Annotated in this window: 47 protein-coding genes (1 of these 47 running past the window's edge); 22 read left to right on the forward strand and 25 right to left on the reverse strand. The window is 57.6% G+C overall.

What is annotated here, in order from left to right:
* Positions 1–49: 49 nt before the first annotated feature.
* Both AC1RQ9_RS07305 and AC1RQ9_RS07310 read right to left on the reverse strand, forming a co-directional pair.
* A complete protein-coding gene (locus tag AC1RQ9_RS07305; protein ID WP_485986201.1) occupies positions 50–1,555 on the reverse strand; it encodes an amino acid permease in 1,506 nt (501 codons plus the stop codon).
* A 253-nt stretch (positions 1,556–1,808) separates the two neighbouring features.
* Positions 1,809–1,943, reverse strand: coding sequence for a hypothetical protein (locus AC1RQ9_RS07310; RefSeq protein ID WP_485986203.1), 135 nt, complete (start codon positions 1,941–1,943; stop codon positions 1,809–1,811).
* Between the two features lie 162 nt (positions 1,944–2,105).
* On the opposite strand from AC1RQ9_RS07310, the gene AC1RQ9_RS07315 reads away from it, so the two are divergent.
* The 3 genes from AC1RQ9_RS07315 to AC1RQ9_RS07325 all read left to right on the forward strand — a co-directional run bounded on the left by AC1RQ9_RS07315 (position 2,106) and on the right by AC1RQ9_RS07325 (position 5,373).
* Positions 2,106–3,257, forward strand: a complete 1,152-nt coding sequence (locus AC1RQ9_RS07315) for an amine dehydrogenase large subunit (protein ID WP_485986205.1) — start codon at positions 2,106–2,108, stop codon at positions 3,255–3,257.
* A 52-nt stretch (positions 3,258–3,309) separates the two neighbouring features.
* On the forward strand, positions 3,310–3,858 hold the full coding sequence (locus AC1RQ9_RS07320) for a methylamine dehydrogenase light chain (RefSeq protein ID WP_176643351.1): 549 nt from the start codon (positions 3,310–3,312) through the stop codon (positions 3,856–3,858).
* Between the two features lie 414 nt (positions 3,859–4,272).
* Positions 4,273–5,373 (forward strand): lipase family protein, encoded by a 1,101-nt coding sequence (locus AC1RQ9_RS07325; RefSeq protein ID WP_485986208.1) that lies wholly within the window; start codon positions 4,273–4,275, stop codon positions 5,371–5,373.
* A 333-nt stretch (positions 5,374–5,706) separates the two neighbouring features.
* Here the strand turns inward: AC1RQ9_RS07325 and AC1RQ9_RS07330 are convergent, their stop codons facing one another.
* Positions 5,707–7,599, reverse strand: coding sequence for an NAD(P)-binding protein (locus AC1RQ9_RS07330; RefSeq protein ID WP_485986209.1), 1,893 nt, complete (start codon positions 7,597–7,599; stop codon positions 5,707–5,709).
* A gap of 204 nt (positions 7,600–7,803) precedes the next feature.
* Between AC1RQ9_RS07330 and AC1RQ9_RS07335 the strand changes: the two genes are divergently transcribed.
* The 3 genes from AC1RQ9_RS07335 (at position 7,804) to AC1RQ9_RS07345 (ending at position 13,231) form a co-directional block, all read left to right on the forward strand.
* Entirely contained in the window at positions 7,804–9,804 is a 2,001-nt protein-coding gene (locus AC1RQ9_RS07335) for an NAD(P)-binding protein (RefSeq protein WP_485986211.1), read from the forward strand.
* Between the two features lie 3 nt (positions 9,805–9,807).
* The gene (locus AC1RQ9_RS07340; protein WP_485986213.1) at positions 9,808–11,262 is read left to right on the forward strand and encodes an aldehyde dehydrogenase family protein; all 1,455 of its coding nucleotides are present in this window, start codon (positions 9,808–9,810) and stop codon (positions 11,260–11,262) included.
* Positions 11,263–11,821: 559 nt separating this feature from the next.
* On the forward strand, positions 11,822–13,231 hold the full coding sequence (locus AC1RQ9_RS07345; protein WP_485986214.1) for a hypothetical protein: 1,410 nt from the start codon (positions 11,822–11,824) through the stop codon (positions 13,229–13,231).
* A 24-nt stretch (positions 13,232–13,255) separates the two neighbouring features.
* Here AC1RQ9_RS07345 and AC1RQ9_RS07350 read toward each other — a convergent pair whose 3' ends face one another.
* The 3 genes from AC1RQ9_RS07350 to AC1RQ9_RS07360 all read right to left on the reverse strand — a co-directional run bounded on the left by AC1RQ9_RS07350 (position 13,256) and on the right by AC1RQ9_RS07360 (position 17,113).
* On the reverse strand, positions 13,256–14,614 hold the full coding sequence (locus tag AC1RQ9_RS07350; protein WP_485986216.1) for a hypothetical protein: 1,359 nt from the start codon (positions 14,612–14,614) through the stop codon (positions 13,256–13,258).
* On the reverse strand, positions 14,611–15,432 hold the full coding sequence (locus AC1RQ9_RS07355) for a glycosyltransferase family 2 protein (RefSeq protein WP_485986217.1): 822 nt from the start codon (positions 15,430–15,432) through the stop codon (positions 14,611–14,613). The genes AC1RQ9_RS07350 and AC1RQ9_RS07355 overlap by 4 nt, the downstream gene beginning before the upstream one ends.
* A 289-nt stretch (positions 15,433–15,721) precedes the next feature.
* A complete protein-coding gene (locus AC1RQ9_RS07360) occupies positions 15,722–17,113 on the reverse strand; it encodes an aminotransferase-like domain-containing protein (RefSeq protein WP_485986218.1) in 1,392 nt (463 codons plus the stop codon).
* 144 nt (positions 17,114–17,257) lie between these two features.
* Here AC1RQ9_RS07360 and aptA point away from each other — a divergent pair, with 144 nt between their 5' ends.
* The 11 genes from aptA (at position 17,258) to AC1RQ9_RS07415 (ending at position 31,820) form a co-directional block, all read left to right on the forward strand.
* Positions 17,258–18,607 carry an omega-aminotransferase AptA gene (aptA, locus tag AC1RQ9_RS07365; RefSeq protein ID WP_485986219.1) on the forward strand — a complete coding sequence of 450 codons (1,350 nt, stop codon included), beginning with the start codon at positions 17,258–17,260 and terminating at the stop codon, positions 18,605–18,607.
* Positions 18,608–18,640: 33 nt separating this feature from the next.
* Positions 18,641–19,054, forward strand: coding sequence for a tautomerase family protein (locus tag AC1RQ9_RS07370; protein WP_193731434.1), 414 nt, complete (start codon positions 18,641–18,643; stop codon positions 19,052–19,054).
* An 895-nt stretch (positions 19,055–19,949) separates the two neighbouring features.
* Entirely contained in the window at positions 19,950–22,238 is a 2,289-nt protein-coding gene (locus AC1RQ9_RS07375; RefSeq protein ID WP_485986220.1) for a TonB-dependent receptor, read from the forward strand.
* A 106-nt stretch (positions 22,239–22,344) separates the two neighbouring features.
* Entirely contained in the window at positions 22,345–23,508 is a 1,164-nt protein-coding gene (locus AC1RQ9_RS07380; RefSeq protein ID WP_485986221.1) for an amine dehydrogenase large subunit, read from the forward strand.
* Positions 23,509–23,573: 65 nt separating this feature from the next.
* Positions 23,574–24,131, forward strand: a complete 558-nt coding sequence (gene mauA / locus AC1RQ9_RS07385; RefSeq protein ID WP_485986222.1) for a methylamine dehydrogenase (amicyanin) small subunit — start codon at positions 23,574–23,576, stop codon at positions 24,129–24,131.
* Positions 24,132–24,194: 63 nt separating this feature from the next.
* Entirely contained in the window at positions 24,195–24,719 is a 525-nt protein-coding gene (locus tag AC1RQ9_RS07390) for a c-type cytochrome (protein WP_485986223.1), read from the forward strand.
* Between the two features lie 139 nt (positions 24,720–24,858).
* Positions 24,859–26,310, forward strand: a complete 1,452-nt coding sequence (locus AC1RQ9_RS07395) for an amino acid permease (RefSeq protein ID WP_485986224.1) — start codon at positions 24,859–24,861, stop codon at positions 26,308–26,310.
* Positions 26,311–26,356: 46 nt separating this feature from the next.
* On the forward strand, positions 26,357–27,646 hold the full coding sequence (locus AC1RQ9_RS07400) for an NAD(P)/FAD-dependent oxidoreductase (protein ID WP_485986226.1): 1,290 nt from the start codon (positions 26,357–26,359) through the stop codon (positions 27,644–27,646).
* A 288-nt stretch (positions 27,647–27,934) separates the two neighbouring features.
* A complete protein-coding gene (locus tag AC1RQ9_RS07405; RefSeq protein ID WP_485986227.1) occupies positions 27,935–28,405 on the forward strand; it encodes a (2Fe-2S)-binding protein in 471 nt (156 codons plus the stop codon).
* Positions 28,402–30,573 carry a xanthine dehydrogenase family protein molybdopterin-binding subunit gene (locus tag AC1RQ9_RS07410; RefSeq protein ID WP_485986228.1) on the forward strand — a complete coding sequence of 724 codons (2,172 nt, stop codon included), beginning with the start codon at positions 28,402–28,404 and terminating at the stop codon, positions 30,571–30,573. Before AC1RQ9_RS07405 ends, AC1RQ9_RS07410 begins: the two co-directional genes overlap by 4 nt.
* Positions 30,570–31,820, forward strand: a complete 1,251-nt coding sequence (locus AC1RQ9_RS07415; protein WP_485986229.1) for a c-type cytochrome — start codon at positions 30,570–30,572, stop codon at positions 31,818–31,820. The genes AC1RQ9_RS07410 and AC1RQ9_RS07415 overlap by 4 nt, the downstream gene beginning before the upstream one ends.
* A 128-nt stretch (positions 31,821–31,948) precedes the next feature.
* Here the strand turns inward: AC1RQ9_RS07415 and AC1RQ9_RS07420 are convergent, their stop codons facing one another.
* The 6 genes from AC1RQ9_RS07420 to AC1RQ9_RS07445 are packed head-to-tail and all read right to left on the reverse strand — an operon-like array spanning position 31,949 to position 35,794.
* Positions 31,949–32,440: a c-type cytochrome gene (locus tag AC1RQ9_RS07420; protein WP_193731444.1), complete on the reverse strand. Its 492-nt coding sequence runs from the start codon at positions 32,438–32,440 to the stop codon at positions 31,949–31,951.
* Positions 32,418–32,888 (reverse strand): c-type cytochrome, encoded by a 471-nt coding sequence (locus AC1RQ9_RS07425; protein WP_193731445.1) that lies wholly within the window; start codon positions 32,886–32,888, stop codon positions 32,418–32,420. Before AC1RQ9_RS07425 ends, AC1RQ9_RS07420 begins: the two co-directional genes overlap by 23 nt.
* Positions 32,885–33,472 (reverse strand): methylamine dehydrogenase (amicyanin) small subunit, encoded by a 588-nt coding sequence (gene mauA, locus AC1RQ9_RS07430; RefSeq protein ID WP_485986230.1) that lies wholly within the window; start codon positions 33,470–33,472, stop codon positions 32,885–32,887. Before mauA (AC1RQ9_RS07430) ends, AC1RQ9_RS07425 begins: the two co-directional genes overlap by 4 nt.
* Complete coding sequence (locus tag AC1RQ9_RS07435) at positions 33,459–34,061, reverse strand: thioredoxin domain-containing protein (RefSeq protein WP_193731452.1); 603 nt, start codon at positions 34,059–34,061, stop codon at positions 33,459–33,461. Before AC1RQ9_RS07435 ends, mauA (AC1RQ9_RS07430) begins: the two co-directional genes overlap by 14 nt.
* On the reverse strand, positions 34,058–34,588 hold the full coding sequence (locus AC1RQ9_RS07440) for a MauE/DoxX family redox-associated membrane protein (protein WP_485986231.1): 531 nt from the start codon (positions 34,586–34,588) through the stop codon (positions 34,058–34,060). Before AC1RQ9_RS07440 ends, AC1RQ9_RS07435 begins: the two co-directional genes overlap by 4 nt.
* 3 nt (positions 34,589–34,591) lie before the next feature.
* Positions 34,592–35,794 (reverse strand): amine dehydrogenase large subunit, encoded by a 1,203-nt coding sequence (locus AC1RQ9_RS07445; RefSeq protein ID WP_485986232.1) that lies wholly within the window; start codon positions 35,792–35,794, stop codon positions 34,592–34,594.
* Between the two features lie 243 nt (positions 35,795–36,037).
* Here AC1RQ9_RS07445 and AC1RQ9_RS07450 point away from each other — a divergent pair, with 243 nt between their 5' ends.
* Together AC1RQ9_RS07450 and AC1RQ9_RS07455 are read left to right on the forward strand one after the other, a co-directional pair.
* On the forward strand, positions 36,038–36,634 hold the full coding sequence (locus AC1RQ9_RS07450; protein ID WP_193731455.1) for a thioredoxin domain-containing protein: 597 nt from the start codon (positions 36,038–36,040) through the stop codon (positions 36,632–36,634).
* A gap of 382 nt (positions 36,635–37,016) precedes the next feature.
* The gene (locus AC1RQ9_RS07455; RefSeq protein ID WP_485986233.1) at positions 37,017–38,036 is read left to right on the forward strand and encodes an FAD binding domain-containing protein; all 1,020 of its coding nucleotides are present in this window, start codon (positions 37,017–37,019) and stop codon (positions 38,034–38,036) included.
* Here AC1RQ9_RS07455 and AC1RQ9_RS07460 read toward each other — a convergent pair.
* Positions 37,973–38,413 carry a hypothetical protein gene (locus tag AC1RQ9_RS07460; RefSeq protein WP_485986234.1) on the reverse strand — a complete coding sequence of 147 codons (441 nt, stop codon included), beginning with the start codon at positions 38,411–38,413 and terminating at the stop codon, positions 37,973–37,975. The genes AC1RQ9_RS07455 and AC1RQ9_RS07460 overlap by 64 nt on opposite strands.
* 410 nt (positions 38,414–38,823) lie before the next feature.
* On the opposite strand from AC1RQ9_RS07460, the gene AC1RQ9_RS07465 reads away from it, so the two are divergent.
* Positions 38,824–39,213: a hypothetical protein gene (locus tag AC1RQ9_RS07465; RefSeq protein ID WP_485986235.1), complete on the forward strand. Its 390-nt coding sequence runs from the start codon at positions 38,824–38,826 to the stop codon at positions 39,211–39,213.
* Positions 39,214–39,230: 17 nt separating this feature from the next.
* On the opposite strand, the gene AC1RQ9_RS07470 is transcribed toward AC1RQ9_RS07465, so the two are convergent.
* From AC1RQ9_RS07470 to AC1RQ9_RS07490, 5 genes are all read right to left on the reverse strand, one after another.
* Positions 39,231–39,488, reverse strand: a complete 258-nt coding sequence (locus AC1RQ9_RS07470; RefSeq protein ID WP_485986236.1) for a hypothetical protein — start codon at positions 39,486–39,488, stop codon at positions 39,231–39,233.
* Positions 39,485–40,957: a PepSY-associated TM helix domain-containing protein gene (locus AC1RQ9_RS07475; protein WP_485986238.1), complete on the reverse strand. Its 1,473-nt coding sequence runs from the start codon at positions 40,955–40,957 to the stop codon at positions 39,485–39,487. Before AC1RQ9_RS07475 ends, AC1RQ9_RS07470 begins: the two co-directional genes overlap by 4 nt.
* Entirely contained in the window at positions 40,957–41,232 is a 276-nt protein-coding gene (locus AC1RQ9_RS07480; protein WP_485986239.1) for a hypothetical protein, read from the reverse strand. Before AC1RQ9_RS07480 ends, AC1RQ9_RS07475 begins: the two co-directional genes overlap by 1 nt.
* A gap of 178 nt (positions 41,233–41,410) precedes the next feature.
* Complete coding sequence (locus AC1RQ9_RS07485; protein WP_485986240.1) at positions 41,411–42,052, reverse strand: RBBP9/YdeN family alpha/beta hydrolase; 642 nt, start codon at positions 42,050–42,052, stop codon at positions 41,411–41,413.
* A gap of 164 nt (positions 42,053–42,216) precedes the next feature.
* Positions 42,217–42,732 (reverse strand): thioredoxin domain-containing protein, encoded by a 516-nt coding sequence (locus AC1RQ9_RS07490; RefSeq protein WP_485986241.1) that lies wholly within the window; start codon positions 42,730–42,732, stop codon positions 42,217–42,219.
* A 629-nt stretch (positions 42,733–43,361) separates the two neighbouring features.
* Between AC1RQ9_RS07490 and AC1RQ9_RS07495 the strand changes: the two genes are divergently transcribed.
* On the forward strand, positions 43,362–43,577 hold the full coding sequence (locus tag AC1RQ9_RS07495) for a hypothetical protein (RefSeq protein ID WP_485986242.1): 216 nt from the start codon (positions 43,362–43,364) through the stop codon (positions 43,575–43,577).
* Between the two features lie 278 nt (positions 43,578–43,855).
* Here AC1RQ9_RS07495 and AC1RQ9_RS07500 read toward each other — a convergent pair whose 3' ends face one another.
* From AC1RQ9_RS07500 to AC1RQ9_RS07530, 7 genes are all read right to left on the reverse strand, one after another.
* Positions 43,856–44,617 (reverse strand): hypothetical protein, encoded by a 762-nt coding sequence (locus AC1RQ9_RS07500; protein WP_485986243.1) that lies wholly within the window; start codon positions 44,615–44,617, stop codon positions 43,856–43,858.
* A gap of 18 nt (positions 44,618–44,635) precedes the next feature.
* A complete protein-coding gene (locus tag AC1RQ9_RS07505) occupies positions 44,636–45,313 on the reverse strand; it encodes a type 1 glutamine amidotransferase domain-containing protein (protein WP_485986244.1) in 678 nt (225 codons plus the stop codon).
* A gap of 119 nt (positions 45,314–45,432) precedes the next feature.
* Complete coding sequence (locus tag AC1RQ9_RS07510; RefSeq protein WP_485986245.1) at positions 45,433–45,654, reverse strand: hypothetical protein; 222 nt, start codon at positions 45,652–45,654, stop codon at positions 45,433–45,435.
* A gap of 72 nt (positions 45,655–45,726) precedes the next feature.
* Positions 45,727–46,071, reverse strand: a complete 345-nt coding sequence (locus AC1RQ9_RS07515; protein ID WP_485986246.1) for a hypothetical protein — start codon at positions 46,069–46,071, stop codon at positions 45,727–45,729.
* 89 nt (positions 46,072–46,160) lie between these two features.
* Positions 46,161–46,514, reverse strand: coding sequence for a hypothetical protein (locus AC1RQ9_RS07520; RefSeq protein WP_485986247.1), 354 nt, complete (start codon positions 46,512–46,514; stop codon positions 46,161–46,163).
* A gap of 296 nt (positions 46,515–46,810) precedes the next feature.
* Entirely contained in the window at positions 46,811–47,056 is a 246-nt protein-coding gene (locus AC1RQ9_RS07525; protein ID WP_485986248.1) for a hypothetical protein, read from the reverse strand.
* Between the two features lie 190 nt (positions 47,057–47,246).
* Positions 47,247–55,841, reverse strand: a complete 8,595-nt coding sequence (locus AC1RQ9_RS07530; RefSeq protein WP_485986249.1) for a GH36-type glycosyl hydrolase domain-containing protein — start codon at positions 55,839–55,841, stop codon at positions 47,247–47,249.
* Between the two features lie 661 nt (positions 55,842–56,502).
* Between AC1RQ9_RS07530 and AC1RQ9_RS07535 the strand changes: the two genes are divergently transcribed.
* A protein-coding gene (locus tag AC1RQ9_RS07535; RefSeq protein ID WP_485986250.1) for a cation:proton antiporter crosses the window boundary here: on the forward strand, positions 56,503–57,671 show its 5' portion. The gene runs 517 nt beyond the window's last position; 1,169 of the gene's 1,686 nt are visible here — the first part of the coding sequence; it begins with the start codon at positions 56,503–56,505; its stop codon lies off the right edge, out of view.

A 57,671-nucleotide genomic window follows, 5' to 3' on the forward strand; every position in this document is an offset into this window, starting at 1 on the left:
CAATAAGTTATATTGGGGCGCCTTTTATTCCCGGTCAGCCTGCGGGGAATCATGGCTCCATGCTGTCGGATACTTCAATCCCCCGTCCCACATAACTGCGTGAACGGCCATATCCATAATATATAAGCAGCCCCATTACCCCCCATACCGGCAGGACCAGTATCGCGATCAGGTCCAGTGACAGGTAAAGATAAATGCAGCCAATGATGGCAAGCGGCGCGAACAGCCATATGGCAGGGGCCCGGAACGGGCGGATGCGCGTGGGATCGGTCCGGCGCAGGATCAGGACGGATACCGCCACCATGGCGAATGCAAACAGCGTGCCGGAATTGGAATAGTCCGCCAGTGTCCCCACAGGCAGGAAAGCGGCACCAAGGGCCGTGCCAATGCCGGTTACAATCGTCACGATATGCGGGGTGCGATAGCGGGGATGGACACTGGCAAAGCTGTCGGGCAGCAGGCCATCACGCGCCATGGTGAAAAATATGCGTGTCTGTCCGAAAATCATCATCAGCACGACGGAAGGCAGGGCAATGGTCGCCGCAAGACCGATCAGGTTGCCGATCCGGGTCCACCCGATGGAGCGCAGCACATGTGCCAGAGCCTCATGTGAGCAGGGCAGGGGATCCTGCGCACCAGTTGCGGCAATTGCGCGGCATCTCTGGTCCAGTGCCAGTGTGCCGGGCGCCAGTATGCCGCCATCGGCCCCGGTCACCGGCTGTGCGCCAAGGGGGGAGCCAATGGCCCCAAGCGAGACCAGAAGGTAGAAAATGGTGCAGAAGGCGAGCGAGGCGATCAGGGCGATGGGCACATTGCGCTGCGGATTACGTGTTTCCTCGGCCGCTGTTGATACGGCGTCAAAGCCGACATAGGCAAAAAAGATGGATGCCGCCGCCCCGGCCATGCCTGTGATCCCGGTCGGCATGAAGGGTTCGAAATGGCTGGCGTTCATGACCGGAATGGCAAGGATGGCGAACAGGGACAGGGCCGCGACCTTGATGCCGACCAGAATGGCATTGGCCCGCGCGCTTTCGGTCGTGCCCAGAATCAGGAGCCAGGTGATCAGCAGGGTAATGACCACCGCTGGCAGGTTGATATAGCCGCCAGCGGATGGACTGTTCACCCATAAGGGGGAGATTTCGATATGGAACAGGTTCTGGATCAGCCCGATCATGTATCCCGACCAGCTTGACGCCACGGCGGAGGCCCCGATGGCATATTCCAGGATCAGCGCCCAGCCCACCATCCATGCCAGCCGTTCCCCCATCACGGCATAGGTATAGGTATAGGCCGATCCTGCGGTGGGAACCATGGACGCCAGTTCGGAATAACAGATTGCCGCGCACATGCAGATGAAACCGGCCAGGACGAAGCTGAGCATCATGCCCGGCCCCGCTTTCTGCGCGGCTTCGGAAGTCAGCACGAATATGCCGGTTCCGATGATCCCGCCGATTCCCAGCATCGTGAGTTGGAAAGCCCCAAGCGACCGGTTGAGTGATTTCTTTTTGGCCGTCGCCAGGATTGCGTCCAACGACTTCACGCGATCAAATTTCATCCACCCGGTTTCCCCCGTTTTGCCCCAGACCTGGCATTATACGCTTTCATGCGGAGCAGAACCTACGGATAAAATCGCCAAGCGCAAGCGCTGGAGGAGGGATGCGGCCATCCGTGCAGGGGCCTGCCTCATTCCCACCTTTTCCATATCGCATCAGGTACGGCGTGGAAAATCCGCGTGACGGGGGCCAAGCCACCGATCCGGTATGACAGTTCGTGCGGGCCGCTGACGTTCCAGATCGGCATGTCCACCATCATGCCAGCCTGTCCCTTGTGTTCTGCAGGTTCAGGCACTGCGCGCCGATGCGGGTAACGGCAGGGAGTATTTTCGCCAGCGTCATGCGGAACCGGGGACAGGCCATGTTCATCACGGCTGTCAGGCTGGTCATGGGGATGTACCGGACTGCGCGATGTCAACGTCCATGACATCCAGGCTACGTGGCGGCCCGGACACGTGCCACACCGTAATTTGTAATATCGGGTATGTTGGCTTACATATTGTGATATCGCAATAATATCCGTATCGTAAGAAATCTTGATGGAGGAAGTGCATGACAGGTTGGTTTCGGCGTGTATCGGCTATGGTCGTATCTGTCGTGGTTTCCTCCCCGGTGCTGGCTGCTGACCCGACACCTGTCCTGCAGGCGGAGCAGAGCGACGTCGCACAGCTTCCGGCAATGGGGGCACATTGGGTCTTTCCCTATACCAAGACGACGGCGATCACCATTTATGATGGGGATAACGGTCATGTTCTGGGCACGATCCCAGCAACCCCGCTGGCCAACAATGTCATTATGCCTGACCGGCGGAGCATTTACATAACCGAGACGTCATGGTCGCTTGTCGATCATGGGGACCGGCATGACATGCTGCAGCAGTTCGATGCCCGCACACTGGAACGCGTGCGCGAACTGGCGCTGCCGCCGCGCGCGCTGGTGGGGCGCAAGCAGCAGAATTTTGATGTTGATGCCAACGGGAAGTTCGGATTCATATTCGACCTCAGCCCGGCTTCTGCCGTCACGGTTGTCGACCTGTCCGCGTTCAGGGTGGTTCGCACGGTGGATATTCCCGGCTGCGCGCTGGTCTTTCCATGGCAGAGCGGTGGCTTTTCCAGCCTGTGTGGCGATGGATCATTGACCAACGTGGCGGTGGGAATGGACGGGAAAGCCAGCGTCACCCATTCCAAACCGTTTTTCAGCGCGGATGGCGACCCGGTCTATGAACAGAGCCTGGCGGAACGTGCAAAGGGTGATGCCTATTTCATTACCTATAGCGGCAAGGTCATGAAGGCGCATCTGGGTCCGCAACCGGTTATCGAACCAGCATGGTCAATCCAGCAGGCGGCAGGACAGCCTGTTACCGGAACCGGGGTGCAGGAACTGGCATGGCGTCCGGGCGGGACGCAGCCGTTTGCCATGTCCTATTATAACCACCATCTGTTCGCCCTGATGCATACAGGCACATACTGGACCCATAAGACGGCGGGTACTGAAGTGTGGGAACTCGATACGCAGGCCCATCGTCTGGTGCGTCGCATCGACCTGCCGACGCCAGCCAAGGTGGTTGCGGTCAGTCAGGACCAGAAACCATTGCTGTATGCCAATGGAGAAAACGGAAACCTGATGGTCATCGACCTGCAGAGCGGGAAGGTGCTGCGTAATACCCACATCGATGCGGGCGCCATGACCGTCACGCCGCCGTAAGGCAATTCCTGTTCAATTTATATTGTTCCCATTGGTTTGGAAAATACTGGTCATGACTGAATCCTTTTTTGACAGGCTGGGCGAAAAGCTGACGCGGAAAATGGCGCAGGGAATCTCGCGTCGCAGCATGATCGCCAAGGCGGGAAGTGCTGCGGTGGTGACGTCTTCCCTGCCACTTTTGCCCGTTCAGCGTGCACAGGCGGCACAGACGCAACCGGCTGCGGTTTCGGATTTTGATCGCCGTGCCCAGTCCACGGATCCGACAAAATGCGATTACTGGCGGCACTGCGCCATTGACGGGGTGTTGTGTGGATGTTGTGGCGGTGGTGTGCATACCTGTCCACCCGGCACGCAGCCTTCTCCTGTATCGTGGATAGGCACCTGCCGTAACCCTGTTGATAACCGGTCTTACGTCATTGCCTATCGGGACTGCTGTGGGCGTACATTGTGCAATTCATCGCCGGATTGCCATTGTAATACGGAAGACAGGGAACTCCCGGTTTACCGACCCCAGGCTAATAATGACATCATCTGGTGTTTTGGGGGATCGTCCGCTGTGTATCACTGCTCGACAGCAGCACTGGTGGGGCAGGCGGAATAATTACGGAACTCTCGCGTGCAAGGAACAGGTGCAGGCTGTATTCATTCGGCCTGTTCTTTATTTGTGCCTGGATCAGATCAGGTCGCATGATATCCTTGTCAGATGGTGCGGTATTCGCTGTGACATGTGGTTTTTTCATGCGGCGTACCCATCCTGTTTAATCAGGCATGTAAACCGTTCTGCCATTCAGGTCACTGTCTGGTTGCGCCTGTGGGGCGACCTTAATCTATACAATAAATTACCTGAGATGTGCAGAAAACGAGATTTCTGTGGAAAGGGAATAATTATATAATTATGTTTAATATTTCAAGAAACGCTATTTTTGCTTGTGGTTTTCTGATATGGGGTGGCACGACTTTCCATGCGCATGCCAGTACGCTGGAACAGGCGCAGCTTAAGGAATCACGGAATGCATTGGCAAACGAGGCATTCTATCAGGCTCCGCAAAATGGTAACGCCCCCACATATGCAGGCGCACTGATCCGTCAGGAACGGGCAACGGATTATATCCTTCCGCCGGGTGTACAGGCCTACCGCATTCTTTATCATTCGCTGGATGCCACGCGGCATGATGTCGTCTCGTCTGCTGTCGTGCTGGTGCCAGCCGGGCCAGCGCCGGCAGGTGGATGGCCGGTGGTGGCATGGGCGCATGGCACCAGTGGTGTTGCACGGCAATGCGCGCCATCGCTGATGAAGAACCTGTATTACGGTAACGAAGGGCTTTTTGATTTTCCTGCCCATGGCCTTGCTGTTGTCGCAACGGATTATCATGGGCTGGGAACGTCCGGTGCGCACCAGTACATGAACAAGCTGGCCCAGGGTTACGATGTCATCTATTCGGTTGCGGCCGCACGGTCGGCCGTGCCTGCTTTGGGCAGCAGGTGGGTTGCTGATGGGCACTCCCAGGGTGGAATGGCGTCATGGAGTGTCGGGGAAATGGAACATGATATTGCTGATCCCGGCTATCTGGGGACGGTATCGGTTTCCGGTACGATCAATATGCCGGATTTTGTTCATCCGCTGCCGGGGGAAGGGGGCGAAAGTTTTTATACCCCCATGGTGGCGTATGGTCTGCAGGCCCGTTATTCACAGTTTGATCCGCGTTTCATGCTGAATGATGCGGGCATGGCGCATTACGATGGGGCGGTCAGGCAGGGATGCTGGTATGTCGCCCATGCCCTGTATGATGGTCAGTCAATTGACAGCATTACCAAAAAAGGATGGCTGGATAACAGGTTCGTGCAGTCCATGTTTCATGAGGATGCAGTGGGTGGCCAGCGGTTGAAAGGACCGCTGCTGGTCATTACCGGTGGGGGCGATGTGACCGTACCACCAGAAGGCGTCAAGGCGACGGCGCGTGCGGCCTGTCACAATCACATTCCACTGTTTTTTACTGAATTGCCTGGTCTGGATCATGACCCGACCATGATCCAGTCTACTGCCATGCAGATTGCATGGATCAAGGACCGGTTTTCTGGCAAACCGGCGACTGAAAACTGCGAAAGCCTGAAATGATAACGTGATTCAGGCATGACGATAGGATCCCTGACAGAACACATTCTGTCAGGGACCGTTTGAAAATCCTGCCTTTACGACATCCTGTAAATTATGAAGAATTTTTTGGTAAAAGTTTTATTTTTTACTAAGAGACTGTTTGAAAACAACAAATTGATAAAAAACAATAAAAGTTTTTGGGTGCTGCCTTTTTTTAAAAAGGCGGCGTTCTTTTGAAGCTTTTGCAAAAAGCTTCACCAAAAACTTCCTTTAATTTTAAAGTGCTGTCATGTGCTGACTTTTCAAACAATCTCTGAGGTATTTTAAATAATTTTCAGATTTTTTTATTCTGTATCAGGTATATCCACGACTGATAAGACACTCCTGTACCGCGCGTTCGGCTGCATCTATTGCGGTATTGGTAAAGGCTGCGGCAGTGGAATCCGCATTGGCAATGGCGATCCGCCCATAAGGCTGCCGTCCGATAACATGGGGACGCAGGGCTGCGGGCATATACGGATCCCCCAGCGTGTCGTAAGTATAGGCATAGCCATGGGGCCAGCGGTTTACGGTTAGTCCGACAATATCCTGTTCATGATTGAAACCAAGGGGGCCGAACATGCGCTGAAGCTGGTCGCGGGTCTTTGCCTCGATTTCCGGGAAAGTCATGGCCAGCATTTCCTGCCGCCCCAGCCTGTTCTGTTCCTTGCGTGGATGGCCAGGGGCATTTGCATTGCGCAGCAGGTGGACCATGGTCGGGCGATCAGGGGAGGGATTGGTCGTGTATCCGCCAATATCCACCGGTTCATCCACCAGAAGGCGGGTATGGTAGGAACAGGGCGCATAAATGGATCGGGTGCCGCAACGGTGCAGTGCCTGTCCATTGCGCAGCAGGACACTGCTATACTGCATTGGAACCTTGGACGGGTATTTCAATGCATCTTTTTGTGCGTCAGGTAGGGATGGCACAATAAACGGAATGATATTGTTGAAGCATGCCATGATGACATTGTCAGCCATGACTGCGTGGCGTGTATCGGATGTATTGTCCGGTTTCTGGTACACTACCCTGACAGGTTTGTTATCATTCGGTTTACTCGGGTCGCCTGTATGTTCCACGCGCACGACCATGCTGTTCAGGCGGATACGTACTGCACCCGGCTGATCCAGCCGGGAATAATTTCCCTGTGCCATGACAACGCTGGCTGCCGTTTGCGGGGTGCCAAAAAATGATGGCACCAACCGGCCAACCAGCAGCCGTGCTACAGTGGCATTGCCATCAGGAAAGTGGAAGACAGCCGATTCATGCACGGCGTCATGCGTGACCTCCATCCCATTGAAACCGGGCGCATCCGCCTTCATCGCATCATAAGCAGGGCAGGTATCCACGCGCATATTGTTGCGAAAGGCCTTGCCTGCAAAGAAACGGATGGCCCCGTCCGACATGTGGGCATAACGGCGCAGGAATGTTTCGTAACTGATCGTGCGCAGCAGGGCCTGACGGGCATCGGGCGTCAGGTCAGGCAGGTAATTGATGGTTTGCGTATGCAGGCGCAAAAGGTCGGTCCAGGTTTCATCATCCAGCGGTGAGTCGCGGAAAAACCTGTCCCAGTTTTTTTCATGATAACCGGGAACCAGCTGATCCTTGCCGAAATTTTCCCGATCATAAAAAACAGCCGGTTCCAGTCCTTTCAGGCGGCTGGTCTTCAGGTAACTGGAATAGCTGTCCGGGCGGATGCCAAGGTCCAGCAGCAGGGATGTCGCTGTATAGCTGTAAGGGAAGGGGGTTTCGATACTCATCGTCCCGCCATAGCCCAGATATGTCTGTCCCTTGTACTGTAATGCATTCCGTTTGGCATGGCCGCCAAAATCGTCATGGTTGTCCACGATCAGAATTCGCGCATCCGGCCCCATCGCACGCTGGTAGAACAATGCGGCCGACAGTCCGGATATACCGGCCCCCACGACAACCAGATCATAATGTTCACCCGTGTCGGTTGCCGTGACCTGCCCGGTAAACAGTCCGTCGCGTGCCGCATGGGCAACTTCGAAAGAGCCGGGATACTGCCCGCGCAGGCCGGTTCGTAGCGGTGGGTAGGATGCAGCTGTTGTGTCCGGGGAAACCGGGATGGATGGAGCCGCCTGCGCGGGGGATGGCATGGCGTTGACCATGATCGGCAGGATCACGCCCTGTATCACGTTGCGGCGTGTTATCCGGGGCGTATCGGCTGGAGATTTATCGCTCATTCCGGGTCCATGCGTGTGGGTTGCATCTTATGCGCATAACACGTTCCTTTTCCAGAACAAACTGGAATTGCGCTGCTCATGTTTGCGGTTTTCCGACCGAAAACGTGCCGTTTTTAAATCGGAACGAAAGGGCATGGTCATGATCATCAATTAAGATTATTTTGCCAAATCATTTCATTCCGACTTCAAAAGGTCTTGTTCCGGATGTCAGGGAAAACAACGATTTCCACGCCCGCGGTTACGCGTCGTGATTTTATCAATGGTGTGTTGGTCAGTACCGCGATCGGCACGATGGCAGGACGGGCGCAGGCAGAGGACGCCGCAGCCATTGCCCCGCCGGCACGGACCGGCATGCGTGGCAGCCACCCCGGGGCGTTCGAGGCAGCACATGCCCTGCGTGACGGCACCGTTCCGGCCCATAAGATCCAGAAGACGGGCGAGGTCTATGACCTTGTTGTCGTTGGCGGGGGGCTGAGCGGTCTTGCGGCGGCCCATTTCTTTCGCAAATATGCGGGAGCAGACAAAAAAATCCTTATCATCGATAATCATGATGATTTCGGCGGGCATGCCAAGCGGAACGAATTCAGTGTTGATGGTGCCCGGATGGTGCTCAATGGTGGTACGCTGGAGGTCGAATCTCCCGAACGCTACAACCAGTGGGCACGGATGATCCTGGATGACATCGGTGTCGATCTTGATCGTTACCTGAAAGAAAATGCGCCTAACGAGTCCCTCTATTCCAGCCATGGCATGGGACCGGGCCTGTTTTTCGATCAGGAAACATGGCATGCCGATATCCTGGTGCGCAGCGCCGCCGGCACGGAAAACTGTCTCAATGCCCATGCCCTGCAACATGCCCCACTCAGCAACAGGGCACGCGCGGACCTCATGCGCCTGCTTTCGTCACGGCAGCCGGATTACCTGCATGGCCGCTCGGTTGCGGAAAAGAAGAAATTCCTCGCCAGTATTTCGTACCCGGATTACCTCCAAAACTGGGCAAAGGTGGACCCGTCCGTCCTGTGGTTTTTCCGCAAGGCGGGCAGTGGCGTTTTCTGTGTAGGGTCGGATGCGCTGCCCGCGCTGTTCGCCTGGACAATGGGCCTGCCGGGATTTTCGGGTCTGGGTCTGGGGGACGTGCCGGAGGGGCTTCTGGCCGACCTGCCTGGTGGCCAGCATGGGCGGCAGAAGGAAAGCGGGCATAGCGTCCACTTTCCCGATGGCAATGCAACCCTCGCCCGCCTGCTGGTTGCCTCCCTCATCCCCGCCTCAACAAAGGCGCGCACGCAGGAAGACATGGCGACGGCCACATTCGATTATGGGGCGCTGGATCGGGCCAGATCCAATGTACGCCTGCGACTGGGCAGCATGGTGATGAATGTCGCCCATGACGGTGCCCCGGATCAGGCACAGCATGTATCAGTCCTGTATGCCCCGGCGGGGGAGGCTTCCCCCACGCACTATCACCAGGTGCAGGCCCGGCAGGTGGTCATGGCGGGCTGGAACATGTTCATTCCCTATCTGGTGCCAACACTGCCCGAGACCCAGAAGAAGGCGCTGGCCTATGGTGTCAAGGGACCGATTGTTTATGTAAATGTGGCATTGCGTAACTGGCGGGCATTTGAAAAACTGGGGGTAAGTGAAATCCGTTGTCCGGGAATGTATTTTGATGAGGTCTCGCTTGCTGAACCCACGGCCCTTGGCGAGCTTGCCCTGCCATCCGATCCCGACCGTCCCATTGTCATCCGCATGATCAAGACGTTCAGCGTGCCGGGCCTGCCAAAGCGGGAACAGTACCGCGCCGCGCGCGGTATGCTGCTGGGCATTTCATTCGAGACGTTTGAACATGAAATCCGCAACCAGTTGCAGCGCGTGCTGGGTGCGGGTGGATTTGACGCCACCCGTGATATCGCCGGCATAACCGTCAACCGCTGGCCGCATGGTTATGCCTATACCTATAACAGCCTGTATGACCCTGCCGAATGGGTGTTTACGGAGACGGAAACACGACCCTGCGTGGTGGGCAGGCAGCTATTCGGGCGCATTGCAATCGCCAATTCGGATGCAGCGGCCAGTCCCCATACCGACGCCGCCTTTCTTGAAGCCCATCGTGCCGTGACGGAACTGCTGGATGCAGGCCAGTATCCGTTTGTTCCGACCGTTCCCGGCAATGCGGCTGGTACACATACCAACGAAGGAAAAATGTAAGTCATGACACGCGACAACCCGATTTCCGCGCACGCCCACCAGATGTATTGTAATGGGCAGTGGGTTACGCCAGACGGGCGGGAACAGATGGATGTCATCAATCCCGCGACCGAGCGGCCCTGTGCCCGGATCACACTGGGCAATGCCCGGGATACGGAACGCGCGATCAAGGCTGCCCGCGCGGCTTTCCCCGCATGGTCCATGTCTGACCGCGCCACCCGCCTGGCAGCGCTGGAACGGATCGTGGAGATTTACAAAAGGCGCATGAAGGAAATGGCCCATGCCATTTCACTGGAAATGGGCAGCCCCCTGACCCGTGCGTATGACAGTCAGGCCTGGGCGGGGATGGCGCATCTGGAAGAAATGGTGACGGTGCTGCGTGACTTCCCGTTTGAGGAACGGCGCGATGATATGCTGATCGTCCATGAAGCGGTAGGCGTTACCGGCCTGATTACGCCGTGGAACTGGCCGATGAACCAGATTGCCTGTAAGGTTGCGCCAGCACTTGCTGCGGGCTGTACCATTATCCTCAAACCCAGCGAAGTTGCTCCCCTCAGTGCCCTGCTGTTTACCGAAATCCTTGATGAAGCTGGTCTGCCACCGGGTGTGTACAATATGCTGAACGGCACAGGCCCCGAAGTGGGGGAGACCATGGCCCGTTCCCCGCTGGTCGACATGGTGTCCATTACCGGGTCCACCCGTGCCGGTGCGGCGGTAGCGCGTCTGGCCGCGGATACGGTCAAGCGCGTCCATCAGGAACTTGGTGGAAAATCGCCCAATATCATCCTCCCGGACGCCGATCTGGAACAGGCTGTGGCGCAGGGTGTGCGTAAATGCTTCAGCAATTCGGGCCAGTCCTGCGATGCGCCAACCCGTATGCTGGTTCCCGCGGCCCGGATGGAAGAAGCGCTGGATATCGCCCGTCAGACGGCCGCCACCATTCGGGTGGGGGATCCGGCGGACCCGGAAATTGATCTTGGCCCGGTTGTCAGCCATCTTCAGTTTGATCGTATCCAGACCCTGATCCACAAGGGGATGGATGAAGGGGCCACGCTGGTCTGTGGTGGACCGGGTCGCCCGGATGGTCTGACGCGTGGGTATTATGTGCGCCCGACCGTCTTTGGTCATGTGACAACAGACATGGCGATTGCGCAGGAGGAAGTTTTCGGGCCGGTTCTGGTCATAATGGCTTATGATAACGACGAACACGCCATCCAGATCGCCAATGACACGCCGTATGGCCTTGCGGCGTATATCCAGTCAGGCGATCTGTCCCATGCCCGACATGTGGCCCGTTTCCTGCGGGCGGGTAACGTGAATATCAACGGTGCCCCATGGACTGTTGCAGCGCCATTTGGCGGATATGGACAATCTGGTAACGGGCGGGAATGCAGTGTGTATGGCCTGCGTGATTTCATGGAAATCAAGGCAATCCTTGGATACTGGACGGCATCATAAACGCGGTTAAGGCATTCAGGCTGATCTACACGCGTCTTTATCCATAGTGGAGAGGGCGCGTTGGGGCGGTCAGCATGTCATTGGTGTCGCCATTGAAATCCGGAAAATCGATTGTATCAGTTGTTGCGGTATTTTTCCCCTGCAACCGGATTGCCCTGGTGATGGACAGACCCGTCATGTGTAGACCAATGAATATCCGGGGTTCTGACGGCTGTTGAATAAATAAAATAAAAGTTTTTGGGTGTCGCCTTTTTTCAAAAAGGCGGCATTTTTGAGATTTTTTTGAAAAAAGCTTCACCAAACAATTTTTCTAATTTGCAGACTATTTCAAATAGTCTCCTGGCGAAATCTGATCGAAGTTTTTAAAAGAGAAATTAATCTTACCTAAATATCCTGCCGTGCTGTCACATCGTTCCTGTGGAGATGTTTATCAATGCACGACTGTAGGTGGTTTGCAGTTCATGTTCAGGTACTGCTTTCATGTTTAATAATCGTAGCCGGAAATGAAGCGAACGGTGCATTTGCGCAGACTATCCCGGACATATACGATCTGCGGCGCATGGGTGCCAGACTGGATGGTTCCGTCAATGATGAACCACGGATCATCTCTGCCTATAATGCGGTTCCGGACAATGCCACCCTGATGCTGCCATGCGGAAAATGGCCGGATATGCGCAATAAATCCGGATATCCCTGGGCACCCCATATCGTTGGAAAAACTGTAACGTGGGAGGATATATGCGGTCTTTCCTTTGGGAATACAATGCAGCCACTCGATCTCGCGCTGGGAGATGGTGATCTGTATATCCGTAATCTTGCAGGTGGGCGCTGGTTCCGGCGTACGGATTTCAGTGGCGGCAGTGAACATCCGACCGTCAGTATAGGATATTCGAATTATAGTGCGGATAACCGCTGGGCCTGGGGCAACGTATTTCCCGATAAACCCAATCTGGAAGTATATACCATAAACGGGGCACATGATCCTGCCAACAGGGATGTCAATGGATCGGTTGTCGGTATAAACGATGTTATGGATTCCTATGGGAATAATACGTGGTCAACACAGGATCAGGGCATAAAAATAAAAGCCAACAAGTATGGACAAAGCAGTACATGGGCCATTGTTTCCGAACTGAATGACTATACCGGCCTGCCACCGCAATCATGGGCGCAGACCAATGAACTGGATATCAATGCAAACGGGGCGGATGCTGAGGAAAGTGTTTATGATCCCAAACAGTCAAACAGAAAACTGCTCTACCTGTCTGCGGGACCGCATGGTTTTGATCAATACGTTCCTGGCAAGGACTATGATGTCGGAAACAGGGTCGTTAATATGGATCGAGGTGGAATACCGGCCATATATATATGTACCAGATCGGGAAAAGCCGGATTTAAGAAATTGGCATTCCCGGATCGTATCCATGATTACATTACTGATGGAACAGTCACATGGATGCGTGGCGCAGATTACAGGGTAGGAATCGGGGTTGGGATATGGGCCAATCGGGATAATAATGACCCGAATGTTTCATTCAATACATTCCTTTCAGGTAATATTGTGGTGCGAAACGCATTTATTGATACGACACAGATATCCCTGACAGAACGCAATAGTGCAGCCATTCGTCTTGCAGCCAATCAGATCATTGATTTTTCTGCTGAAGGTACCAATAGCAGCAAAAATCAACATACGCTGCAGTTCTCAAATTATATGGGACATAACCTGTTGGCGTATCAGGTAAAAGGTGCAACAACATTCAGCGTGGATGATAATGGGAATATATGGACCGGGGGAACCCTGACGTCAGGAAATGGGTTGCGCCTTGCATCCATGACGCGTCAGCAGATCCTGAATATCCGGGATCCGCAGGAAGGAATGGAAATCAATAATAGCAACGATCATGTTCCGGTCATTTTTGAAAACGGGCACTGGTATCCTATCGCGCTTGGTAAGGCTATTGAATAAAAGGGATGACATGTGACCGTTGATTTATAATGATTCCAAATACTTTGAGTATTCAGACATGAGATTATATTTTGATGAGAATATACCAACACCTCCACAGAAATGGGCTAGCCCGCGCGGCTCTATGGCATTAAAATCGCTGTCGGGAAAATTAACAATATATGCCGAAAGATCCGTCAGGTTGAAACGGCCAATCTTTTTCAATGCGTAATTGAAACACGGTTGGTCATAAGCTTTCAGGTCATGTCCCCATTTCCTGTAGGCTGCGTGACATATTCTCAGGGTTGTCTGAAACAGGGGTGTCACCGATTGGATATTGTTGAAACAGAAAATGCCGGAATTTACAAATAATGTATTCCTGTCATTAATATGTGGATCGGTGCAAATGAATGCCTTTCCAAACCAGATGTCCTGTCCTTCTTTGCCCTGTTCCGTATTAACCAAAATGCTGTCGCTCAACAGGGTTTTTACAACAAGAGATTTAAGTGACGCATTACATATAACGTCAATATCGGAATAGATAACCGGTTGATAGGAAGAAAGGCTATCCAATCGTGTGATCGTGAACCGTGCGTACAGATATTCCATCTTTGACAGGAAATGTGCCGGTATTACTTTTTTCTTGATGATGAACGTGGTGGCTTCCATTACCTCATCAATATCGAGGTCGGTTATGATAATGAATGTAAAATTTACCCCCGATCGTTTCATGATGGAGCGCGCGCATAGTACAAACATATCCAGGAATTCACGTTTCCCGAATATGGAGAAATATATCGCAGGATTCAGGGGTATTATCTGTTCAATACTTATATTATCATACAAAATGGTATTGTCACGGAATGATATTTGTGAATTCTGGTCAAGACTGAAACTTATGTCAGCATACCGGACATGAAATTTTTCCAGTATGCATTCTGTCGCATTAAAAAACTGTCCTAGCGATCTTGAATAAAAACCATTTTCCATCATGGCTTGTAGGAAAACAAATCCATCATATGGCAGAAGGAAGAATTTTTCCCAATTTTCCCGATTATGTTTCAGGTCCACCGTCCCATTGGGGTCGGATGATATATAGGTAGGCCCATTGGAAAGAAAAATGAATTGTCCTTCCTTATGGATCTGAAGATAGGACATGTCCCGGGAAGCCGTAAAAATACGTCCCTTTTTTATGTAGAGACATACTTCTTCTTGCTGTAATTTCAGGCAGGAATGATGGCAATCAAACAAAAGTGGAATGAAGCACGACTGAATAGATGTGGCCTGCACATGCCCTTCTGTTGATACAGATAATATATGTCCATGGAAATCCATCAACAAATATATATCAGAAGATGTCTTGTCTTCTTGAAATATTATGTCGGATTGAGTGGACAGGGTCATGGGGTTTCCGATAACAGGCCGGATAGCGTATCAACCGAAAAAATTATATTTTTCGTTTTCTTCAGGAAACGCAAAGCGGACAGATCCTCGACATCATTCAGATCAGCATATCGGAAACCTTCGAGGATCTTTTCATCGTCAAAACCTGACGTATCCATATCTGGATACCCGCGCTGGAGTTTCCTGATCCATTCATTGCGACTTTTGGTATAATAATGATTGATCTGGCATTCATCATAGATCGGAATATGACTGACGATACCTGCCTTTTCCCACTCGGGTTCCTTATGGTGGACATTAACGGTCCGGCCATCAATCTCGAAGACATGGGGATTGATGCAATGCTTTGTCCTGGCGGGATTAAGTATTGTCTTTACGTGGCGTGCGTTGAAAAAACGTTCATCTGATCGTTTGGTAAAGGATTCAATCACCAGACCTTTCGGTGGAGTGATATGCCCCGAGGATCCAAACATGGCCCAGTTCAGGACCAGTGCATCATAATTGATATATTTTTGAAGAAAGCTGTTGATGTTGTCATCGTTCTTGGGGACAATAAATTCATCAGAGTCGATGAAGGCGATCCATCTGAATTCATCGCGATATGTTGAAATACATGAATTGTAGGCGTCTATTTGGTAAAAATATTCACTATTTCCCCATTTGTGGTATCTTATATCGATAAAGTCTGAAATTCTTTCGATTTCATTTCGTGTGTTATCTGTCGAATTGTTATCGAATATAATGATGGTATCAAAGCCAAGGCTTTTATGGTAACATATCCACTCTTTGATGCGGTATTCTTCATTTTTTACAATCATGCATACGGCGGATTTAAAGGGATACATTTTCCAAGGCCTGATAGATTTTACTAAAGTACGAGCATCCTACAGAATAATATTTTACAATCGGTAAAGATCACGATGACCTGCATAAGCTTGTCGAAAGAGGGCAGGATCAGAAAATCCCATATTTTATTCACGAATTCAGAGCGATATCCATGGTTTTGGCTTGATGCAGCGTGAAAGGCACATAGGGAATGAATACACTCCATATTTTAGGATATGCTGAATAATATTAGCCATAATGGCTATTTATTAATTTAATGGACTATTTTTTTATATTTTCAAGGAACGTGAAAAGACGTGGATTATCCGCATGGGCTACATTGAACCGGAACCATTGTGAAGGCTGTTCGTCCGGGCGGAACAGGTGACCGGGGGCAAGCATGATGTCATATGAGCACGCGCGTGCGGCCACGGCGCGCACGTCCGTGTCTTCCCGAAACCGTGCCCATGCGAACATACCGCCTGCAGGCGTGAAATAAAGCTGCATTCCCGCCTGTTCCAAGCGGGCGCAGACCCGTGCCTGCGCCCGCGTAAGGCTTTCACGCAGATGTGCCAGATGGGGATGATACAACCCGCTGCTGACGATAGTATGGACAATTTCCTCGTTCAGGGAAGCTGTGGTCAGGTTGCTGGCCATTTTCTGGCGCAGGATGCGCTGTGCAGTGTCCGGGTCACATGCGACATAGCCCACGCGCAGTCCCGGTCCGATGGTTTTGGAAAAACTGCCGATATGTATGACCGTTTTCAGGCCACCCAGTTGTGAAAGCGTTTGTTGTCCGTTGGGGGCAAGGTCAAGGAATATGTCATCCTCAATCACCGTTACGTTATTCTGTCGGGCAATACGCAGGACATCGCGCATGTTCTGCACCGTGCTGCAGGTGCCGGTGGGGTTGTGCAGGATGGATGTGGTGATGAACAGACGCGGCTGGTACTGGCGTATGATCCGTTCAAGCTGTTCGGGGCAGGGACCATCACGCAGGCGTGGAATGCTGGCGATCTGCAACCCCAGTGCCTGTAATGCCGGATAGAGGTTGCAGTAACCCGGATCTTCCACCAGAATCGTATCGCCCCGCGTCGAAAGGCAGCGGACCGCCAGTTCCAGCGCCTGGCTGGCCCCATGTGTCAGGATGATGCTGCTTTCGTCGCACCTGATGTCCCGACGCGCCAGCATCTGCCGGATGTTGTGCCGCAACCCGGCATGGCCGTAGGGATTGCCATATTCCAGCATACCTGCCAGTTTCTGTGTGGAGAGTCCCGTCAGCGCACGCTGGGTCGCCGATGTGAACAGCATGTCGGACGGAAGCCAGCCACATCCAGCCTTGATGACCGGGGCCTCGTCCTCGTATGCATGCTGGAGCAGCCACATCGAATCAATCGACCGTTGTAGCAGCGGCGTCTCGGGCGCAGGTCCGGTGACGAAATACCCCCGAGTGCCCCGGCTTTCCAGCAGTCCCGCAGATGCCAGACGCAGATAGGTATTGGCGACCGTGATGGTGCTGACCCCACATTGTCGTGCCATGCGCCGGATGGAAGGCAGGCGTTCCCCCCGACGCAGCATACCGCTGCGGATACGGTCTTCGATATCCTGCCCGATCTGGCTGACCAGAGGCGTGGCGCTGCGCCGGTCCGGATTGGGAAAAGAAGAAGAAGTCATGGAGGATGTGTTCCCAATCAGTACAGTTTCACGATGTGTCCGCTGATTGTACATATACAGGGCGTTGGTGGGGCATTACGTTTATGGAATGAATCGTCTCCGCACCAGGGATTGGGGACGCATTTCGGTAACAGGATTTGTAACATGGCTCAGGATTCAGAAAAAGCGGACCTTCTCCGTAACGAGCGTGAAGGGGTTTATTGGCAACCTTTTACCGCCAACCGTCTGTTGCGCGCCAATATGGAACCCCGCACGCTGGTCAGCGCCAAAGGGGCATATTACACCACCAGCGAAGGCAACAAGGTATTTGATACCCTGTCGGGCCTGTGGTGCACCCCGCTGGGACACGCCCATCCGCGTATTGTCGAAGCCGTGCGCAAACAGGCCGAGACACTGGATTTCGCGCCCTGTTTCCAGTTGACCCATCCCGGCGCCATTTCGCTGGCTGAACGGATTGCCGACCTCGCGCCGCAGGGCATGAATCATGTCTTTTTCGCCAATTCCGGTTCTGAAGCGGTGGATACGGCACTGAAGGTTGCGCTGGGCTATCACCGGATCAAGGGGGCGGGCAACCGTTTCCGCATGATCGGCCGCGAACGTGGATATCACGGTGTGGGCTTTGGTGGCATGTCCGTGGGTGGCATCGTGTCCAACCGCAAGATGTTTGCGGCAGGCATGATGCCGGGCGTCGATCACCTGCGCCATACCTATGAACCCCAGCATATGGCCTTTACCCGGGGGCAGCCGACATGGGGCACGCATCGGGCGGAAGATTTGGTCCGACTGGTGACCCTGCATGATGCCTCCACCATTGCGGCGGTCATTGTCGAGCCGGTGCAGGGATCAACGGGCGTGATCGTGCCGCCGGTCGGCTACCTGCAACGCCTGCGCGAAATCTGCACGGCCAATGGTATCCTGCTGATTTTTGATGAAGTCATTACCGGATTTGGCCGCATGGGCGAAAATTTCGGCGCCCAGCGTTTTGGCGTGACGCCGGATATCATCACCTTTGCCAAGGCCGTGACCAACGGTATCGTGCCGATGGGTGGCGTGATCGTTACCGACGAAATCTACAATACATTCATGACCGGCCCGGAAAACGCCATCGAGTTCTGTCATGGCTATACCTATTCCGGTCATCCCATGGCGGCAGCCGTGGGGCATGTCGTGCTGGATGTCATGCGCGAGGAAGGCTTGCTTGCCCGAGTGCGTGAACTCGAACCCGTGCTGGAGGACGCCATCCACAGCCTGAAGGATCTGGATGTCATTGCCGATATCCGTAATATCGGGCTGACGGCAGGCATTGACTTCAAGCCGGCGGAAGGCAAGCCCGGTGCGCGAGGGCTGGCGCTGTTTGAAGCGGGCCTGCGCAACGGGCTGCTGCTGCGCTGCACGGGTGATACGGTGTCGTTCGGACCGCCGTTCATCTCTACCGCGCAGGAACTGCGTGATATGGTTTCGACACTGCGTAAGCTCATTACCCAGGTGGGTTGAGTAACTGGTTTCAGATAGGAAAAGGAAAATATTATGCCTTTGCTGCATTTTCACGTTGTAAAGGGCCAGCGGAACCCGGCCGAACTGCGCGGCCTGCTGGACGCGGCGCACGATGCCATGCTGGAAGCCTTCAAGGTGCCGGCCCGTGATCGCTACCAGCTGGTATCCGAGCATGAACCGACCCATATGGTGATCGAGGACACGGGGCTGGATATTCCCCGCACCCCCAAGGTCGTGCTGCTGCAGGTCGTTTCCCGCCCGCGTGGCAAGGAACAGATTGCCGCGTTCTACAAACTGCTGGCGGAAACACTGCAGGCCCGCTGTGGCCTGGCGTCATCCGACCTAATGGTTTCCATTATCGAAAATCAGGATGAACACTGGAGCTTTGGCCTTGGCCGGGCACAGTTCCTGACCGGTGAGCTGCCGCTGCCGGGCGCGCCTGCGTAATATGGATACAGCCGGGCCTCATAAAGCCCGGCTGTTTTCTTATTTATTTCTAATATTTGGTTTTTTATTTTAGATATATACGAATTTATTTTTTAAATTATTAATACATGCGACATTTATTTTATATATTTTGATACAGCCAGAAATCTTTTGTGGCCGTATGCAAGGAGCTAATGTACTTATATGATTTTTTAATTTTTAGATATAATTATTATTTTATTATATATTTTTAAATATTTATGCAGTACATGATTTATACGATAAAGAAATACAGTGTAATAAATATGGTATAATATAACATATTTATCATTGCATGCAGATTGATATCGGGAAGTCAATCACTTGCAGCCCTCAATGATTTTTTATGGCAATTATGTGTTGCTTATTTGGCACGCGATGCAATTGGATGCATCCCTCATGCGGAATGGGGCCGGCAGTGTATGATTAAAGACGTTCTGGTTGTTTCAGGGGTGTTGTGACCTGATTGAATTTGCACACTATAGTATTGATTTTAAATATATTTCAATTTGAGTTTCTTTTTTTTGATCGAACTGATGCGTGGGCACGGGGCACCATGGTCATATGGTCACTGTAGGTGTGTTTTTTGTGCCACATATATCGCTGCACTTTCGAAATTGTAATGGATAAGAAAGATTGCTCCTATGCAGCGTAGCTTGTTCCGAATAGGAATTGATCATTGATCAAAGTCTGAGTTTTGGACGCGTGGGAGAGCAAGTGGATGTGGATGCTGAGACCAAGGTACATATCTTTACTCTTGACATCATCAGCGCTGATTTTCGGCGGTGACCATTCTGCCCGGGCACAATCCGTATCATCTTCTTCTGATACGGGCTCTTCCACGGTAACGCCGGCACATCACCCAATCCGGGGATCCATGGGCGGAGCAAGGCAGGTTCATGTCATCAACAACAGTAATGCGCGCGTGACTGCTGGCAGGCCGGAAGTCCTGACGGTCAGCCATACCCGTCGCGCCATTTCGCATAACAGTGAAAACGTGATCGGGAAGAAGGAACTGGCACAGCAGGTGCCGGGCCAGAACGTGCTGAAGGCCGTCGGGCAGCTGCCTGGCGTCAGCTACAGTTCCACTGATCCGCTGGGTATTGATACCTGGGGCGCCAGCGTTTACATGCGCGGTTTCTTCATGAACCAGTTGGGTGTGACGCTTGATGGCGTGCCGCTGAATGATCAGACCTATACCTCGACCAATGGCCTGAATATTGCGAATGCGTGGATATCTGACGATATCGGCCGGGTCAGCGTTTCGCAGGGGGCCGGGGCAGTCGACCTTCCATCCAACACCAACCTTGGCGGCACGATGCAGTTCTTTACTGCTGACCCCAAGGAAAAAGCCGGTGCTACCGTTTCGCAGGGCTTTGGTAGCTATGCGATGAAGCGTACCTATGTCCGGGTGGATAGCGGCAAGCTGAACAAGACCGGAACCCGTTTCTATGTGGCGTATTCGCGTGATTTCGAAAAGAAATATGACGCAGACAGCCCTGATTTCATGCAGCAGGTGAACGCCAAGCTTGTCCAGCCGATTGGCGAGGAAAGCAAGATGACCGCATTCTTTAACTGGAACAATGCGGAAGTTTACGGCTATCTGGATAAATCGTTGGGATCGCTGCAGAAGTATGGCTGGCGGCAGGAGCTGTTGTATCCCAACTATGCGCAGGCTTACAGCTATGCGGAGGGGAACTATCCTTCGGGTTGGAATTCGCTGACAAGCGGCAACTATACCCAGCTTTATGATGCCGGGCAGTCTACGCAGGATTATATCGGTGGCATCAATTTCGACTTGAAGCTGGCCAATAACCTGCGTTGGAAGACAACGCTTTATGCGCATCGTGACCTTTCCAATGCGACATATAGCGCGCCAGGCACGTACTCTCCCGGAACGGGCGCACCCCTGTCCGAACAGGTTTGGATGAATCGCGAAATGCGCGAAGGTTTCAATACCTATTTCGAATACAAGATCGGCAATCATACTATCAATACGGGTGCATGGTATGAAAACAATTCCAGTTCCGCATTAACTGATTACTTCAATGAACCTGCGCTAGGGCATGGTGCGCCTCTGGCCACGACTGGTCCCTATACCACTTATGGTCAGGCGTTTGCGACCGGCTGGGCATACAAGTGGAGCACCAATACGTTCCAGTATCATGTCATGGATACGTGGCGCATCCTGCCCAATTTCACGGCGACCTATGGTTTCAAGTCCATGCTGCAGACCACGGCAGGGGGGGATTATGCGTATGACCCGACCGGGAATTATTCTGGCCTGACCAATCCGGGGCCCACGGGTTCGATGACATCCGCCGCGGCATTCCTGCCTGCGGTAAATCTGGACTGGCGCTTCCTGCCGGGTCATGAACTGTATTTCGATTTTGCAGAAAACATGCGCCCCTACAGCGCATCCCCTTATGCCAGCGCGAATGAGCCGGGGCCGTGGATGGTCCAGACACAGTCGCAGTTCAACCAGTTGAAGAAAACGCTGACCCCGGAACGCGATTTTACCTATGTGCTGGGTTATCGTTATTCGTCACGTCTGCTGACAGCCGGGATCGATGGATATCACTCAGACAATTATAATCGCCTGATTTCCGCTGCCAGCGGTATCGGTGGTTCGGATCAGACGGCTTCCTTCATCAATTCCAAGCATGCCACACAGTGGGGCATGGATGCGATACTGACCGTTACCCCGGTCAAGGGCCTAGCGATTACAAACTCCGTCAGTTACAACCACTTTGCCTATGCGGCGGATGTGCCGATCTGTCTGGAAACTGCAACCACCGGCTGTCACAACCTGCGTGGCAAGAAGATGGATGGATATCCTTCGGTCATGTATAAGGCAAACCTGTCCTATACATGGCATCAGGCTTCTGCTTACCTGGATGTGAACTACTACTCCAAACGACAGTATTCGCTGCTGAACGATACCCACGTGCCCGCATACTGGCTGGCAAATCTGGGGGCGAGCTATCATTTTGGCAAGGTTGGCTTCCTGCATAACGTGACCGCCAGTTTCACTGTCTACAATCTGTTCAATGCCAAATACATCTCCATGATGGGCGAAAATGGTTTCCCGGCAAGCGGGGACATGCAGTCCATCGAACGTGGCGCAGTACGTGAATACTTTGGTACGATTAAGGCTGAATACTGATATTTGACCTAACATAAGGTGCGGCGGGGGCGGGTAATGGAAGAACGTGGAATAGGTTTATCTTTCCCGGCTGCCTGTTCGCTGTCGTGGAAGGATAGCTAGGGCAATGACACGTTTTTCCAGATCCAGATATCTGCTGCTGGCCAGCGTTGTCGGGTTGGGGGTATCGATGGGGGGCATGGCAAAAGCCATCCCGCCCGTTCTTCAGCCGGAACAGAGCGACGTAGCCAGTCTTCCCCCGATGGGCGACCACTCGGTGCTGGTTGCCACGGGGGAGCAGTCCTTTACCCTGTATGATGGGGACAAGGGGCGGATACTGGGCACGCTTCCTGCCGATATGGTTGATAACATCGCGATCGCCCCGGACCGTAAGGATATTTACGTAGCCGTAACCATGTGGAGCCGGGGTGACCACGGCACGCGGGAAGATTTCCTGCGCGACTATGATGCCCATACCCTTGACCTGACACATGAAATCGAACTGCCGCCCCGTGGCCTTGCAGTCTTCAAGCAGCAGAATCTGGAACTCAGTCAGGATGGCCACTGGGCCTTTGTATTCGACATGAGTCCTGCGACCGGCGTCACCGTGGTCGATCTGCATGAACACAAGGCCGCCCGTACGGTGGATATTCCCGGCTGCGCACTTGTTTTCCCATGGGCGCATGACGGTTTTTCGACCATCTGCGGTGATGGATCCCTGACCAACGTGGCGCTGGCAGGCAGTAATGTGAACGTCACCCACAGCAAACCATTCTTCGATGCCAACCGTGATCCCGTATTTGAACAGAGCCAGGTTGACCGCAAGACCGGCAAGGCCCTGTTCATAAGCTATACCGGGCAGGTTTATCCCGTCACATTGGGGGCAACGCCCGTAATGGGCAAAACCTGGTCGTTACAGGTTGCGGCCGGCCAGCCCGCAGCGGGAATGGGACAGCAGGAACAGGCATGGCGTCCGGGTGGCGACCAGCCGTTCGCGTGGCATGAAGCGGATAACAGACTGTATGTCCTGATGCATGTGGGAGGATACTGGACCCACAAGCAGGAAGGGACCGAAGTCTGGGTCTATGATATCACGACCCAGCACCTGTTGCAGCGTATTGACCTGCCTTCGCCTGCGAAGGGTATTACAGTCAGCCCCGATACCGCCAATCCGCAGATATATGCCATGCTGGCGTCCAAGAAGATGGCCATCCTGTCCGCCACAACCGGTCAGGTTGAAAAAACGGTTGAGGCAAAAGCCAGTGGTATTTCAATTGTGCCACAGCCGTGACCGGTAACCTGTCTTCTGTATGTGAATGTTCCAGAAACGACTGGAAAGTTTAAGGAATCTATCGGATGAAACCATCATTTCTGGAGCAGATAGGGGAACAGTTAACCCGTAAGCTGGCTTCATCGTCTTCGCGCCGTGGCGTGCTGGGACGGGTGGGGACGGCCATGGTTGCCGGTGGTGTTTTCCCGCTTCTGCCGGTGCAGCGCGCCCGTGCTGCCGCAGTCAGGACGGCGGATGTCACGACATTGTCCGATTTTGAACGGCGCGCCCAGTCATCCGATCCCACGAAATGTAATTACTGGCGACATTGCGCGATTGATGGCGTGCTGTGCGGGTGCTGTGGCGGTGGTATCCATACCTGTCCGCCGGGCACACAGCCTTCGCCGGTATCATGGATCGGCACCTGCCGTAATCCGGATGACGGACGTTCGTATGTCATCGCCTACCGTGATTGCTGCGGGCGTACCACGTGTACCACGTCATCGGATTGCGAATGCAACACGGCAGACCGCGAAATGCCGATTTACCGGCCACAGACCAGTAATGATATCATCTGGTGTTTCGGGACGACCTCTGCCGCCTATCATTGTTCTACCGCTGCCATAGTCGGTCAGGCTGAATAAGTATAGAAAACGGTTATGCAGATGCGTGGGGAACGACCCGGTCCAGGTTTTTTGCCGATTGTAATGTCCATCACTGCCATCCTTGCATTCAGTGGCCTGTCATCACTGCCTGCCCATGCCGATGGCGGGAATATGTCTTCGGCAAGCGGTGACAGTCCTGCCCTGTCACAGGTCAGGGCGCATTACCTGGTTGGTTGTGGTGGTTGCCATGGCATAACGGGGATATCGGCGTCTGACGTCGTGCCTGATCTGAAGGAGCAGGCCGGGTATTTCCTGTGTTCGCCCAAAGGGCGCGAATACATGATCCATCTGCCCAATGTTGCGTTTTCCCCGCTGTCTTCGGCTGATCTTGCCGATCTCATGAATTATGTTGCGTTCGGTCTGGGGGGGGATAGCGTGCCTGTGGGCGCGCGTCCCTATACCACGGCCGAGGTGGCGCGGTTGCGACAGGCGCCTTTTCGTAACTACAGTCTACAATCCTACCGGCTGGATGTGGTGCGTGATGTCATTCATGCCTGTCCGCAGGCGGCAACGGTCATTCATGCCTATGACCTTGCGCTTGATAAGCGTGAAATAGACAATAAATGAAACTGGTTCTGAAAGGATAAACCGCCGGGATACCGCCCCCACACTTTCCCTGCGTATGGTACGGGTTGAGGGGTAACGTGACTGTAACCCATGATTCCTGCGCCATGCAGAATGTGCAGTGTCAGGGCAGGAGAACCATATGAGCCGGATTTCCCCACACAACAGTGCCGCTGGAACCCCGTCACAGGCGGCGCGGCTCAAGGACCGGCATGTGTCAATGATTTCCATTGGCGGCGTGATCGGGGCCAGTCTGTTTGTCGGGTCATCAACTGCAATCGCAACAGCGGGTGCGGGCGCACTGTTTTCCTATTTCCTGTCTGGCATCATGGTCATGTTCATCACCCGCATGCTGGGGGAAATGACGGTTGCCTCCCCTGGGACGGGATCGTTTGTCGGTCAGATACGGCGTGGCCTTGGCCCGCGCGTGGCGTTCGTCGCCGGATGGCTGTACTGGATCATGTGGGCAACTGTACTGGGGTTTGAGGCCATTGCCGCCGCGACCTTTCTCGCGCCCTATGTGCCCTTGCCCTATCTGGCGATCGAACTGCTGACAGTTGCCATCATGACGGTGGTCAACCTGTTTTCCGTGCGTGGGTATGGGGAGTTCGAATACTGGTTCTCCGCCCTCAAGATCATCACCATCATTGTTTTCATCATGCTTGCCCTGTCCGGTCTGCTCGGGTTCTGGTCGCATGTGAAAGTGGCGTCCGGCCTGTTTTCCGTCGCGGGTATCGTGCCGCATGGCACATTCGCGCTTTTTGCCGTAATACCTGGTATCATGATGTCCATGGCCGGGGCGGAAATAACCAGTATCGCCGCATGTGATACGACGGACCCGGCCGGTAACGTCGCCCGTTCAACACGGACCGTGGCGTTGCGGATCATGATTTTCTATCTGGTGTCTATCGGGCTGATCCTGCTGTTGCTTCCGCTGTCGCGCGTGGTGCCGGGTTCTTCACCCTTTCTGGCTACACTGGATTATATCGGCATTCCGTTTGCGCGTACCCTGATGACGGCCGTCATGCTGATCGCCACATTATCCGCCCTGAATTCCGGGATCTATATTACTTCGCGGGTCTTGTGCGATCTGGCGGAAAATCATGACGCGCCGCGCATGTTCCTGCAACGGGACGGGCAGGGCACGCCCGCGCGCGCCATTCTGTGCGGCAGTGCGGTTGCGGTCATTATCGCTGTCATCGGCATGCTGGCGCCGGGGCGGGTATTCAGCTTCCTGGTCAGTGCAAGTGGTACCTTCATCCTGTTCGACTATGTGCTGATCGTGCTGGCCCATATCCGCCTGCGGCGCGTCTGCCAGCGTAATGATGAAACAGTGTCCCTGCCCATGTGGGGTTTTCCGTTTTTGTCCTATGGTATGCTGGCCTGCCTGTTTGGCGCACTTGTCACGATGTTTTTTGCAACGGATCATACCTGTCAGGAAATCGTGCTGAGTACGATCAGCCTGAGCCTGATCATCATTGTGGAATATCTGTCCGTGGGATATCGGACCCGACGCCGGATGGCCCAGTATCAGACCGAACAGAATGATGCATCCGGCACGGCCCTGCGTGGTGATCCTGCCCGGTCGTCATGATGTCCTGATACCGGCCTGCCCGGATCATGCTGGAGTACCCGTTTTCATGGTTTCATCTTCCGTCAAATCCCTTCCTCCCAGTCTGTATGCGGCCATCACCCCGCCCGGTCCGGATGCGCCTGTCCTGTCATCGGCGCAGGTGACCGATACCGTAATTATCGGTGGCGGCATTACAGGCCTGTCGGCTGCCCTGCACCTTGCGCAGGCGGGGCACAAAGCCATGGTGCTGGAAGCAAACGCCATTGGCTGGGGGGCATCCGGGCGGAATGGGGGACAGGTCAATCCCGGCCTCAAATATACACCCGCCGAAGTGGAACGTGACATGGGCGCACGCGGTCGTGCCCTGGTTGAAGCCGCATGGAATGCCCCCGATCTGGTTTTCGACCTGATCGAACGGCATGGCATTGAGTGTGATGCGGCGCGTGGCGGCACGATCAGGGCGGCGACGGCATCGGGCCAGCTGGACCATGAACGGACCCTGTTCAACGAATGCCATGAACGTGGTGGTCCTGTCACATGGCTGGATAAGGCTGATATCGACCGGCGTACCGGAACAGACCGTTACCATGGCGGGTTCATTGATGCGCGCGGGGGGCAGCTTAACCCCCTGGCCTATACACGTGGCCTGGCCAGGGCTGCGATGGATGCCGGTGCGGCTGTACATGCGAACAGTCCGGTCCTCTCCCTACGGCGGGATGGGGGGAACTGGCATATCAGGACGCCGGCGGGCAGTGTACATGCGCGGCAGGTCGTATTCGCCACCAATGGATATACGGGCCGGTTGTGGAACCGGCTGCGCCGTACGCTGGTTCCGGCCTATAGCGCGATTGTCGCGACCGATCCGCTGCCTGAATCCGTGCGTGCGCGTATCCTGGCGCAACGTGAAGTGGTGTACGAACTGGGCGAACTGGTCACCTATTACCGCATTGATGGCGCGGGGCGGTTGCTGATTGGCGGCCGTTCCGCCTCACTCGATCTGTCCGGGCCGGAAACCTTTCCGTTCCTGCATCAGCATGCGCAGCGGCTATGGCCATTTCTGGGTGATGTGACATGGCGTTACGGCTGGAACGGACAGATCGCCATTACACTGGATCATTATCCCCACTGGCATGAACCGATGGAAGGGATCATGGCATGCGTAGGCTATAACGGCCGGGGTGTGGCCATGGCGACGCTGATGGGGCGTGAGATCGCGCGACGGGTAGAGGGGACCAGTGCGGCGGATCTGCTGCTGCCTGCTTCGCCAGTGCGTCCCATTCCCGCCCATTTCGGCTGGCGCATCGGGGTTGCCGCCGCCGTGATACGTGGCCGCATCATGGACCGGCTGTCGCGATAACATGAACCGGGACCGGTTGCCGCTGCCGATATCGTCGCTGGCTGCCGGTCCCCGAAAACCTGCCTTTGCCCCTGCACGGAATTTTCATGCCACGGATATGGCTGCCGGATTGCCTGACAGTAATGTTTCTGGCGGAATACTTTGTGCTGCCGACAAAAGGATAATGGCGAACTGTATTCCAATGGGAATATACCTGCTGATTGAAATTGTTACGGAACCGCGATACAGTCAAACGCGAAATCAATAGACCGCGCCAGGCGGGGCATATCCACTCAGAACAGGAATATCATGCTGACATTGCAGGTTAATGGCAAAAGTGTTGAGGTGGATGTCGATCCCGATACGCCTTTGCTGTGGGTGCTGCGTGACGTGCTGGGCATGACCGGGACCAAATATGGCTGTGGCATTGCGGAATGCGGCGTATGCACCGTGCATGTTGATGGCAGGCCCGTACGGTCATGCTCCCTGCCGGTTGGACTGATCGGGCCACAGAAGGTCATAACCACGATCGAGGGGCTGCAGGCGGATCCCATTGCCACGGCCGTGCGCAAGGCCTGGCTGGATATTGACGTGGTGCAGTGCGGCTACTGCCAGCCCGGGCAGATCATGGCTGCGATCGCCCTGCTGAAAAAAATCCCCAATCCCACTGATGAACAGATCGAGGCAGGCATGTCGGGCAACCTGTGCCGGTGCGGAACCTATATGCGTATCCGCGCCGCCATTCGTAATGTTGCCGCAGCCCAGGGGGTGACCCCATGACGTCGAAACGCGTTTCTTCCCCTGCGCTCCGGCGCAGGCAGGTTCTGGGCGGGGCCGGGGCCTTCGTTCTGGCTGCCATCCTGCCCGCCGGGCGCAGCCGTGGCGCGGGCATGCTGGTGGAAGATGCGACAGCCAGCTTCGCCCCCAATGCCTATATCCGGATCGGCAGCGACAATATCGTTACGATGATCCTGCCCAATATCGAGATGGGGCAGGGGATCTATACATCCTCCGTCATGCTGATGGCCGAGGAACTGGCCATTGATCCCCAGTCTGTCAGGATGGAGGCGGCCCCTCCCGGTGGCGGAGCCCAGATTACCGGTGGGTCCACTTCCTCCATGACCGAATGGATGCCGCTGCGCCAGGCGGGGGCTGCGGCGCGGACCATGCTGCAGCAGGCCGCTGCCGCACGCTGGTCCTGTGCCCCGGGTACCTGTGTGGCGCAGGACGGCTATATACTCGGTCCCGCAGGGCAGCGCCTGTCCTATGGTGAACTTGCGGCGGATGCGGCCAACCTGCCGGTGCCCAAGGACGTTACCCTGAAAACGCCGGCGCAGTTTCGCCTGATCGGCCGCCCGATGCACCGGCTGGACAGTCAGGTAAAGGTGGATGGACAGGCCACGTTCGGCATTGACGTGCAGGTACCCGGCCAGAAGATCGGCGCGGTGACGGCCTGTCCCGTGATCGGGGGGCATGTTGGCCATGTCGATACACAGGCGGCGCTGAAAATACGTGGTGTGGTTACCGTATTGCAGATTGATGATGCGGTGTGTGTCGTGGCCGACCATTACTGGGCCGCGCGCAAGGGGCTGGCGGCACTGGATGTGCAGTGGGTCGAAGGGGCGAACGACACGGTCGATACACAGACGATCTATCGCCAGCTGGAAGGTGGCCTGTCCGGTACCGCCATCGTGGCGGACCATCATGGTGACGCGCAGCAGGCCATGACCCATGCGCATGGGCGGTACAGCGCAACCTATCGCCAGCCCCTGCTGGCCCATGCCACGATGGAGCCGATCAACTGCACGATCCATGTCCGCCCCGATGGCTGCGACATCTGGACCGGCACGCAGGTGGCTGAACGCGCGCGTGACACCACGGCGGAAGTTACCGGCCTGCCCAAGGACAGGATCAAGCTGCACAGCCAGTATATCGGCGGTGGCTTCGGGCGCAGGCTGGAACATGAATATGTGACGCAGGCCGCGCGTTTCGGGCGTCAGGTTTCCTATCCCCTCAAGATCATCTGGAGCCGGGAGGAGGATATTACCCGTGACCGTTTCCGTCCCGCCTATCTGGACCATCTGGAAGCAGGGCTGGACGAACGTGGCTATATCACCGGCCTGACGCATCGTATCGTCGGTCCTGCCGTGGTGGCACGATGGGAGCCTTCGGGCCTGAGTGCCAACGGGTATGATGATGACCTTTCGGTGGGCACTGTCATCACGCCCTATACCTATCCCGCCTATCGTCTGGAATTCGCCCGTCGCGAACCACCCGGCGTGATTACCGCGTGGTGGCGCGGGGTGGGTGGCACGCGTGGCCTGTTCGTGGTCGAAGGGTTTATTGACGAACTGGCACAGCGCGCGGGTGTCGATCCCGTGGCCTATCGCCGCGAAATGGTGCGCAGTAATCCGCGCGCCCTTGCGGTGCTGGACCGTGTGGCGCGTGAATCCGGCTGGGGCACACCGCTGCCGCCGAATTGCGGGCGTGGGGTTGCGCTGCAGTTTGCCTTTGGGTCGTACCTGGCCACGGTGGTTGAGGTCGAAATGACCGCCGCGCACGATGTCCGCATCCGTCGCGTGACCTGTGCCGTGGATTGCGGTCAGGTCATCAATCCCGACCAGATTACGGCACAGATCGAAGGCGGGCTGATCTTTGGTTTCAGCGCCGCATTGTATAACGAGATTACCTTGGAAAAAGGGCGCGTGCAGCAGGACAATTTCCATACATGGCGCGTCATGCGCATGAATGAGGCCCCGAAGCGGATCGATGTCCACCTGATTGAAAGCAGGGAATCCCCCGGTGGCATAGGGGAGACAGGCACAGCCGCCGCCGCCCCCGCGCTGGCCAACGCCATGGCGGCGGTCCAGAAACGGCGTTACCGCTTCCTGCCGCTGCTTTCCCCCCTTAACCAGCCTTCTGGCCATGAGAAGGAGCAGCAGGGATGACCATGACAAGACATGGCCTTGGCCGCATCACCGGCATGCTGTTCACGCTTCTGGCCAGTACGGGTATCCATGGGGCACAGGCGGCCGGTGCGCCCGATGGGCAGTACCTGACCCGCGCGGCGGATTGTGAGGTCTGCCACACCCGCCCCGGCGGCACGCCATTTGCGGGGGGACGTGCATTTGCCATTCCCGGCATGGGCGTGATCTATTCCCCCAACATCACGGCGGACCGGCAGGCCGGTATTGGCGCATGGACGGATGACCAGTTCGTCAAGGCGGTACGGGACGGGGTCTCGCCGGGATGGAAGCATCTGTATCCCGCCATGCCATACCGGGATTACGCCTATATGACCCCGGACGAGGTCAAGGCGATCCGTGCCTATCTGGCGACCCTGCCGACCAGTGCCGCGCGACCGCCTGAAAATACGCTGAAATTCCCGTTTTCGATCCGTTCAGCCATGATTTTCTGGAATCTGGTCAACGGACCGGCATCCTCCCATCCTGATGATCCCGCCCATACCCCATTGTGGAACAGGGGCCGGTACCTGGTGGAGGGGCCGGGACATTGTGCGGAATGCCACTCGCCACGTACGATCACCATGGGTGTCTCCGCCTCCAATGCCTATGCCGGGGCCGATGTAGGGGGATGGCGGGCATATAATATCACGTCATCGAAAACCGATGGGATCGGTGCATGGAGCGTGGATGACCTGGCTACCTACCTGTCAACCGGCCATGCGGATGGCCATGGCAGCGCATCGGGTGACATGGGGGATGTCGTCAGCCACAGCCTGCGTTTCCTGACCCGTCAGGATATCGATGCCATGGTTGAATACCTGCGCGACATTCCAGCGCGGTCCTCGACCGATGGTGCACCAATGGTGGTTGCGCAACCGACTGCCGCCCATGATCCGGCGGACAGCCATGGCGCCATGCTGTATGCGGGGGCGTGTGCGGGATGCCATCTGCCCGATGGCAGCGGGCGACAGAACCCGGCGGCCTCCATTGCCGGGGCGCGCACGACGCTGGGTGCCGCAAACGGGCAGAACCTGCTGCAGGTCCTGACCCATGGCAGCGCATTGCAGACAGCAACCGGCACCGCCACCATGCCCGCGTTCCATGGTGGATATTCGGATCAGGATGTTGCGGATATCGCCAATTTCGTCATGCATCATTTTGCCCAGTCTTCCACAAAGGTGACTGCGGCGGATGTGGCGAAGGCAAAGACGGCATCCGCACCGGAATAGGGCGGCGTGTTCCCATGATACTCCGGCCTGCATACCGGCGCAGGGTCTGAAAACACAAAAGGATACGGCCACCCGAATGGGCCGTATCCTTTTTTTATGTCAGGACCAGTCTTACATGATGGGAAAGATCACGTCGGCTTATGGGCCTGACAGGCTGCGACCGCATTTTGCAGGATATGGGCGCGTCGTTCCATGAAATCCGTGACGGACATGGGCGATTGCCGCCATTCATGAATTTCGGCAGCCGTATAGGGTTTTGCGGTCGGAGGCGTGCTTTTGCCACCCAGCGTAAACAGGACGAAGTTCATGACATCGGCCAGTTCCTGGTCATCGCGTATCAGCGACATGGAAACACCGGGCACCTGCACCAGGTATCTGCGTCCTTCCTCGCTGCAGGCAAAGGTGCCTACCGTATCACGCAGCATAGGTACGAAAGTCGGGCCGGAGATGCCTTCGATACCGTGACAGCCCCCGCAATGGGTCAGGTAGGCAGTCTGGGTCCGGTCCAGTGTGGGGGCAGGTACAGGGTTGGCCCGTGCCTGTTGTCCCCCTGACACAAACAGTGACGCGGCCATAAAGACCGCGCCAATGCTTTTCTCAAGGCAGCTTTTTCTTGTCATTAAGCGCATTGCGTTCCTGAAGCACGGCAGTCGGCGGCATGGTGGTATCGCGGGCCGCGTGGATTTCATCAGCCGTGAAGGACGGCGCCGACGCATTGCCCCCAAGATGGGAGACATAGGTCAGGATAGCGGCCAGCTGCTCATCCGTCATGGCGCGGAAGGACGGCATGTAACCCATATAGGTAGCACCCCCTGCCTGAATGCTGCCGGTCATGCCATTCAGCACAAGGTGCGAAAGATAGGTCTTGCCTTCGGGCGAGCCCGCGATAACGTCCAGACGCCCCTTCAGCGGCGGAAACTGCCCCGGAACACCCGTGGCACCCGCCTGGTGGCACAGGCCGCAATTGGCCCCGTAAAGCTGCTGTCCGTCTTCTGCTGCATGCGCGCCATGGATGCCGGCGACAAGACCGCAGGCAACAGCAAGGAGGGAAAGGGTTTTCTTGATCATGTCGTGCTTCCGATGATTGCGGCGGTTGAGCAGTTGTACATTTCCGATGTTCCCGTGCCGAAACACCAGATAATGTCGTTATTGGCCATGGGCCGGTAGGACGGCTGGTCACCATCCGTGTTCAGGCAGTTGACCTCATCACAGGCATCCTGACCACAGCAGTCGCGATAGGCGATCAGGTAGGAACGTCCGTCCTGCGGATTGAAGCAGCTGCCGATCCATGAAGTGGGCGAAGGGGCCGTGCCCGGCGGGCAGCTGTGAATGCCGCCGCCGCATGATGTGCACAGATATCCGTCAATGGCGCAGTAGCGCCAGTAATCACATGCCGTATCATCCTTGGCCTGTGCGTGGGCGGCAAACGGGCTGGGGGCCTTGACCGTCTTGGCCGCCGGGGCGGCGGTAGCGGCGGATGCACGGGTCACCGGCAGCAGCGGAAATGCCGGGACAGCCGCCATGGCGGCGCCCAGGCGGGCCAGCACGCCACGGCGCGAGGACTGTCCGGCCAGCCTGCGCACCAGATTTTCCGTCAGGCGGTCCATCAGGGACCCGTTACGTTCGTTATCAGCCCTGTCAGACGGCAGCATGGGCAATTTCCTTTGTGACGTTACCGGCATTCTTGGCTCCGGCTTCAGAAGACTGGACGGCAGCTTCGATCTGCCGGCGCGTATTGACAATATCCTTGGCCAATATGGTCGCATGGTCATCGATTATGACCAGTGTGGGCAACCGGTTGACCTGCAGCACCAGTGACAGTTCCACGCCGGTAACCAGCGTAAGCCCCGCCATGTCGGGACGGGCGGCCATTTCCTTCAGTTCAGGTTCCGCCCCGTCACCCACCAGCACCAGATCCAGTCCCTGCTCACCCGCAATCGCGCGTGCCAGCGGCACGACGCGTTTGCAGACGGGACAGTCAGGTGCAACGAATATGACCATCATCCGCCGACCCGCATCCAGCGGGCCGCCAATGACAAACGGCTCACCCGCCAGCGTGCGCATGACCAGACGGGGGACGCTTTGGCCAACATCCAGTCCCTGATGCGCGGCCTGCGGGCCGATGGGCGCCAGGCGTTCGTGCAGGATGCCGATCTGGCGGGCCAGCGCGAACAGGCCCGCGGCCAGCCCGAGTGCCACAATCGCCAGGGCTACCTGCCAGATCACCAGAAGTGTCATCATGATGACAGTCCTTCCGTATTCGTGGGGGCCAGTACGCGGGTCGCCCGCCACATCATGAACAGGCAGACCCCGCCCGCAATGCTTTCCACCCGCAGTACCGTAGTCTGCGGCAGGGCAATCCATACGGGCACCAGCGCGGGCAGCGCACACAGCGCCGTGCGGGCGACCAGCTTCCATGACAGGTGCTCGCCATCGCTGCCGGGCATGCAGCCGCATGACAGGGCGGTGCGGCCACGGGCGACGTTTACGCCCATCGCCAGCGTGAACACGGCAATCAGCGCCAGTGACAGCAGGCCACCCATACGGGTTGCCATGCCGGACAGCAGGGCCGCCGCGGCCAGCGTTTCCGCCAGTGCAATACCCCATGCCGCCACGGTCACAAGTGATGGCGGCACAAGCCGGTAGGACGCGATGACCCCAAGGAAGCTGTCGTGATCTGCAAGTTTAGGCAGGCCCGCGAGCAGGAACATGCCCCCCACCAGTCCGCAACAGAGGCCGCATGCCCCTTGCAAAACCAGCATATCCATCTCTTATTCCCCCGGCGCGACCGTGAAGACCAGATCCGTGCCAAGATGTTTCATGGTGCGTTGCAGCTTGCCGCTACGGGCATCAAAGATATGAAGGTCGCCCGCTTCATCCGATGTGAACATCAGGGGATGCTCATCCTGCGTCACGCCCACGATCGGGCTGGCGGCGGGAAGGGGAATGCGGCGCACGCGCTTGTGCGTATTCGTATCGAATACCCAGACTTCCGTGCCGTCTTCCTTGTGGGTCCAGAACGTACCCCGGTGCATGAGGACATACAGTTCCCCACTGCTGGCATGAAGGGCGGAAAGCTGCCAGCCGCCGGGGCGCCATGCCATGTCGAAGGGCGCGCGCGCGTCGGATGCAACCGGCATGCCAGCACCCTGCTGCAGGGACCACGGCGTACCGATTTCGTCCGTCGCACCCAGCTTGACGGGATAGACCATGCCGCTGTCGGTAATGAACCACATATGCCCGTCATGCGTGCCGGGGCTATGTTCCAGCACGCCATCACGGTCCGGCACGAAGAAGGGGGCAGAATGGGTCAGTGACGCCTTGCCATCCGCGATGGATACGTTGGCCAGCGTGCCATCCGCGCACAGCGATGAGAACCCGCTATTGCCCCATGGATAGGCAAGCGCGCAGCCGGGGACTTCAACCGTCTGTTCAACCGTATGGTTGTGCGTATCGATTACTTCCACGCCGTTGGTCGGGCTCATGACATAGACATAGGCCCGGCTGCCATCGGCACTGATGGCCAGATTGTTTTTCTTGGGCGTGACCAGTGCGCGCGCTGGCAGTTTTTCGTCCGACAGGACAGCCAGCGTATGCGGGTCATACTGGACCAGCAGGTCGTCGCGCTGCCCACGGTTGCCATGTGCCCATGTCGTTTCGGCAACATAGAAATGCTGTCCATCGGGGGACTGCGCCACATTGGCGTTGTAGGCGGCCTGCACCATGCCCAGCCGCCGGCCGTGGTCGGCATCCACTACATAGACCCGCCCGTCCTTGTTATGGTCGTACACGGCATCTTCAACCAGGATCGTGTGGGGACCGGGAGAAGGAAGGGTAATGGTATCGCTCTGTTCCGTCTGCAGAACAGGTTCCGCCCCGACCGCCGTGGTCGGGGAAAGGGCGGTTGACGCAACCAGTCCACACAGGAAAAGGCCAAACAGGTTACGGCATGCGCCGCTGTAACTTACAGTCATGAAATCGTTATCCCATCCAGGAATCATTCAAGGATTATACCAGCATTATAGAACGATCAAGAAACGTTATGGCTTAGATGCACATATGTAACGGATATGTCACGTTTATTTTCAAAAGGCGCAAAAGACCGACCTGGCATCTGGATTATGCCGGATGAATGGCGGTAGGATCATTCCATCCCGTGCATGGACAGGCATGGGGCATGCGTTTTTATTTTCCACACAGCAGTGGCAGGCCGACCAATGGAAATACTCGTGGTTTCATCTTCCATATGTACGCTGGTCCTGCTGATGGCGGCATGGACGCTGTGGCAGCTGCTGCGGCAGGTCCGGCAGATGTTCCGTGAAATCCCGCCTGTCGGCGCGCTGATCAGTGCTGCCGGTCCCCAGCCGGGCGACCGTTGCCCCGACCGGGCATTCCATACCCTGGCCACGGGCCGTGATGTCGTGCTGACACAGGGCGCGCCCGCTGGCCGGCTGGTCATGTTCGTTGCATCAACCTGTCCCATTTCGCGCAAGATGATTCCGATCGCCCGCATGTTCTGCCAGCGGGAGAAACTGGAACTGCTCTTTGCAGGCGATGATACGCCGCAGATGCAGCAGGCCTTCGTCAGCAGCCAGCATATCGACCCGGAAAAATTCATAAACGACCCGGACCTTGGCCGCATCCTTGAAGTGGACAAGCTGCCATCCGCCTTCCTGCTGGACGGGCAGGGGCATATCCTTTCCCGTGGTCTGGTCAATAACCGGGAGCACCTTGAAAGCCTGCTCAACGCACAGGAAACCGGTTTCCGCACGACCCAGGACTATCTGGCGGCACGCAAGGCACAGCCCGCGTAAATCCAGCGACCTGATTGCGATACGCTGCGGATGCGGGTGACATGCCGTTTCGCTGGATGATGATATGAATGCCACACTGTCGGGCGCCATGGTTTCATGGTGCCCGTTTTCATATGCATGCCATTCCCGGATCCGGCGTAGCGGGTAGGGCAACTGTCCGCGCGGGAAGACCAGTGAAAAATGGGGTGTTTCCGGCCGATGCACCCCTGCGTCAGTCCCATGTTCATGAAATCCCGAATATTGGTATGGAATGGCAAGACATAAAACCGGCACATTTCATGAATAAGTGAATGATTGTAAGGGGCCTAACCGGCAACCCTGCTGCCGCCCCGAAGTTGGGAAGGCGTATTGGAACGGTTCCGGACTTTCCCAGGGGGATGGCATGAGGGCATTTTTTTACAGCAGGCCCGATACGCTGGCGGCTGTCGTAAGCGCGCCGCCCCATAGCCGTTACCTTGCCGGAGGGACCAGCCTGATCGACCTGATGAAGGTGGATGTCGAACGGCCCGAACATGTCATCAACATCAAGGCGCTGTCGCTTGATGCCATCGAACCGTTGCCCGGTGGGGGGCTGCGGCTTGGTGCGCTGGCGACCAATGCCCGGACGGCCGCCCATCCGCTGGTCCGCAGGCACTATCCCATCCTGGCCTCCGCCCTTCTTGCCGGAGCCAGCGCGCGCATTCGCCACGTTGCCACCAACGGGGGCAATATCAACCAGCGTACGCGGTGCCACTATTTTTATGACACGAATGCCGCATGCAACAAGCGCGCGCCCGGGACGGGATGTGCGGCGCGGGGCACACCCAACAGGGTCCATGCCGTACTGGGCACAAGCGCTGACTGTATCGCGGCCTTCCCGTCCGATATGTGCGTGGTGCTGGCCATGCTGGATGCCACGATCAACCTGTACGGACCGCAGGGCGCGCGCCGGGTTCATGCGCGGCATTATCATCGCCTGCCGGGCAATACGCCATGGCTTGAAACCGTTCTGCGGCCCAGTGAACTGGTTCTGTCGATTGACCTGCCACCGGTTTCGTTCGGTCATCATTATACCTATCTCAAGATACGTGACCTGAATGTGCTGGCGCTGGCCGTCGTCTCGGTTGCGGTGGGGCTGGAAATGGATGGCGATGTCATCCGGCACGGTCGGGTGGCACTGGGTGGTGTGGCCAGCAGGCCATGGTATGTTCCCGAAGTTGAAGATATGCTGTGCGGCAGGCGGCCTTCACGCATCCTGTTTCGTGATGTGGCGGACCGCCTGATGCAGGACGCCGAGGTGGACCGGGAAAATGCGGCCAAAAGAACCCTTGCGCCACGGGTGATCCAGCATGCCTTGTGTCAGGCCGCAACCGAAGCACCCCAACCAGATGGGAATCTGCCTGTCTGGTCGTGCTCTGACTGAGAAGCTGCTTGAAAATAACCGATTGATAAAAAATAAAAACTTTTGGTTACCGTCTTTTTTAAAAAAAGCGGCGTTCTTCGAATTTTTCTGAAAAACGCTTCACCAGAAACGCTCGTATGATTGCAGGATATTTCCTGATCTGACTTTTCAGACAGCCCTGCATACCCGACGGACAGTCCCCCATCATGGCGTATGCAGGCATTTTCGCGTAACAGGACAAGCCATTCGTCGCGGCAGGGAGCATGCAGGTCGGGATTGACCATCACTGTGGCAGCAGGCGGGAAAATGGCGGCCGGGATCTGGTATGCGGAGCCGATCCGTGGCCTGCTATAACAAACCGGCATAACATCATCATGCCGGATGGACAGGGGGACCATTATGTCCCTCCTGCCACGAGCAGCATGGCCTCCGGCATGGCGTGACCCAACGGATTATGGGGCTGCATTGGCATCCATGTCGTGATCCATCGGATATCGGGAACCCGTTTCAGGTCAACGGACTTATGCATTCTGCCTGCCGATGTTTTACTATTTCACTGGGGCTGTTCCTGTTTGTTGTCATGAATTATATTTATGTAATGTGATATTCATTACCCACACTGCACCATAAATTTTGGTTTATCCTATTGCCATTATTAAGATATGTATTTTCCTCTGGCTGTACCTGTGGTCATGCAAGGTTTTCATGCCTGTTTCCCGGAATGAATAGGATATTGATACAGTAGTGTGACAATCCGCCATTGTTTTGTCGTGACGTGATATCAGGTTAAGGGAAAAGGAGTAGGGTAATGAGGCATATGAAATCCCTGACGATGGCACTGACCGTCGTGGCGCTGGCCGCGACACCGGTTCTGCCGCTGTCCCATGCACATGCGCAGCATGGCCCCGGTGGTGGAGGCCCCGGCGGCCATGGTGGTGGCCACGGTGGTGGTGGCCCAGGATTTGGTGGCCGGGGTGGTCCCGGTGGTCCGGGTGGTGGTCCCCGCGGCGGTGGCTGGGGTGGCGGTCCACGTGGCGGGGGCTGGGATCGTGGTCCCGGTGGCTGGGGCGGCGGCCCGGGATGGTATGGTGGTCCGCCGCCATATGTATATGACGGTTATGGTTACCCCGTGTATCCCGGCTACTATGGTTATCCCTATGGCGGGTTCGTGGGTGGATGGGGGTGGGGTGGCTGGTAAAGCCATTCCTGCGTGCTTCACTTACGGCGTGACGCCAGCCACAGGGCTATGCACAACCCTGCGATGGACAGGCTGGCGAACCATATGAGTACACCCGTCACCCCATCTATCCGGGTCGCCAGTGCCAGTGCGACGGCCGGGAATGCAACCCGGCCAGTGATCGCCATGCGTTGTTCACGCGGGGCAAGCATGGTGAAGCCGTAGCGGTGCGGGTGCAGCCGTGCATGGCATGAAAATGCTAGAAGCCAGAGCAGGAAGGTGGCGAAAAAAATCATTTTCCGTCACCTTCCAGCCTGCGGCGGACAGACAGGGCAATAACCGCCGCCAGCAGTCCCGTGCCATCTATCGCGGCATGAATGGCCGGCAGGTTATACACGGCCCGTGGGCAGGCCAGGATATCAAGCACGGGCAGGCCGCCCCCCAGTAACGCGATCAGGCGCAACTGCGGTCCCCATGCCCTGTTCATGCATCTGCCTGATGCGCACAGGCTGGCATGTCCGATGCACAGGATCCATATGCCCAGAAAACAGGCGACTTCCATACGGTCCCGGCCCACCATGCTGGCCGGTAGCAGGCGGTTGCACCACAGGAACGCCAGTATGCTGACAGGCAGGCCGGTCAGGGTGGTGATGGTCAGGCTTTCCCCCACACGAAAACCGATCCGGTGTCCTGATCTGCTGCGCCGTTTCATCAGGAACAGCACAAGTCCGCTGGCGATCATGGCCGTGGCGCACAGGCCCGATACAAAATACAGCCAGCGCAGGTCCAGACAGGCAAAACGCGCATAATGCAGGCCATGCATGACCTGCATGGTGTGGGCGATGTGGCCCGGCGTTGTCGTGGTGCCCATCAGGTGACCATCCGGCAGATGAAAATCGACATGGTCACGGGTCAGGAAAGGGCCGGAGGCATCACTGGCATATATGCTCAGGTGATCAGGGGAAAACAGGATGAAGCCCGCATCACGTCCCTGCAGGCTGTCGCGTGCTGTTGCCAGAAGCGGGGCAAGCGGTGGCAGGGGGAGCGGAATATCCGGCGCGGCCCTGGTGTCCGATGAGGGTGCTGTTTGCGGCTTTTCATGAACAAACAGGTCTGTCAGCGGTGTGGCAGGCAGGATCAGGCCCGCATTGACCAGTACGCCGGTGTAGATGATCATGATGGTGAAGGGCAAGAACAGTACACCGACCAGCAGGTGGGCATCCAGCCACCCGCGCAGGCGCGCGGCGGACAGGCGCAACCTTATGATATCGGGAACAAGCGCACGGATATGAATGACAATCCCAGACCCGATGGCGACAAGCAGGATAACGCCGACAATATTGACGATACGGGTGCCTGTCGTCCCTTCCAGCAGGGTATAGTGGAAACTGAAGAAAAAAGTCCCCCCCATCGTGGGGCGGACCGGGATGGGCGTGCCGGTGCGGGGATCAAGCAGCGTGCCGACAAACTGTCGCCCATCATAATGCAGCACATCAAGGGTTGGTGACCGGGCGGAGGGCAGGGTCAGGAAAACCGATGCTCCATGAACCTGCTGTTCATGGATCAGGCTGGATGCGGCATTCAGGGCGGTCCCGGTCAGGGGGGCATTGGCCGGTACCTGGTTTTCAGGCTGCATCCATCGCGTGATTTCCGTATCGAACACCGACAGGGTGCCCGTCATGAAAATGCATACGGCCAGCAACCCGACCAGAAAACCTGCCCAGCCATGTAACCACCCCATGCGGGTACGCAGGGTTTCACGCATCAGGAAACCAGCAGTCCGACAATGATCGCGACACATCCGGCAATACACACGCCCAGCAGGGCCGCATATGCGCTGAAACACAGCACGATCAGCACCGGCAGGCAGGCAAGCGCAATGATCTGGCCCAACTGGACCATGGCATTGCCGCCCGGCATGCCCGCAATGTCCATCATTACGAAATGGGCAACAGGATACGAAACCAGACAGGCCATCACGATACCTGTCACCCGGTTGCGTGTCAGGCGTGTCCGGCTTTCTGTCCTGTCTGTGGTCACGACGTCCCCTTTGCCTGATGGTCTGATACATAAATGCGACGCATTTGCATCATGTCTATGCCATGAAAGCACCGCCCATGCGAAGGGACCTGAAGCATTTTATTTTAAGGTACGTTCTCCCCACGGCCATGCATGGGGACGGACTGACCGTGTCAGGTTTTTATCCGTGCGCCGCCATCTACAGTGGAGGCGTGGTGTGTACGACAAGGGAACGGGCCAGACCATCCAGCGCCTTCATGCCATCGGGCCACAGGCCAAGATGGGCATGATTGCCGATATGACCTACCGCACCCGCATTGACCAGCGTTGCCTGCCACTGCGTCGCAAGGTGACGGGCGCGGGACATTGACAGCCATTCATCATCCTGACTGGCCATGAGCATGGCAGGAAACGGCAGCGGTGTTGCTGGCAGCGGTCCAAAACTGGCTACCCGTCCTGAATCGGGGCCGTGATGGTGGTCAATATCCGCCGGTGCGACCAGAAAGGCCCCGGCGACGCCATCCAGAGCGTGTTCACGCGCCATGCGCACGCTTAGTACGGCGCCCAGACTATGGGCCACCAGAATGACAGGCTGGTGGCAGGCGCGTAAGGTCTGTTGCAGTTGCCATTTCCAGTCCGGATAGGTCGGACGTGCCCAGTCAACCTGCCGGACACGATGCACCGTAATCCCGCGCGGGCGTAAAAACAGTTCCCAACGTGACTGCCAGTGACATGGTCCCGATCCATCCAGGCCGGGTACGATGACTATGGAAAACCCGGCAAGGGCCTGTACCAGCGCATTTTCCACGGTTGTCCCGTGGTCGGGGGCGTGTAGTGGCATGACTGCCCTGGGCATCGGGTCCGGATGTGTGAGAAGGGGCAGGGACATCTTCGTCACTTTCGGCAGGATGATCAGTGAATTGTGGAAACGTCGGGAATGATGGTCTGCTGGCTGTCACGCATTGCCCGGATGCGTGTGCCCACCAGCCCCCGTTCGGTCTTTATCTATGCCGCGCGGGGAATGTGTCTGCGTGGCGCGCAGCCAATACCAAACCCACGTGCTACGTGTATGACCGTAGTAAAATCCTGCTCTGTCGCTGGGGAATGGAGCAGGGTGCTGCGAACCGTATTATCGGGATCAATAATAAACACGGCATGTTCCTCCAGTGCCGGGTTTTCTGGCCCGACATCCACTGCAACACCGCGCCACAGACTGGCAATGTGGCCTGATTCATCATGAATGACCGGGAAATCCGCCGTCGCTGGCAGCGTGATGGCGGAAGGATGGAGCAGCATATCCGCAAGACGCGGGGAACGTAGTGGTGAAAGAGCCAGCAGGCGCACGGGTTGTGGGCAGGTGCGCGCCCACTGTATCCCGGCCCGCAGGCTTTGCGTGCCATAATCCGCCGGATGGGTCAGGACAATGCGCCAGCACCCAAGGCCCCATGCATGGAAACGGATCGGGCCCATGGTGGTCTCGGTCGTGAAATCCGGGGCTTTCCAGCCGGGTGAAATGGCCATTGCCTGTCTCCTTGGATGGGCAGAAGCGGGTGGGCGGCAAACGGTGCGTGGGATCGTTTCATGAGACCCCGCTGGCCGGTCTTTTTCCGATCCACGTTCAGGGAATCAGTTATCCTGTTTGATATGTGAATTATATAAACACATCAAACGAAATGTGCATATGAAAATTGTCATATAAAAATATAACAAAAAATTATGATATTATGGACGGGTGTTTCCTGGCTTCTGATCGCGTGGACAGAATGGTGCGGCCATGCGCGGGTGCATTGGTCAATGCGTGGGAATAGATAGAGAATTTACATAACATTATGTTAAAATGGAATAATTTATTAACGACACATAAAATGCATAATATTATGATATATAAATTATTCCACTATATATATGTTATTATGTGTTGACGTATATCACCCGATGTGTATGATCCCTGTTGAAACGCCATACAGGTCAATAATCACGCGGGATGATGATCGATGATCCAGCCAGCCATGCGAATGCGTAGCACCGATCGATGTCGCACCATTGCTGCCGTCCCCATTGCGCGGGTGGCCATTCCATAAAACAGCCGGCGGAAATTCTGCTGGCAACCGTCCGCATTCCATTGCGGACATGCAAGGGCAGTCTTTTCAATGCTTGAATCACGTATCATCGAAATCGACGGTACTTTTCTTGGTACCGTCATCCTTGAAGCGGATCGCCAGACACGCCGCTTTTACGCCACGCATGACAGCGTGCGGGCGTTCCATAACCATACCCTGAAGGGACATGATGACGTGGCCCAGCAGGTCGCGCGGCTTTATCGCCGGGCGCATGCAGACGTGCGCATGACTGCGAGGGCTAAATAGCCGCGGCCATATATTAATGGTTGAAGGGTGGGGGGAACGATAAAGACTATTTGGAATGAATTTTTATAAATAATAAAATTTTTTGATATCAATTTTTTTTCATAAATACGATATTACTTGACGATTTTTAAAAAATATTACCAGAAAAATCTTTATAATGCGTAGGCTGTTCCACAGGCAGGTGCATGAAAAACAGACGTGCTACAGCCTGGACGGAAAAAACCGTCCGGGCTGTGGTTATCTGTTGTCCATGCAGGATTATGACCATTCAGTACGGATCAGGCTGGCTGGCCCGCGGGTGGCGTCAGCCGACCGGGATTGGCCTTCCAGTCACGCAGGGCTTCCTCGCAATAAGGCAGGACTTCGAACACGGCCATCATGCCCAGCGCGCCCAGTGCATAGGGCAGTCCCAGCGGCACGCGCTTCATCCGCAGCGGTTTTGACTGGATGACCCTGCGGCCCAGCAGCGCCTGTACCTGCGGCCAGTGCAGGACAGCGATCAGGGCGACGGCCAGCAGCGGCACCATCTCAAGGAAGCTGTGGACATGCTGTTCCATCGGCTGGACTTCCCGACGGGTCACGGCATAGCTGACATCCCACATGGCTGTCGCTTCATGCACGAAGAATGATGCGATCATGAACGACAGGACCGGCGCGTCAATTTCCAGAAACAGCCCGGCCAGAACCGGAAATGCTGCTTCCCCCAGCATAAGCAGATGAATGCCAGTTTCCTTCAGCCCCGTAGTGTGTTCGATATCCGTCCGGCGGTGACACCACCAGTCCGTCAGGCCCGATGCCAGCCAGACGGGTATGACAAAATACTGTATGACCCGGCGCGCGACGTGACGTGTGGTATCGGTTTCCACCGGTTCGTCTTCGATCGGTCTTTTTGCCTGCATGGCGGCTGGCGGGTCTGCGGCAGCAGGTTCATCCACCCTGCGCCCGCGCCACCATGCAATGAATCCGGCCCCCAGCGTCACTGCCCCGGCACAAAGCATGGTAGACGCGTAATATCTTAAAAAAGTGCGGTTTTCCATCATATCCTTGCCCCTTCCATCCTATTGCGGGGCGTGATGGGGGGCCGCCGCGAAAAGCGCGACAATGGCTGGACAGAAGGCTTTCAGGTCATGGGGATTGCGTGATGTAACCAGTGCGCCGTCGGTGACCACTTCCTCATCCACCCAATGCGCGCCCGCATTGGTCAGGTCCGCACGCAGGGAGGGCCATGACGTGATCCGGTGCCCCCGTACCCCGTTGGCATTGATCAGCGTCCATGGCCCGTGGCAGATGGCGGCGATCGGTTTGTCAGCCTGGACGAATTCGCGCACGAACCGCACGGCGTCGTCATCCATGCGCAGGTGATCGGGACTGGTGGTGCCACCGGGCAGGACCAGCCCATCAAAATTGCGCGCATGGGCCTGTGCCACCAGCAGGTCAACCGGATAGCGGTGGGTGGGGTGAACATCCGCCTCCATGGCCTGGATCGAACCATGGGTGGGGGAGACAAGGACAGTCTGCGCCCCGGCCTGCCGCAATGCCGCAACCGGTTCGGTCAGTTCCACTTCCTCCACCCCGTTGGTGGCAAGGATGGCAATGGTCCGACCCGCCAGCCGACCGTGACGGGGCGTACCCTGTGTTGCGATATCGGGTTGCATTTTCCCATCGGGCGGCGTGGTGTCCGGCACTGCTGCCATATTGTCTGGTGTGCGGACCGTATTGAACACATGGTTGACCATGATCGTTCTCCGTCAGCTGTAAAAGGTTGCGGGGCGCGCGTTTTCTGCTGCTGTCCCGCACGCAACCTGCTGGCGTCATAACGACCGGTCCGGATGGATGTTCCCCCTGAATATGCCTGTCATGAAGAGGCAGGCATTTCTGCCCTAAAGGCTGTTGGGAAATAAATCATTGATAAAAAATAAAAAGTTTTTGGCTGCTGCCTTTTTTCAAAAAGGCGGTGTTCTTCGAAGCTTTGGGGGAAAAGCTTCACCAGAAACTTCTTTATGGTCGCAGGGATCTGCACCGCGCTGAACTGTCCGACCGTCTTCTGTTTGTAAAAAACAGGGCGGGATGTATTCATTTCTGAAAATACATCCCGCCCCGGCTGTATGGATGAACATGACATATGAATTTCGTGGCCCGGACAAAGGACTTATTTGCCTGGCCCCGTCGTGCGCCCCTGTGAGGGGGGGTCACTTGCAGGAAAGCTTTCATCCAGCGCTTCGTCGCGGCCTTCGTCTTCCTGTTTTTCGGCCGGGGTCTGTGGTTTTACCTTGTCGGGATCTGGTCTGTCCTGCATGGCCATGGCTCCTTGCGGGTATGAACGCCCGTCCGCCAACCGGTAACGGGCGTTGTTGTTAAGCGGGGGTGGCGGCCGGTCCGGTGTGTCAAATGGAAGCGGGTCCTGCGGTCCCGGCGGGGGATAGTCGCGTGGGTGGAATGGACCGGGCGGTGGCAGCGGTGGCTGGCCGCAGGTATGGGGAAAAGATGTAAACATGACCGTTCTCATCTGACTTGCGTATGGGAAAGCGGGCCTGCGTCGCCTGTTTCCCTGCCGGTCGGACCGGGCGTATTTTCAGTAATGTTTTACTGTTCACTACTATCTGCGGGCGAAGGGGTCTTGTTTCCGCCATGGCTGCCGCGGCCGTAACTGTCGCGCATGCGCTTGTGGTGTGTTGTTTCATCATTGGTCGGCGGTTGCGTGCCGGGCTGTTCCTGCACGGTGCGCGGGTTGTTCCATAACTTGTCCGACGGTTCCACCCGCTGGCCGTTGCGTGATGTGGCGGAAGGCGGGTTCTTGCCGACTTCCGATGCGGCGGAACCGGCCGTTGGCGCCGGGACGGTTTCCATATCGGTCTGTGCCATGGCCATGACGGGGGTCATGACCGGCATACTGGCCATGATTGTCGCCAGCAGGGCAGAACGCATTGTGTTTGCCATGGTATCGTATTCTTTCATTCATGAAGATGGACTGACCACAAAAGCATTCATGGATCGAAAGGTTGCATCCTGTTTGCAAAGACTGGGCGAATACCAGCCATACAGGTGAAGTTGATAAAGAAATCAACCATGCGGCGGGATACGAATACATGCGCCGATGTAACGGTTTTCCCGCATATCATCAGGTCTCGATGACGCGGGTTTTTCCCATATCCGGTGCATCTGTCCGCAGCCATGCAACATGACAGGCATGGCAAGATGACAGCGGACCGGGAAAAGGCCGTTTGCGTTGTGTGCTATTGGTCTTTCGCCGGTGTGTGATCGTTGGCGTGTTCGTCACAGCCGGCCTGATCCTGATGCCTGCCCTTGTGGCTGGTGGCCTCGACCCGCTCATCATTGTCGCGGGTGGATTCCGGTTCGTCCTCGCCCGCGCGGGGCTGGCCGGTGCTGGTGGTCTTGCCATCCGGGGTGTGGGTGGCATCGCCTTCGGGTGCATGCAGGGGATAAGGGCGTTGTGCATGAACATGCGGTTCATGGGACATGATCGTTCTCCATTACGGAATTGGGGTCGCCTGTATATTCCTGTCCGGTTCATGGGAATGACAGAATGGTTCAGGTGCCCCCGTGTCCGGTTAACGGATGGCCTGTTGAATGGTTTTTCGGTTTTTCTTCCCATCCTTTCACGAATGAATATCTGGCGGATGTGGACAGGCAATGGGCGATGGCATGCATTCATGTGACGGTCTGCGGGCCTAGCGTGACTGTCACATCATGGGACTGCCCATCATCCACCATGTCAATCGTGCCGGTCGCGGGCAGGGGGGTACCGTCGCATGTGACATGGCTTATGCCACGGCAGACATGGTCAGGATTGTTTACGGTAATGTGATAGATTGCCGTGCGCCAGCGCACCGTTGCCGTGAATCCGGGCCATTCATGGGGGATGCATGGGGTGACCAGCAACTGCGTGCCATGGATACGCAGGCCGAGTATGGTTTCGGTTCCCACGCGCTGCATCCATCCGGCCGATCCGGTGTACCACGACCATCCACCCCGGCCCACATGGGGTGGGCGTGAATAGATGTCGGCCGCGACCACATAGGGTTCCAGCCTGTAACGGGCCACATCTTCGGGTTTGCCTGTGTGGTTGATCGGGTTCAGCATATGGAACAGGCTGTGGGCGCGATCGCCATCGCCCAGTACCGCCATGGCCATGGTGGTCCACAGGGCGGCGTGGGTGTACTGGCCGCCATTTTCGCGTATGCCGGGCGGGTAGCTGCGGATATAGCCCGGATCGGGACCAATTGCGTCAAATGGTGGTGTCAGGACAAGGACCAGTTTCTCGTCAGGCCGGACAAGCCGCGCCATGGCCGATCGCATGGCATGTTCCGCCCGTTCGGGCAGTGCGACGCCCGACAGCACGGACCATGACTGTGAAATCGCGTCGATCTGGCATTCCGCGCTGACGTGTGAACCAAGCGGGGTGCCGTCATCAAAATAGGCGCGCAGGTACCAGTCGCCATCCCATGCGGCTTCCAGCGCCGTGGCAAGGGCGCTGGCGTGGTCCTGCCATGCCTTTACCCGCGCCCCGTCCCCCCGCGCGCGCGCCAGCGGGATGAAGGTCATGAGTGCGTCATGCAGGAACCATCCCAGCCATACGCTTTCGCCACGGCCCCGTTCTCCTACGCGGTTCATGCCGTCATTCCAGTCGCCCGTGCCCATAAGCGGCAGGCCATGCGCGCCGACCGCAAGGCTGTGGTCCAGCGCGCGGGCGCAATGTTCAAACAGTGTGCCGCTCTGGTCGGATGTCGCGGGGATCATGAAACGGTCATGCTCGGTAATGGGCAGTTCGGGTGCCTGCAGGAAGGGTATGCGCTCATCCAGCACGCCCGTGTCACCTGTCGTGGTGACATAATGCGCAACCGTGTGCGCCAGCCACGCGCAGTCATCGGAAATATGGGTCCGCACGCCAGCACCCGTATTGGGCAGCCACCAGTGCTGCACGTCCCCTTCGACAAACTGCCGGGACGCGGCCCGCAGCAGGTGCGCGCGCACGCGGGCGGGACAGGACAGGGTCAGCGCCATGCCGTCCTGCAACTGGTCACGGAAGCCATAGGCCCCGCTGGCCTGGTAGAACCCGGCCCGTGCCTGCACCCGGCTGGCCAGCGACTGGTAAAGCAGCCAGCCATTGAGCATGATATCCATCGTGCGGTCAGGGGTCTGGACCTGTATGCAGCCCGTTACCGTGTCCCAGTGCTGTGTTACGGCTGCCAGCACATGGTCCGGACTGGTCGTGCGGTACTGGCCGATCAGGCTGCGGGCATGCTCGGCATCCGTGCCTTCACCCAGCAGGAACATGATTTCCGCCCGCCCCCCCGGTGGCAGGGTCACCATGGTCTGCACCACGCCGCACGGGTCCAGCCCGGCTCCCGTCGCCCCCTGCACGCCACCGGCACGGGTGAAGGCAAGGGGATGGTCCATGTTGCCGTTGGGACCGATGAAGGCAGCCCTGTCCCCTGAACAGGCGGTCAGGTAGCCGCCGATATCGGCAAAGGCGACGCGGTCCGCATATTCGGCGTTCCAGCGGTTGCGGGCGAACAGGGCGCCGGTTTCCCCGTCACGTTCGGTCATGACAAAGGGGGCCGCCGTGCTGCGCGCTGGCCCCAGCACCCATTCCACATAGGCGGTGACGGACAGGTTGCGCGGCTGGTCTGACTGGTTATGCAACTGTATGCGCGTGATCTTGACCGGGTCCGATACCGGCACGTACTGCAGCAGGCAACTGGCGATCCCATGCGCCACACGGTCCAGGCGCGTATAACCGCGTCCGTGGCGGGTGACGTAGGTGGCCGCGGCGTCACGCCGGGTGGCGGCGGTGGGACACCACAGGGTGCCGGTGTCCTCGTCACGGAAATAGAAAATTTCGCCTGGGTGGTCACTGACCGGATCGTTCGACCATGGGGTGATCTGGTGTTCGCGGCTGTTGCCCGACCATGTATAGCCGCTGCCTTCCGCCGAGACCTGAAAGCCGAATGTGTCATTGGTGATTACGTTGACCCATGGCGCGGGCGTGGTCTGGCCGGGGCCAAGCACGATCACGTATTCCCGTCCGCTTTTGGCAAAGCCACCATGGCCATTGAACAGCTCCAGTTCGGGCACCGGTGGCACGTCAAATGCGGCAGGCGACGGCGGGACGGCAGGCAGGGCAGGCAGGAACTGTCGCGCCCGTGGCCTTTCCCGCTGGTCAAGCTGTGAGGACAACGTGTGGTCTGCATCCAGCACCACGCGGGCCACCGATATGATCAGGTGGCGTACGGCCGGCGTAATCAGGTCGGCGCGCAGCACGCGCACGGAACCGGCGCCGCCCGGCGCGCGCGGGGCTGTGCGTACAAGCTGGTCAAGCGAGACCTGGAGGTCCTGCAGGTAGGACGACGGGTGCTCGTTCAGGATGACAAGATCCACCGCCAGTTGCTTGAGCCGGAAATATTCATGCGCCAGCAGCAGGGCACGCACGATATCCGTGCCGGAATTTTCGCGCACGCGCAGCACGACAATCGGCAGGTCGCCCGAAATGCCCTGTTCCCACAACAGCGGCTGTGCGCCGGCCCCATATGCGATCTGTGCGGATGCTGCCCGTAGGCTGGGGGTGGCGAATAGGATATGCCCCGCCAGCCGCTGGAACAGATCCGCCATGGCGGGGGCAACATCCAGATGACGCAACTGCACCTGCGCCTGTGTCCATGCCAGCGTGCGCGCGCGTTCGAACGCGGCATGGTCCTGATGCGTGTCGATCAGGTCCAGCAGGGCCGCGCGGCTTGGGGCGACCATGGTCCAGAACGTGATGCGTGCCATGGCGCCGGGGCGGATGGATGCCCGCGCACGGATGGCAAGGAGCGCATCAAGTACCGTCCCGGTCGTGCCCGACAGGGGGGCATGCGTGGTCATGGCGGCGGGACGGCGTGCGTCATGCCTGCGGCCGATGAAGCGGGCGCGGTCCGTCTCGATCTCGATGGGACTGTCACACAGGGCCAGATGGGCGACCCATATCTCCGGCTCGTCGCCCGTGCGCCTGCGGCGGGTGGCGATCAGGGCGCGGGACTGGGGAATATATTCGGTTTGCACGAACAGCTTGGTAAAGGCGGGATGGGCAAGATCGGCATTCTGCGCCAGCAGCGCCAGTTCTGCACAGGACGTGATGTCAATATCCAGCGTTTCGCCGCCTGCGTTGAAGACCGAGACCTGTCGCGCTTCCGCATCGTCCTCGGCTGATACCAATACGTCCAGCGTGGTGGTAACCGTCCCGTCACGCCGGGCGAATTCGGCACGGTCTTCATGAAAGACCACGGCATATTCATCCGGTGTGCTATCGGTGGGCTGCAGCCCCGCGGACCACAGGCGGCCTGTCCTGCGGTTGCGGATATACAGGTACTGGCCGTATTCATCCCGCGTTGCGTCCTCGCGCCAGCGCGTGATCGCCTGTCCCTGCCACCGGCTGTAGCCCGATCCTGCCGCCGTCAGCATGACTGCGTAACGTCCGTTGGACAGCAGGTGCGTGACCGGGCCGCCCATGTCGGCGCGGTCCACGTAACGCCCCGCAGGGGCTGCCATGGTCGGGGCGGGGGCATGGGTATCATCCTCGGATGGCAGGGGACGGGCAACCGCGCCTGTGCGGGGCGCGCGTTCCTGCAGCAGCAGTTCAGCCGCGGCAATGACCGGGTCATCATGGAAACGCGCGCGCATGATGCCATTCATGACCGTATCGGCCACCGCAAGGATGGACATGCCCTGATGATGGGCCATGTAGGCACGGATGACCGCGACGCGCTGGTTGTCGGGAATGCGGTCGGGCGTGTAATCCAGCGCTTCATACAGGCTATACCGCCCCAGCGCCCCGGTTCTTTCCAGTGTATGCAGGTTGGCCACCGCTTTCTGCGGGTCGATCATGGCGGCCAGCATGGTGGCGTAGGGGGCAACCACCGTTTCCAGCCCCAGCCCCCGTTTCAGTCCCAGCCCGGGTATGCCGAAATTGGAATACTGGTATGTATAGTCAAGGTCGCGCGCGTTATAGGCGGATTCCGATATGCCCCACGGAATGTCGCGGTCCTGCCCGTAGGCGATCTGGCGCTGCACGATCAGCCGGTTGGTCTGTTCCAGCAGGCTGCCCATGGGCGCGCGCATGACCAGCGAGGGCATGAGGTACTCGAACATCGACCCCGACCATGAAACCAGCGCCGCCCCGCTGCCCACCGGCGTGATGGACCGGCCAAGGCGGAACCAGTCATGGGCAGGCATGTCACCCTTGGCAATGGCGAAAAACACAGCCAGCCGCGCTTCGGACGCCAGCAGGTCGTAGCAGTTGGCGTCCTGCGTATCCTCCGCCACAAGATAGCCGATGGACAGCAGCTTGCGCGACGGGTTGCACAGAAAGGCAAAATCCATGTCCTGCGCCATGCGCCGCGCCTTCTGCGCCACGGCGTCCAGCCGCGCGCCCAGCGTTGCGTACAGGTCCGCATCAAGGTCGCGCAGGTGGCTTTCCAGCGTGCGCATCGGGGCCGTGGCCCAGAACATCTGTTCGGCGGCATCCTGCCCCTCTGGACCCGATGATGGTACAGGCATTGTCGCCACGTGATCCAGAACCGTGCTGGCCTGATGGTGCAGGGCGGACAGTTCCGCCACCGACCGGCTGGCGCCAGCGGCCAGGACGGCATTCTTCAGCCCCGTCAGCAGCCGCAGCAACTGCCGTTGTGCCGGCGTATGGGCCACACGCCTGCCGTTATGGAAGGTCAGGTCGGCAATGGCGATATTCAGCGCATCCGTGATGCCCTCGCGCCATGTATCGATTTCGGGACCGTTTTCCAGCCAGCGCTGGCATGCGCTGGACAGCGCGATGAGGTGACCGGCCAGATTGCCGCTATCGACGCTGGAAATATAGACCGGATCAAGCGGGCGCAGGTCATCGGTGGCATACCAGTTGTAGAAATGTCCCCGGTAACGCGCCATGGTTTCCAGCGTGGCGAAGGTCGCTTCCAGCCGGGCCACGGTATCGGCCAGGCCGATCCAGCCGAAATCCCGCGCACTGGCGCAGCACAGCAGGTACAGGCCGATATTGGTGGGCGATGTGCGCCGGGCCAGCACGGGGGCGGGATCTTCCTGAAAATTGTCCGGCGGCAGCATGTGGTCCGCAGGGGTGGTAAAGGTTTCAAAGAAACGCCATGTCCGCCGCGCGGTCATGCGCAGGATGCGGATATCGGTGCGCGAAGGGCGCGAACGCGCGGCAATGACCGGCGTGCGGCTGGCCCACATCGCCACGGCGGGGGAAAGCCCCCACAGTGTCGCGATGGGCACGGACATGAACAGGCTCCATGGCGCCCAGATGATCGTGGCCATGACGCAGCCCCCACCCAACAGGGGGGCGGTGGCCATCCGCCCGTAATATCCCGCGAGGCCCGAATTCATGAAGCCCGCGATCTGGGCGGCGGGCACCCATTGCAGCAGATGGCGGCGCGTGATGAGCACGCGGACCAGCGTGCGGACGATCGCATCCGTCATGATGATGGCCTGATGGGCAAGAAAGGTGATGGTCAGGAAGGTCATCACCGCTGCCTCGGCGCTTTTCGCACCGATTACGCTGAGATAGCTGCGCAGCGTGATCCATTCCCGCCGGGGCACGATATCGGGCAGCACCGGCAGGAATGCTGGCAGCGCCAGCGCCAGCAGGATGAATGTGGTCCAGACCACGGCGGCATGGAACGGCAGCAGCCACCCCACCACAAGTGTCGCCAGCGCCAGTGGCATGCACAGCGTACGGCGCAGGTTGTCCAGCATCTTCCACCGCGCGATGCCCGAAAGCCGGGCACGGACGGGCACGCTGCGTGGCGGCAGGCTGGATACGATCCATGGCAGCAACTGCCAGTCACCCCGTGTCCAGCGGTGCAGCCGTTGGGCCGCGACCAGATAGTCGGTGGGAAATTCCTCCACCACCTCGATATCCGTCACCAGACCGGCACGGGCGAAAATACCTTCGAACAGGTCATGGCTGAGCATGGCGGAATCCGGCACCCGCCGGGCCAATGCCGCCTCGAAGGCATCGATATCGTATATGCCCTTGCCCGCGTACGACCCTTCGCCAAACATGTCCTGATACAGGTCGGACACGGCGGCGGAATAGGCGTCGATACCGCTGGCGCTGGCGAAAATGCGCTGGAACAGCGTGCTCTGGTGGCCCACGGGCAGGGACGGCGTCACCCGTGGCTGCAGGATCGCGTAGCCTTCATGCACCCGTCCCGATACAGGATCGAAGCGGGGCGTGTTGAGGGGATGGGCGATCTTGCCAATCAGGCGGCACACGGTTTCCAGCGGCAGGCGCGTATCGGCGTCCAGCGTGATGACATAGCGTATGTCCGCTGGCAGGGCATGGGCGGGGGGCAGGAAGGTCGTGTCCACAGCCCCGCGCAGCAGGTGGTTGAGTTCATGCAGCTTGCCGCGTTTGCGTTCCCACCCCATCCAGACGCCTTCGCTTTCGCACCACACGCGCCTGCGGTGCAGCAGGTAAAAGCGCATGCCATGCGGGCCGTGCCCGTATTTCTGGTTGAGGCGTTCCATACCCGCGTGCGCCAGCGCCAGCAGGCGCTGGTCATCAGGCGCATCGGCGCTGTCATGGTCGGTCCAGTCGGTCAGCAGCGCGAAGTGGACCGCGTCATCACGTACGGTCAGGTAATGGACCTCCAGCCGCGTCAGCAGTTCACCCACGGTTTTTTCCGTCGTCAGCAGCGCGGGCACGACCACCATGGTGCGCAGGTGTGCAGGGATACCGTGCCGGAATTCCAGGCCCGGCAGGGTCGTGGCATGCACCGCCTCCAGCGCCAGGCGGTTGACGCAGGCGACCGCTGCCTCCGAAACCGGTATGAAGGCCAGCGCGGGCAGCAGCCACGCGGCATTCATGCCGGTCTGCCATGTCAGCCACAGCGGAATGGCGATGAACAGCACGGTCAGCAGCGTGACCACGATACTGTAGGCCGCAATTCCGTATGCGCAGAACCCCCGCACCATCCGGCGCGCCATGGTGGGCCGGAAACGGATGGCGGCTTCCAGCGCGGGCCGCCCGGCCATGAGCAGGTAATAGCCCGGGTCAGCGCGGCGCGGGTCATCCGTACCGGTGGCCTGTGCCGTGCGTGCCATGGCCACCGCCTGTCCGGCTATGGCCATTTCGGTCAGGCTGCTGCCACGGGCCAGATCCTCTATGGCCTTGCGGTACAGGTCCCGGCTGGCGAAATCGGCCTGCGTGAAGCTGTCATACTCGGCAAAAAGTCGGTCGATGAGGCAGACGCGACCGAATGCTTCGGTCCAGTCAAGGCCCGCGATCAGCCGCAGGCTGGTGATGATGTTGCGTATGGTGGCGTTGAAGGTTCCCTGTTCATGCAGGTCATCGCGTACTGCATTGTCAATGGTGCTGCCCCGGTCCGCCAGACGCTGTTCCAGCCAGACAAGGGCAGGATCCTTTTCAGGGTCCAGCCCACGGGAACGGTGGGCCAGCTGTGCCGTAAACGCACAGTTGAGGATATGCGGGTCAACAGCGGCCAGAAAGCCGGACATGGCTGCTGGCGTGCCCTTGCGATAGGCGTCAAGCTGGTCGGCCAGCTGGTCGGCTGCCCCCCTGCTGGCGTTATTATCCATGATCGCGCCGACAACCCGGCGCAGGTTTTCGATCAGCACGATCCGCAGCGTGATCGAGACCGCCCATAGTTCCCCGATCGTAAGGGGCGTCACACTCTGGTATGCCAGCAGGTAATTATACAGGATTTCAGGCTGCAGGTTGCTGTCGGTATGGGCGATAAGCGCCCATGTCACGCCAAAGACCCGGGGCAGCCCGGCAAAGGGGCCATTGGCCAGCTTGGGCAGGCGCGCGTAATAACCGGCAGGCAGGTCAAGATCCGTCTCGCGTATCTGCATGTCCACCAGCGCGTAATTGTCCGCCAGCCATTGGGCCGCAGGGGTAAGCTGTTTTCCGTTCTGGATATCCTGTGCGATCCGTATGTCGGCGGCGCGCAGGAAGGCACCGTTTTCCGCCAGTCGACGTGACAGCGGCCGACCGTGCTCACGGCCATGCCCGTGGGGGGTGATGGTCTGGGCGGCGGCAAGGCTGCGGGCATGGGCTTCCAGCCGTTCCATGCCAAAGATCTCGCTTTTCAGCGGGGCGAAGTCGTCTTCCCATGTGGGTGGGGGCACACGGCCTAGCAGGCGTGCCAGCCATGGGTGCCGTGTAGGCCAGAATGCACGGTCGGGCTGAGGGAAGGTGGTGGTCCCGTCCATATTCTGCTCCAGTTTCATGCACATTCAGGCCTGTGGGCAGGCTGCTGCCGGTGCTGGCGTTCATTTCCGGAAAAGGCTTTTCCTTGGCCGTGGCGTGGGGGCCGTGGGCCCGCGCAGTATGCTCGGCGGCGCCGTGTCGGGCGGACGGGATGGCGCTGTGCGGGGGGCCTGCGGCATTGTGGTCCCGTTGCGGGGGAAAGGCCCCGGCGTGTCAGGCGCGGTAGCCGGTTGCGTCCTGTCGGACGGTGTGGACTGCCCCGGCTGTGCGGGTTTTTGGGATGCACCCATCCTCTGTCCTCCTCTGTGCGGGGAATACGGGGGTGGTGTTGGGTCATGTCAGCTTGCACGGGCATGGCGGCAACCGTATGGACCGGATTGCCGACAGCCTGTCATGAACGTGCCTGCAGGGCCTGCGTTGCATCCATATTCCACGTCTTTTATTGTATTTTTAAAATATTAATCCTGATTTCATAATGAAAAGTCTGGAAAGTATTGGAACATCCCGGGAACTGTTTTGGGCAATACTGTATACGGGAAAATCGGCCGGGCCGTTTAAGGTACGCGTCCGGGCGCGGATGTGTCTCATACGGCAGTCTTGCGGGTGGGACGCACGACCGCCCGTGTCGCGGCATACCGGACGCGGGGCGCGTGCAGGTCATATTTTATTACAGCATACGGTATGCCAGCGGCATCAGCGCAGGGCACCGACCCCATCGTGGCGCGTTATGGACAGGGGCCACGGCAAACGCCCGGCAACCTGACAGGTATGGCGCGCATGTCCAATGTAGGGCGATTTGAATTCATCCTGCTGCTGATCGTCCTGATCGTGGGGCTGGAACTGGTGGCGCGCAAGCTGCGCCTGCCGCCAGCGGCGGCGCTGGTGCTGGGGGGCATCGCCATTGCGCTGGTGCCCGGCGTGCCGGTGATCGGGATCGACCCCGATCTGGTGCTGATCGTATTCCTGCCACCGCTTCTGCTGGCGGGGGCGTATTTTTCCGTCTGGCATGCATTCCGCACGCATCTTCTGGGCATACTGCAACTGGCGGTGGGCGGGGTTGCGTTCACCACACTGGCCGTGGCTGTGGCGACGCGCTGGCTGATTCCGTTCATGCCATGGGCTGCCTGCGTTGCCCTTGGCGCGATCGTGGCCCCACCCGATGCGGTAGCGGCGAAGGCGGTGCTCAAGCACGTGCCCCTGCCTGAACGGATGACCACGCTGCTGGAAGGTGAAAGCCTGCTGGATGACGCGGCCAGCCTGGTGATCTACCGTTTCGCCACGGTTGCGGTCATGACCGGCAGTTTCGGGGCGGTGCATGCCACGGTCACGTTTTTCTTCCTGGCGCTGGGGGGGCTGGTGCTGGGCTGCGCGCTGGCATGGATCTGGATCAGGCTGCTGGCGCGGGTGCGTGACCGTATCCTCAGCATCACCATGACATTGCTGCTGCCATGGGTGGCCTATATCGGGGGGGAGCAGATGGGCGCTTCAGGGGTCATCACCACCGTCGTGGCCGGACTGGTTCTGGGCTGGCGGCAGCATGACGTGTTCAGTGCCGATGAACGCCTGCGCTGGGCGGCGGTATGGGAAGTGCTGGTGTTCGTGCTGGAATCCCTCGTGTTCGTACTGATCGGCATTTCGCTGCATGCCATCGTGCTGCGTCATATGGGCACGCCATGGGTGGCGCAGGACGTGTTCCGCCCGGTGGCGGGCATCGTGGCGGTGGTGCTGGTGTCACGGTTTGTCTGGATGCTGGTGACGGAGGGCATACGCGTCACGTTCCTGCCGCGCGGCAGGCGACCGGGATGGCGGCCATATTTCAGCTTCGTCGCCATCATGGGATGGTGCGGCAT

The organism is Komagataeibacter ossonobensis (assembly GCF_057359305.1).

What these genes read in the sequence shown, in the direction of transcription:
- aptA (WP_485986219.1), top strand. Translation starts at nt 17,258, where the DNA reads ATGGCTCAGGATTCAGAAAAAGCGGACCTTCTCCGTAACGAGCGTGAA.
- AC1RQ9_RS07460 (WP_485986234.1), bottom strand. Translation starts at nt 38,413, where the DNA reads ATGGTCCCCCTGTCCATCCGGCATGATGATGTTATGCCGGTTTGTTAT.
- AC1RQ9_RS07445 (WP_485986232.1), bottom strand. Translation starts at nt 35,794, where the DNA reads ATGACTGTAAGTTACAGCGGCGCATGCCGTAACCTGTTTGGCCTTTTC.
- AC1RQ9_RS07340 (WP_485986213.1), top strand. Translation starts at nt 9,808, where the DNA reads ATGACACGCGACAACCCGATTTCCGCGCACGCCCACCAGATGTATTGT.
- AC1RQ9_RS07515 (WP_485986246.1), bottom strand. Translation starts at nt 46,071, where the DNA reads ATGTTTACATCTTTTCCCCATACCTGCGGCCAGCCACCGCTGCCACCG.
- AC1RQ9_RS07310 (WP_485986203.1), bottom strand. Translation starts at nt 1,943, where the DNA reads ATGACCAGCCTGACAGCCGTGATGAACATGGCCTGTCCCCGGTTCCGC.
- AC1RQ9_RS07420 (WP_193731444.1), bottom strand. Translation starts at nt 32,440, where the DNA reads ATGACAAGAAAAAGCTGCCTTGAGAAAAGCATTGGCGCGGTCTTTATG.
- AC1RQ9_RS07485 (WP_485986240.1), bottom strand. Translation starts at nt 42,052, where the DNA reads ATGCCACTACACGCCCCCGACCACGGGACAACCGTGGAAAATGCGCTG.
- AC1RQ9_RS07495 (WP_485986242.1), top strand. Translation starts at nt 43,362, where the DNA reads ATGCTTGAATCACGTATCATCGAAATCGACGGTACTTTTCTTGGTACC.
- AC1RQ9_RS07425 (WP_193731445.1), bottom strand. Translation starts at nt 32,888, where the DNA reads ATGATCAAGAAAACCCTTTCCCTCCTTGCTGTTGCCTGCGGTCTTGTC.
- AC1RQ9_RS07355 (WP_485986217.1), bottom strand. Translation starts at nt 15,432, where the DNA reads ATGATTGTAAAAAATGAAGAATACCGCATCAAAGAGTGGATATGTTAC.
- AC1RQ9_RS07530 (WP_485986249.1), bottom strand. Translation starts at nt 55,841, where the DNA reads ATGAAACTGGAGCAGAATATGGACGGGACCACCACCTTCCCTCAGCCC.
- AC1RQ9_RS07435 (WP_193731452.1), bottom strand. Translation starts at nt 34,061, where the DNA reads ATGATGACACTTCTGGTGATCTGGCAGGTAGCCCTGGCGATTGTGGCA.
- AC1RQ9_RS07360 (WP_485986218.1), bottom strand. Translation starts at nt 17,113, where the DNA reads ATGACTTCTTCTTCTTTTCCCAATCCGGACCGGCGCAGCGCCACGCCT.
- AC1RQ9_RS07450 (WP_193731455.1), top strand. Translation starts at nt 36,038, where the DNA reads ATGGAAATACTCGTGGTTTCATCTTCCATATGTACGCTGGTCCTGCTG.
- AC1RQ9_RS07395 (WP_485986224.1), top strand. Translation starts at nt 24,859, where the DNA reads ATGAGCCGGATTTCCCCACACAACAGTGCCGCTGGAACCCCGTCACAG.
- AC1RQ9_RS07490 (WP_485986241.1), bottom strand. Translation starts at nt 42,732, where the DNA reads ATGGCCATTTCACCCGGCTGGAAAGCCCCGGATTTCACGACCGAGACC.
- AC1RQ9_RS07475 (WP_485986238.1), bottom strand. Translation starts at nt 40,957, where the DNA reads ATGCGTGAAACCCTGCGTACCCGCATGGGGTGGTTACATGGCTGGGCA.
- AC1RQ9_RS07375 (WP_485986220.1), top strand. Translation starts at nt 19,950, where the DNA reads ATGGGCGGAGCAAGGCAGGTTCATGTCATCAACAACAGTAATGCGCGC.
- AC1RQ9_RS07370 (WP_193731434.1), top strand. Translation starts at nt 18,641, where the DNA reads ATGCCTTTGCTGCATTTTCACGTTGTAAAGGGCCAGCGGAACCCGGCC.
- AC1RQ9_RS07500 (WP_485986243.1), bottom strand. Translation starts at nt 44,617, where the DNA reads ATGATGGAAAACCGCACTTTTTTAAGATATTACGCGTCTACCATGCTT.
- AC1RQ9_RS07380 (WP_485986221.1), top strand. Translation starts at nt 22,345, where the DNA reads ATGACACGTTTTTCCAGATCCAGATATCTGCTGCTGGCCAGCGTTGTC.
- AC1RQ9_RS07315 (WP_485986205.1), top strand. Translation starts at nt 2,106, where the DNA reads ATGACAGGTTGGTTTCGGCGTGTATCGGCTATGGTCGTATCTGTCGTG.
- AC1RQ9_RS07505 (WP_485986244.1), bottom strand. Translation starts at nt 45,313, where the DNA reads ATGGTCAACCATGTGTTCAATACGGTCCGCACACCAGACAATATGGCA.
- AC1RQ9_RS07390 (WP_485986223.1), top strand. Translation starts at nt 24,195, where the DNA reads ATGTCCATCACTGCCATCCTTGCATTCAGTGGCCTGTCATCACTGCCT.
- AC1RQ9_RS07330 (WP_485986209.1), bottom strand. Translation starts at nt 7,599, where the DNA reads ATGAGCGATAAATCTCCAGCCGATACGCCCCGGATAACACGCCGCAAC.
- AC1RQ9_RS07525 (WP_485986248.1), bottom strand. Translation starts at nt 47,056, where the DNA reads ATGTCCCATGAACCGCATGTTCATGCACAACGCCCTTATCCCCTGCAT.
- AC1RQ9_RS07465 (WP_485986235.1), top strand. Translation starts at nt 38,824, where the DNA reads ATGAGGCATATGAAATCCCTGACGATGGCACTGACCGTCGTGGCGCTG.
- AC1RQ9_RS07510 (WP_485986245.1), bottom strand. Translation starts at nt 45,654, where the DNA reads ATGAATACATCCCGCCCTGTTTTTTACAAACAGAAGACGGTCGGACAG.
- AC1RQ9_RS07455 (WP_485986233.1), top strand. Translation starts at nt 37,017, where the DNA reads ATGAGGGCATTTTTTTACAGCAGGCCCGATACGCTGGCGGCTGTCGTA.
- AC1RQ9_RS07410 (WP_485986228.1), top strand. Translation starts at nt 28,402, where the DNA reads ATGACGTCGAAACGCGTTTCTTCCCCTGCGCTCCGGCGCAGGCAGGTT.
- AC1RQ9_RS07470 (WP_485986236.1), bottom strand. Translation starts at nt 39,488, where the DNA reads ATGATTTTTTTCGCCACCTTCCTGCTCTGGCTTCTAGCATTTTCATGC.
- AC1RQ9_RS07520 (WP_485986247.1), bottom strand. Translation starts at nt 46,514, where the DNA reads ATGGCAAACACAATGCGTTCTGCCCTGCTGGCGACAATCATGGCCAGT.
- AC1RQ9_RS07440 (WP_485986231.1), bottom strand. Translation starts at nt 34,588, where the DNA reads ATGGATATGCTGGTTTTGCAAGGGGCATGCGGCCTCTGTTGCGGACTG.
- mauA (WP_485986222.1), top strand. Translation starts at nt 23,574, where the DNA reads ATGAAACCATCATTTCTGGAGCAGATAGGGGAACAGTTAACCCGTAAG.
- mauA (WP_485986230.1), bottom strand. Translation starts at nt 33,472, where the DNA reads ATGCTGCCGTCTGACAGGGCTGATAACGAACGTAACGGGTCCCTGATG.
- AC1RQ9_RS07345 (WP_485986214.1), top strand. Translation starts at nt 11,822, where the DNA reads ATGGGTGCCAGACTGGATGGTTCCGTCAATGATGAACCACGGATCATC.
- AC1RQ9_RS07350 (WP_485986216.1), bottom strand. Translation starts at nt 14,614, where the DNA reads ATGACCCTGTCCACTCAATCCGACATAATATTTCAAGAAGACAAGACA.
- AC1RQ9_RS07320 (WP_176643351.1), top strand. Translation starts at nt 3,310, where the DNA reads ATGACTGAATCCTTTTTTGACAGGCTGGGCGAAAAGCTGACGCGGAAA.
- AC1RQ9_RS07335 (WP_485986211.1), top strand. Translation starts at nt 7,804, where the DNA reads ATGTCAGGGAAAACAACGATTTCCACGCCCGCGGTTACGCGTCGTGAT.
- AC1RQ9_RS07415 (WP_485986229.1), top strand. Translation starts at nt 30,570, where the DNA reads ATGACCATGACAAGACATGGCCTTGGCCGCATCACCGGCATGCTGTTC.
- AC1RQ9_RS07400 (WP_485986226.1), top strand. Translation starts at nt 26,357, where the DNA reads ATGGTTTCATCTTCCGTCAAATCCCTTCCTCCCAGTCTGTATGCGGCC.
- AC1RQ9_RS07305 (WP_485986201.1), bottom strand. Translation starts at nt 1,555, where the DNA reads ATGAAATTTGATCGCGTGAAGTCGTTGGACGCAATCCTGGCGACGGCC.
- AC1RQ9_RS07405 (WP_485986227.1), top strand. Translation starts at nt 27,935, where the DNA reads ATGCTGACATTGCAGGTTAATGGCAAAAGTGTTGAGGTGGATGTCGAT.